Origin of the sequence: Paenibacillus sp. FSL H8-0034, from assembly GCF_038000305.1 — a bacterium.
Classification (GTDB): Bacteria; Bacillota; Bacilli; order Paenibacillales; family NBRC-103111; genus Paenibacillus_S.
In genome coordinates, this window is the sequence record NZ_JBBOBS010000001.1 from 2,112,986 (window position 1) to 2,170,656 (window position 57,671).

Annotated in this window: 48 protein-coding genes (2 of these 48 running past the window's edge); 36 read left to right on the forward strand and 12 right to left on the reverse strand. The window is 47.2% G+C overall.

Features of this window, described 5'->3' with window-relative positions; translation table 11 throughout:
• Positions 1–1,187, forward strand: the 3' portion of a protein-coding gene (locus NST47_RS09635) for a cbb3-type cytochrome c oxidase subunit I (protein WP_341154940.1). 463 nt of this gene lie to the left of the window's left edge; 1,187 of the gene's 1,650 nt are visible here — the last part of the coding sequence; the start codon falls outside the window, past its left edge; it ends in the stop codon at positions 1,185–1,187.
• 144 nt (positions 1,188–1,331) lie between these two features.
• The gene (locus NST47_RS09640; RefSeq protein WP_341154941.1) at positions 1,332–2,243 is read left to right on the forward strand and encodes an acyl-ACP desaturase; all 912 of its coding nucleotides are present in this window, start codon (positions 1,332–1,334) and stop codon (positions 2,241–2,243) included.
• Between the two features lie 96 nt (positions 2,244–2,339).
• Here NST47_RS09640 and NST47_RS09645 read toward each other — a convergent pair whose 3' ends face one another.
• Both NST47_RS09645 and pyk read right to left on the reverse strand, forming a co-directional pair.
• Positions 2,340–2,615 carry a DUF3817 domain-containing protein gene (locus tag NST47_RS09645; protein ID WP_341154942.1) on the reverse strand — a complete coding sequence of 92 codons (276 nt, stop codon included), beginning with the start codon at positions 2,613–2,615 and terminating at the stop codon, positions 2,340–2,342.
• A gap of 261 nt (positions 2,616–2,876) precedes the next feature.
• On the reverse strand, positions 2,877–4,298 hold the full coding sequence (gene pyk, locus NST47_RS09650) for a pyruvate kinase (protein ID WP_341154943.1): 1,422 nt from the start codon (positions 4,296–4,298) through the stop codon (positions 2,877–2,879).
• A gap of 166 nt (positions 4,299–4,464) precedes the next feature.
• Between pyk and NST47_RS09655 the strand changes: the two genes are divergently transcribed.
• The gene (locus NST47_RS09655) at positions 4,465–5,247 is read left to right on the forward strand and encodes an AraC family transcriptional regulator (protein WP_341154944.1); all 783 of its coding nucleotides are present in this window, start codon (positions 4,465–4,467) and stop codon (positions 5,245–5,247) included.
• Between the two features lie 80 nt (positions 5,248–5,327).
• Here the strand turns inward: NST47_RS09655 and NST47_RS09660 are convergent, their stop codons facing one another.
• On the reverse strand, positions 5,328–7,292 hold the full coding sequence (locus tag NST47_RS09660; protein WP_341154945.1) for a glycoside hydrolase family 127 protein: 1,965 nt from the start codon (positions 7,290–7,292) through the stop codon (positions 5,328–5,330).
• A gap of 233 nt (positions 7,293–7,525) precedes the next feature.
• On the opposite strand from NST47_RS09660, the gene NST47_RS09665 reads away from it, so the two are divergent.
• Positions 7,526–7,777, forward strand: coding sequence for a hypothetical protein (locus NST47_RS09665; protein WP_341154946.1), 252 nt, complete (start codon positions 7,526–7,528; stop codon positions 7,775–7,777).
• Between the two features lie 160 nt (positions 7,778–7,937).
• Here NST47_RS09665 and NST47_RS09670 read toward each other — a convergent pair whose 3' ends face one another.
• Both NST47_RS09670 and NST47_RS09675 read right to left on the reverse strand, forming a co-directional pair.
• Positions 7,938–9,098 carry a YheC/YheD family endospore coat-associated protein gene (locus tag NST47_RS09670; protein WP_341154947.1) on the reverse strand — a complete coding sequence of 387 codons (1,161 nt, stop codon included), beginning with the start codon at positions 9,096–9,098 and terminating at the stop codon, positions 7,938–7,940.
• A gap of 142 nt (positions 9,099–9,240) precedes the next feature.
• Positions 9,241–10,446: an aspartate aminotransferase family protein gene (locus NST47_RS09675; RefSeq protein ID WP_341154948.1), complete on the reverse strand. Its 1,206-nt coding sequence runs from the start codon at positions 10,444–10,446 to the stop codon at positions 9,241–9,243.
• A gap of 197 nt (positions 10,447–10,643) precedes the next feature.
• Between NST47_RS09675 and NST47_RS09680 the strand changes: the two genes are divergently transcribed.
• The 6 genes from NST47_RS09680 (at position 10,644) to NST47_RS09705 (ending at position 19,543) form a co-directional block, all read left to right on the forward strand.
• Complete coding sequence (locus NST47_RS09680; RefSeq protein WP_341154949.1) at positions 10,644–11,807, forward strand: glycosyltransferase family 4 protein; 1,164 nt, start codon at positions 10,644–10,646, stop codon at positions 11,805–11,807.
• Positions 11,808–11,975: 168 nt separating this feature from the next.
• Positions 11,976–12,632 (forward strand): chromate transporter, encoded by a 657-nt coding sequence (locus NST47_RS09685; RefSeq protein ID WP_341154950.1) that lies wholly within the window; start codon positions 11,976–11,978, stop codon positions 12,630–12,632.
• A gap of 29 nt (positions 12,633–12,661) precedes the next feature.
• Positions 12,662–13,198 (forward strand): chromate transporter, encoded by a 537-nt coding sequence (locus NST47_RS09690; RefSeq protein ID WP_341154951.1) that lies wholly within the window; start codon positions 12,662–12,664, stop codon positions 13,196–13,198.
• Positions 13,199–13,537: 339 nt separating this feature from the next.
• Positions 13,538–17,623 (forward strand): WIAG-tail domain, encoded by a 4,086-nt coding sequence (locus tag NST47_RS09695; protein ID WP_341154952.1) that lies wholly within the window; start codon positions 13,538–13,540, stop codon positions 17,621–17,623.
• A gap of 132 nt (positions 17,624–17,755) precedes the next feature.
• Entirely contained in the window at positions 17,756–18,550 is a 795-nt protein-coding gene (locus NST47_RS09700) for a DeoR/GlpR family DNA-binding transcription regulator (protein WP_341154953.1), read from the forward strand.
• Between the two features lie 27 nt (positions 18,551–18,577).
• Positions 18,578–19,543, forward strand: coding sequence for an ROK family protein (locus tag NST47_RS09705; protein ID WP_341154954.1), 966 nt, complete (start codon positions 18,578–18,580; stop codon positions 19,541–19,543).
• Between the two features lie 166 nt (positions 19,544–19,709).
• Here NST47_RS09705 and NST47_RS09710 read toward each other — a convergent pair whose 3' ends face one another.
• Positions 19,710–20,309: a TetR family transcriptional regulator gene (locus tag NST47_RS09710; protein ID WP_341154955.1), complete on the reverse strand. Its 600-nt coding sequence runs from the start codon at positions 20,307–20,309 to the stop codon at positions 19,710–19,712.
• 3 nt (positions 20,310–20,312) lie between these two features.
• On the reverse strand, positions 20,313–21,056 hold the full coding sequence (locus NST47_RS09715) for an SDR family oxidoreductase (protein WP_341154956.1): 744 nt from the start codon (positions 21,054–21,056) through the stop codon (positions 20,313–20,315).
• A gap of 300 nt (positions 21,057–21,356) precedes the next feature.
• Between NST47_RS09715 and NST47_RS09720 the strand changes: the two genes are divergently transcribed.
• The 7 genes from NST47_RS09720 (at position 21,357) to NST47_RS09750 (ending at position 29,190) form a co-directional block, all read left to right on the forward strand.
• Positions 21,357–22,082: a sugar phosphate nucleotidyltransferase gene (locus NST47_RS09720; RefSeq protein WP_341154957.1), complete on the forward strand. Its 726-nt coding sequence runs from the start codon at positions 21,357–21,359 to the stop codon at positions 22,080–22,082.
• On the forward strand, positions 22,079–23,098 hold the full coding sequence (gene rfbB / locus NST47_RS09725; RefSeq protein WP_341154958.1) for a dTDP-glucose 4,6-dehydratase: 1,020 nt from the start codon (positions 22,079–22,081) through the stop codon (positions 23,096–23,098). The genes NST47_RS09720 and rfbB overlap by 4 nt, the downstream gene beginning before the upstream one ends.
• Positions 23,095–23,961 (forward strand): dTDP-4-dehydrorhamnose reductase, encoded by an 867-nt coding sequence (rfbD, locus tag NST47_RS09730; RefSeq protein WP_341154959.1) that lies wholly within the window; start codon positions 23,095–23,097, stop codon positions 23,959–23,961. The genes rfbB and rfbD overlap by 4 nt, the downstream gene beginning before the upstream one ends.
• A 5-nt stretch (positions 23,962–23,966) precedes the next feature.
• Positions 23,967–25,010, forward strand: a complete 1,044-nt coding sequence (locus NST47_RS09735) for a mannose-1-phosphate guanylyltransferase (RefSeq protein WP_341154960.1) — start codon at positions 23,967–23,969, stop codon at positions 25,008–25,010.
• A gap of 554 nt (positions 25,011–25,564) precedes the next feature.
• Complete coding sequence (locus NST47_RS09740) at positions 25,565–26,515, forward strand: GDP-mannose 4,6-dehydratase (RefSeq protein WP_341154961.1); 951 nt, start codon at positions 25,565–25,567, stop codon at positions 26,513–26,515.
• 274 nt (positions 26,516–26,789) lie between these two features.
• Entirely contained in the window at positions 26,790–28,532 is a 1,743-nt protein-coding gene (locus NST47_RS09745) for a DUF4214 domain-containing protein (RefSeq protein ID WP_341154962.1), read from the forward strand.
• Between the two features lie 19 nt (positions 28,533–28,551).
• Complete coding sequence (locus NST47_RS09750) at positions 28,552–29,190, forward strand: acetyltransferase (RefSeq protein ID WP_341154963.1); 639 nt, start codon at positions 28,552–28,554, stop codon at positions 29,188–29,190.
• A 138-nt stretch (positions 29,191–29,328) separates the two neighbouring features.
• Here NST47_RS09750 and NST47_RS09755 read toward each other — a convergent pair whose 3' ends face one another.
• Complete coding sequence (locus NST47_RS09755; RefSeq protein WP_341154964.1) at positions 29,329–30,453, reverse strand: DegT/DnrJ/EryC1/StrS family aminotransferase; 1,125 nt, start codon at positions 30,451–30,453, stop codon at positions 29,329–29,331.
• Between the two features lie 205 nt (positions 30,454–30,658).
• The gene (locus tag NST47_RS09760; protein WP_341154965.1) at positions 30,659–32,188 is read right to left on the reverse strand and encodes a glycosyltransferase; all 1,530 of its coding nucleotides are present in this window, start codon (positions 32,186–32,188) and stop codon (positions 30,659–30,661) included.
• A 215-nt stretch (positions 32,189–32,403) separates the two neighbouring features.
• On the opposite strand from NST47_RS09760, the gene NST47_RS09765 reads away from it, so the two are divergent.
• The 5 genes from NST47_RS09765 to NST47_RS09785 all read left to right on the forward strand — a co-directional run bounded on the left by NST47_RS09765 (position 32,404) and on the right by NST47_RS09785 (position 39,375).
• A complete protein-coding gene (locus NST47_RS09765; RefSeq protein WP_341154966.1) occupies positions 32,404–33,519 on the forward strand; it encodes a DegT/DnrJ/EryC1/StrS family aminotransferase in 1,116 nt (371 codons plus the stop codon).
• An 8-nt stretch (positions 33,520–33,527) separates the two neighbouring features.
• Positions 33,528–34,151 carry an acetyltransferase gene (locus NST47_RS09770; protein WP_341154967.1) on the forward strand — a complete coding sequence of 208 codons (624 nt, stop codon included), beginning with the start codon at positions 33,528–33,530 and terminating at the stop codon, positions 34,149–34,151.
• A gap of 22 nt (positions 34,152–34,173) precedes the next feature.
• Positions 34,174–35,037: a glycosyltransferase family 2 protein gene (locus NST47_RS09775; protein ID WP_341154968.1), complete on the forward strand. Its 864-nt coding sequence runs from the start codon at positions 34,174–34,176 to the stop codon at positions 35,035–35,037.
• A 424-nt stretch (positions 35,038–35,461) separates the two neighbouring features.
• Positions 35,462–37,660: an exosporium glycoprotein BclB-related protein gene (locus NST47_RS09780; RefSeq protein WP_341154969.1), complete on the forward strand. Its 2,199-nt coding sequence runs from the start codon at positions 35,462–35,464 to the stop codon at positions 37,658–37,660.
• Positions 37,661–38,067: 407 nt separating this feature from the next.
• On the forward strand, positions 38,068–39,375 hold the full coding sequence (locus tag NST47_RS09785; RefSeq protein WP_341159641.1) for an FkbM family methyltransferase: 1,308 nt from the start codon (positions 38,068–38,070) through the stop codon (positions 39,373–39,375).
• Between the two features lie 297 nt (positions 39,376–39,672).
• Here NST47_RS09785 and NST47_RS09790 read toward each other — a convergent pair whose 3' ends face one another.
• The 3 genes from NST47_RS09790 to NST47_RS09800 all read right to left on the reverse strand — a co-directional run bounded on the left by NST47_RS09790 (position 39,673) and on the right by NST47_RS09800 (position 43,074).
• On the reverse strand, positions 39,673–40,863 hold the full coding sequence (locus NST47_RS09790; protein ID WP_341154970.1) for a glycosyltransferase: 1,191 nt from the start codon (positions 40,861–40,863) through the stop codon (positions 39,673–39,675).
• Positions 40,864–41,124: 261 nt separating this feature from the next.
• On the reverse strand, positions 41,125–41,499 hold the full coding sequence (locus NST47_RS09795) for a hypothetical protein (protein WP_341154971.1): 375 nt from the start codon (positions 41,497–41,499) through the stop codon (positions 41,125–41,127).
• Between the two features lie 99 nt (positions 41,500–41,598).
• Positions 41,599–43,074, reverse strand: coding sequence for a glycosyltransferase family 4 protein (locus tag NST47_RS09800; RefSeq protein WP_341154972.1), 1,476 nt, complete (start codon positions 43,072–43,074; stop codon positions 41,599–41,601).
• 356 nt (positions 43,075–43,430) lie between these two features.
• Here NST47_RS09800 and NST47_RS09805 point away from each other — a divergent pair, with 356 nt between their 5' ends.
• The 14 genes from NST47_RS09805 to NST47_RS09870 form a co-directional block, all read left to right on the forward strand.
• On the forward strand, positions 43,431–44,201 hold the full coding sequence (locus NST47_RS09805) for a glycosyltransferase family 2 protein (protein ID WP_341154973.1): 771 nt from the start codon (positions 43,431–43,433) through the stop codon (positions 44,199–44,201).
• 5 nt (positions 44,202–44,206) lie between these two features.
• Positions 44,207–45,337: a glycosyltransferase family 2 protein gene (locus NST47_RS09810; protein WP_341154974.1), complete on the forward strand. Its 1,131-nt coding sequence runs from the start codon at positions 44,207–44,209 to the stop codon at positions 45,335–45,337.
• Between the two features lie 18 nt (positions 45,338–45,355).
• Positions 45,356–46,114: a glycosyltransferase family 2 protein gene (locus NST47_RS09815; protein WP_341154975.1), complete on the forward strand. Its 759-nt coding sequence runs from the start codon at positions 45,356–45,358 to the stop codon at positions 46,112–46,114.
• Entirely contained in the window at positions 46,111–47,301 is a 1,191-nt protein-coding gene (locus tag NST47_RS09820) for a CgeB family protein (RefSeq protein WP_341154976.1), read from the forward strand. The genes NST47_RS09815 and NST47_RS09820 overlap by 4 nt, the downstream gene beginning before the upstream one ends.
• Positions 47,302–47,477: 176 nt before the next feature.
• A complete protein-coding gene (locus NST47_RS09825) occupies positions 47,478–48,581 on the forward strand; it encodes a CgeB family protein (RefSeq protein ID WP_341154977.1) in 1,104 nt (367 codons plus the stop codon).
• A 40-nt stretch (positions 48,582–48,621) separates the two neighbouring features.
• Positions 48,622–49,770: a GT-D fold domain-containing protein gene (locus NST47_RS09830; RefSeq protein WP_341154978.1), complete on the forward strand. Its 1,149-nt coding sequence runs from the start codon at positions 48,622–48,624 to the stop codon at positions 49,768–49,770.
• A 63-nt stretch (positions 49,771–49,833) separates the two neighbouring features.
• Positions 49,834–51,282, forward strand: coding sequence for a glycosyltransferase family 2 protein (locus NST47_RS09835; protein ID WP_341154979.1), 1,449 nt, complete (start codon positions 49,834–49,836; stop codon positions 51,280–51,282).
• Between the two features lie 594 nt (positions 51,283–51,876).
• Positions 51,877–52,167, forward strand: a complete 291-nt coding sequence (locus NST47_RS09840; protein ID WP_076231955.1) for a hypothetical protein — start codon at positions 51,877–51,879, stop codon at positions 52,165–52,167.
• A 49-nt stretch (positions 52,168–52,216) separates the two neighbouring features.
• Entirely contained in the window at positions 52,217–52,570 is a 354-nt protein-coding gene (locus NST47_RS09845) for a restriction endonuclease subunit S (protein WP_341154980.1), read from the forward strand.
• Positions 52,567–52,923, forward strand: a complete 357-nt coding sequence (locus NST47_RS09850; protein ID WP_341154981.1) for a hypothetical protein — start codon at positions 52,567–52,569, stop codon at positions 52,921–52,923. Before NST47_RS09845 ends, NST47_RS09850 begins: the two co-directional genes overlap by 4 nt.
• A 58-nt stretch (positions 52,924–52,981) precedes the next feature.
• On the forward strand, positions 52,982–53,368 hold the full coding sequence (locus NST47_RS09855; protein ID WP_341154982.1) for a hypothetical protein: 387 nt from the start codon (positions 52,982–52,984) through the stop codon (positions 53,366–53,368).
• A 217-nt stretch (positions 53,369–53,585) separates the two neighbouring features.
• The gene (locus NST47_RS09860; protein ID WP_341154983.1) at positions 53,586–54,815 is read left to right on the forward strand and encodes an S-layer homology domain-containing protein; all 1,230 of its coding nucleotides are present in this window, start codon (positions 53,586–53,588) and stop codon (positions 54,813–54,815) included.
• A gap of 2 nt (positions 54,816–54,817) precedes the next feature.
• Entirely contained in the window at positions 54,818–57,490 is a 2,673-nt protein-coding gene (locus NST47_RS09865) for a CARDB domain-containing protein (RefSeq protein ID WP_341154984.1), read from the forward strand.
• 57 nt (positions 57,491–57,547) lie between these two features.
• Positions 57,548–57,671, forward strand: the beginning of a protein-coding gene (locus NST47_RS09870) for a glycoside hydrolase family 78 protein (protein ID WP_341154985.1). It continues 3,869 nt past the right edge of the window; the window shows 124 of its 3,993 coding nt (coding positions 1–124); the start codon lies at positions 57,548–57,550; its stop codon lies off the right edge, out of view.

A 57,671-nucleotide genomic window follows, 5' to 3' on the forward strand; every position in this document is an offset into this window, starting at 1 on the left:
TTATCCAATATCGATATTGGAAAAGAACGCATAAAGCCAAGCTGTCGCCGCTGTTCTCCTTTATGGCAGTCGTTACTATGCTGATGTGGCTGATTGCTACTTTGGGCGTAGCTGTGGAAGTGCTGTTTCAGCTGATTCCGCTGTCGTTTGGTTGGGTGGAAACGGTGAATGTGACGCTGAGTCGGACCTTATTCTGGTATTTTGGACATCCGCTGGTTTATTTCTGGCTGCTTCCCGCTTATATTTGCTGGTATGTGATTATTCCCAAAATCATTGGCGGCAAAATATTCAGTGATGCATTGGCCAGGCTGTCATTCATTATGCTCTTGTTGTTTTCGATTCCGGTCGGACTTCACCATCAATTAATGGAGCCAGGGATATCACCTGTATGGAAGTATGTTCAGGTCATTTTGACCTTTATGGTCGTGGTTCCATCACTAATGACGGCATTCTCGCTGTTCGCCACCTTTGAGCTGCATGGTCGATCGCTTGGCGCCAAGGGGTTGTTTGGCTGGTTGAAAAAGCTGCCGTGGAAGGATGTTCGCTTTTTCGCACCATTTATGGGGATGCTGATCTTCATCCCGGCAGGTGCTGGCGGTATTATTAATGCCAGTGACCAGATGAATGCGGTTGTTCATAATACGTTATGGGTAACCGGGCACTTTCATTTAACCGTCGCAACCAGCGTAGCCCTGACATTCTTTGGGATAACCTATTGGTTAATTCCGGCGATGACCGGACGGGTGCTTACACCGCTCTTGCATAAGCTGGGGATTGCCCAGACGATCACCTGGCTCATTGGTATGTTCTTTATGTCGAGCTCGATGCATACGGTAGGATTACTGGGATCACCGCGCCGTACTGCGTTTACAACGTATCAGGACCATCCTGACGCGATACTATGGATGCCTTACCATGTGGTGATGGCAATCGGCGGTACGGTTCTTTTCATTGGTGTACTGATGATAATTATGAATGTGATTCTGCTGTTGAGAGCGCCGAAGGGGTATACAGAGTATCCGATTGGTGAGGTTGCGGAAACTGCGGAACCGACGCCTGCTATTTTTGAAAAATGGAGCATTTGGGTGGCCATATTGGTAGTGTTGATTTTTGTGGCTTACACGGTTCCTGTCATGGAGCTTTTGAATAATCCGGGTGTAGGCGCCAAAGGTATGGTTACGTGGTAGAGTGAAATTTTCCAAATAAATATTTCATAATACTCCTATTTAGGAATAAAGTCTATGAAAATATGAAATAATTATTTATTAAGCGGAATATATGGTATCCTTACTTGAGACATAAAGCTTATAAGAATTGAGGAACACACCCAAATGCCATTAGAAAACTATAAGCTTGATGTTTTTAGTCCCAAACTAGAGCCATATTTAACCGAACTATATGCATTGCATCGTAAACGTGCCTCTGAAATAGATTGGAGTTATCATGAATTCATACCTTGGGAATTAGGTCGGTCGTTCATCACAGAGCCATGGTCAATCGAGCAAAGAAAGCTGCCGCTGCCTATTTATCTTGCTGTGGAGACCTCATTGTTAACTGAAGTCAACCTGCCGTTTTTTTATCATCATTTGGCTAACACTTTTAAGGGCTCGCTTAAGGTGCTGCAGGATTTTGTTCATACCTGGGTGTCAGAAGAGGATCAGCATTCCAACTTGCTGGAAACCTACCTGATCATTACCCGCAATGCGGACCCGCACGAGCTGCATCAGCTCCGCAAAACGGTGGTGGAGGGCGGATTTGTTCCTGATTTTGATACGGCTATGGAAACGATGGTGTATACAGCGATTCAGGAGCTGGCGACGATGGTTTTCTACAATAATGTAGCGAAGGCTGCAGGCCCGCATGATCCGTATTTGGCTAAGCTGCTGAGAAGGATTGCCAAGGATGAAACACTGCATTTTGCTTTTTATCGGGATGCGGTGAAGGGGTACCTGGGGGTGGATCACAACTTCGTGTATTACATCCATAAAGCGATGACAAGCTTTGCCATGCCGGGCACTGCGATGCCATCGTTCAAGGAACGGATGGACGTGATCGCCAAGGAAGCTAACTATGGTCCGGTATCGTACTTTAATCAGGTTTTCGATTATTTGATCCAATTCTGGGCGATTGCGAAGCTGCAGCCAAGCCGGGCTGACGCGGAAAACGCCAAGCAGGATTTGCTGCAATATCATGTGAAGCTGCAGAGGATCAGCCAGCGGCTGGCCGCCAAAGGGATCAGTTAAAATAAGCATAAGTCCCGCCATGGGGCTTATGCTTATTTGTTGTGTGGTTCCGTACGCAGCTGCTGTACATCCTGGAATGTAAGCATGGGCCTGAGATTATGCAAGGTTATCCTTGCGTATTCGGGACTCCAGGATAAAAGGGCCAAAAGGGATAAATGCCGATAAAAACGCACCTAGCACACGGAGGATGGACCAGCGATTCATAATCGCCGCGAAAACAATCGCAACGCAAAAAATTACGAATAAAACACCATGCAGCATACCGACAATGGGAACAGGATTGTAAAAATCGGTAAAGTATTTGATAGGCATTGCGATAAAGAGGATGACGAGGAAGGATATGCCCTCTGCATAACCAATAATCTTCAACAAGGAAAGGGACAGCTTCGACAATAGGAACGCCTACTTTCTAACATAATGGTGAGTGTACAACTCCATTTTAGTGGATAAATCACGCCATGCATAAGATGAATGTGAAAATAATATGAATTCCAACGAAAACTTTAATTAACAATGCATATTTAACTGGGAAATGGAAACGAGGGTATAGTCCAAGCTTGCATAAAGTGAAATGAAAAATAGCGCCCTTACTCTACCGTGCGTAGATGAAGGGCGCTATTTTCACGTATTGATTTAAATGTGCTGAATTTTAATCAAATTGGTTGAGCCTGCTTCGCCAACTGGAACCCCGGCGGACACGACAACCAGATCTCCTGTAGCGACAATTCCACTTTGTAAAGCGCTGTGGATAGCCGATTCAAACATGTCATCTGTAGAAACGACCTCTCTGCCTGATACAGGAATGACTCCCCAGCATAAGCAAAGGCGGCGCTGCACGCGTTCACTTGCAGTGACAGCGATAATAGGTGATTGCGGACGGTATTTGGCTACCATACGTGCGCTGAATCCGGTACTGGTTGAAACTACAATCGCCTTGGCATCCAGATCGAGTGAGGAGCTAACGGCAGACTGGCTGATGACTTCGGTGATCGTAGCTTTCTGTTGAGCGGCTTTCACCCTAAGCATATCCTTGTAAGGCAGCACCTCTTCGATATTGGCTGCAATGGAGGCCATCATGCGAACGGATTCCAGTGGATACTTTCCAGCGGCAGTTTCGCCTGACAGCATCAGGACATCGGTGCCATCATATACGGCATTGGCCACGTCACTGGCTTCGGCTCTTGTCGGACGCGGATTGTATTGCATCGAATCCAGCATATGGGTAGCCGTAATGATCGGTTTGCCTACTGCATTGCCTTTTTGAATCATCTGTTTTTGGATAATCGGAACATCCTCGACCGGAATTTCGACCCCAAGGTCACCACGGGCTACCATTAAACCATCCGATACCTCCAGAATTGCATCCAGGTTATCGACGCCCTCCTGATTTTCAATCTTGGAAATGATCTGAATGTGGGACGCTTCGCGTTTTTCCAGCAGCTCCCGAATCTCCAGAATGTCGCTCGCTTTACGTACGAAGGAAGCTGCGATAATGTCGATATCCTGCTCGATACCGAATTCAATATGCATAATATCACGCTCGGTAACACCGGGCAGCGAGGTATGGATTCCGGGCAGGTTGACACCCTTGCGCGATTTGATCAAGCCACCGTTAAGAATGCGGCAGTGGATTTCAGTACCTTCAATGGTTTCGACCTGAAGCTCGATCAATCCGTCATCAATCAGAATCCGGGAGCCTGGTTTGACGTCTCGGGTCAGATCCTGATAGGAAACTGAGATACGGCTGGCATCCCCTTTAATCTGTTCAGTCGTTAAAGTGAGGCTGGCATCGGTCTTCAGCTCATACGACGATTCCTGAAGCAGTCCTGTACGTATTTCCGGTCCTTTAATATCCATTAATATCGCAACGGTTGCGCCTAGTTCCTTGGCAGCTTGTCTGACTCTATCGATTCTTCCCTTATGCTCGTCCAGATCTCCGTGCGCCATATTCATCCGGGCTGCGCTCATACCAGCCTGAATCAGCTTCTTCAGCATATCGACGGAATCACAGGCAGGTCCCATGGTACACATGATTTTCGTTTTGCGTTGTGTCATTGTTAGCACTCCTTTATTTCTACTTGATTGGACTTATTGTAGGCAATATTATTGGATTAGACTATGAATAATAGTATTGTATTTGTATAATAGTATCTAAAATCAATGACAACTCAAGTGCTGTGAGATGGAATGTAACGTTTTTCAAGAGAGTGGAGGTACAGCAATGGTTGTTATCAAGTCTGCTCGGCTGGATGCAGGAACAAGCTGGTTTGAGGAGTATGAGCAAGGGGCTCTTCATCACACCTTGATTATGGTCAGCTATGGCAAATGTGTGTACTGGCTCGAGGGAGAGAAGGTGCTGCTGGAAAAAGGTGATCTGCTCTTCATACCCGGCAATATGGTGTATTATGGCAAGTGTATACCAACGGTTACGCACGAGAAATACGTTGTGTGCTTTCAAAGCTCTGAGGCTTCGCTGCTGCCGCTGGTACATAACGCGCATTATTGTATATGGAAAACAGGCAAATATGAGCTGCTGCACCAGCGATTTCGGGTGCTTCAGCAGGAGTGGAGTGAACGGCTGACCTATTATGAATCGATGTGCGGGGCGTTGGTGCAGGAGATTCTGACCCACCTGAACCGGGAAGTCGATGAGGGACGACCTTCAGCACTGAAGGAAAGGCATGCCAGTATGATGAAAGGCTATATCCAGAATCATTATCGTGAGAAGGTAACCAAGGAGGAGCTGAGTGAAGTCATAGGAAAAAGCCCGAATTATGCGGCTGCGGTATTCAGCGAGGTTACCGGTCAAACCATCGGGGGTTATGTTCATGCGATGCGTGTTAAAACGGCTGTCTATTTGTTGAGTCATTCCCAAAGAACCATCGGTGATATATCCGATTATTTGGGTTATTGTGATCCGTCTTATTTTCATCGCGTATTCAAAAGGGAAACCGGTAAGCCGCCTGCCCAATATATCAAAGACAGGGATATTCCTGTTCATTAAAGGAAGATCAGCCTCTGCTCCATATAAACAAACAAGCGTCGAATGGGCTGTCTGTGACAGCGTTCAACGCTTGCTGACTATTATTTCTTTCCGACCCATACCAACATTTCCCCAGGTGCACGATTGCCCCAAGCATAGTAAGGAACAGCTCGGAATGTAACAAGCTCCTTGGCTTCATTATCTTGTGCTGCTACGACGCGTCGATACAAGCTGCCCTCCCAATTCTGAAGCGTGGAGCGGCTTGCGGTACCTTCGAGGATGGTGACGCCGCTCAGCAGGGAAGCCTCATGACGAGCTTGCGGCATTTCATCCAATGACACTGTCATATCCCGTAGATTGGTGCTGTTATCGGTTTCCTCCAGGCAATAGACGATCGGGCCACGCTGCAGCGCGACCCGGCCAGCATTGGCGCGGACCTCGGGGTGAGCCTCAACAGCTTCGACGGGCATCTGCAGAATGAGCTCAATCTGATCATCGGGTGACCATGTTCGAGTAAGCCGTATATAACCCTTATGCATAAGGGGAACGCAATCTAACGATTGGCCATTAACCTTGACCAGGGCTTTGCGGCACCAGCCAGGCAGACGCAGGCTGATGGAAAATTCGGCTGCTCGCTCGGGAGATACCTGGATGGATACGGTTTCATCCCAGGGGTAGTTGGTTTGCTGTTGAAGCTTAACGTATTGGCTTCCGATATTCAAGCTGGCATGGCTTTCACCGTACAGGTGAACGATAGCCTCATCGTTTCCTTCAGCGTACATATACTGCCCAAGCGAAGCAATCAATCTGGCGATATTGGGCGGGCAGCAGGAGCAGCCGAACCATTCCTGTCGCTGCTCGGCAACCGCAGTTTTGTTGAATTTCAATGTATTGAAATGATGGGCGGCAGGCAGTACCTCCAGATGGTTGGCGTAAAAGAAACGGCTTCCGTTCTGCGACACGCCACTGATCGTACCGTTGTATAAGGCGCGTTCCAGTTCGTCCATATAGCGGCTGTCTCCACTCTGCAGGGCCATCCGATGAGCCCAAAATATTAATCCAATCGAAGCGCAAGTTTCAGCATAAGCGGTATCGTTGGGTAAGTCGTAATCATAAGTAAATCGTTCGTAATGATCAGTCGATCCTATACCTCCGGTAATGTATATTCGCTTTTCAACCATATGGTTCCACAGCTGCTCACAAGCTTCATATAGCGGAGCATCCTTCATTTCGGCGGCCAGATCGGCCACACCGCTGTACAAATATACGGCTCGAACGGAATGACCCTCGATGGTATGCTGTTCCCTGACAGGAAGATGCGCTTGATAATAATCGTACGGAGTATATCCGGATCTTGAAGGCTGTTTGCCTTGGTTCGCGGCTTCCTGATCAAAGAAGTGAGGCTGCTGACCACGTTCCTCGACAAAAAATTGACACAGCCTTAAATAACGCTGCTCCCCGGTTGTCCGGTACAATTTGACAAGAGCAAGCTCAATTTCAGGGTGACCGTCATACCCACGGATTTGATCTTCCCCAGGACCGAATACCGTGTCGATGTAGTCTGCGTATCTGCACATGACCTCCAGCAGCAGCCGTTTACCCGTCGCTTCAAAATAAGCAACAGCGGCTTCCATCAAGTGTCCTGCGCAATATAACTCGTGTCCGTCCTTTAAATCCTTCCAGCGATTGTGCGGCTCGACGACGGTATAAAAAATATTCAAATAGCCGTCCTCCTGCTGTGCCGCAGCGATCAGATCAATAGCCTCATCCACCTGACGCTCCAATTCGGCATCGGGGTGGGTAGTCAGACTGTAGGCGGCCGCCTCAATCCATTTGGCAATATCCGAATCCCAGAATCGGTGTGGCTGATTGGCGTCACCCTGCTTCCAGTCTAGCTTCCAGGCATTCAGTCTGCCGGTTGACTGACATTGCTCATATTGAATTTGCAGAGTGATGTTACGATTGGTTTCCTGTCGCTGAAGCCAGAAGCCCCCGTCGATAGAAACTCGTTGTAGTGGAACAGGTGTAATTTTACGAATGTTGACAGGTTCATTGATCGTTGACAATGAAATTTCACTCCTTATTGTAATGAATCGATTTGTGAATAAAGAACAATAGTAATACTATTAGGATATCAATAGGGCGTCATGCTGTCAGTGGACGATTCATCAGAATAGGTGGAAAAAACCGACTATGTAGGATTGATGGAGGAACGGCAGGATTTTGAAAGGAAATATCGAATTTTATTATGTTGGAGAAAAGGTTGCACGAGGTTCTAACTTGAAGGGGAGAGACAGATTTGAATAACAATTTACTGGATAAATATTGTATCGATACGATTGGCTTCGCAGTTTCCAAGATTGGCCATATTAAAAAGGTGACCAACCGTACGATCCATGTGGATTGGGGCCATAAAGTGATGATTTATATGAACAAGGATTTCAGATGGGTACCGCTTACCAAGGAAGAGATCGAGAAGAAATATAAAAAGAGCAAGTTTACCGAGGATTCGCTGAGAAGAGCAGCAGCGCTGGGGATAGTTGTTCAATAACTGCCAAATGTGCTGAAATGGTCGTCTTCATATTGTGGTTGCTGAATCAGATGAGAGTTGTAGGTGATATTCATTCAGTTTGGAAAGACACGGAAATCAGTCGATGCAGTTGATGACTCGATTTCCGTGTCTTTATGTTTTTACGGGAGAGCTGACGGCATCAGCAGGATTGGCTCCTGACTTCGATAGCCTCTAAACATCGGGCTGGCTGACTTATTTTCTGCAGCTCTTGCTTAGCTTTCGCCGAATTACAATCCAGTAAATATCGAGCATATGCCATCGGATTGTCGTAGGCTGATCTCCATTCCTGCAGCATGCCGGCTTCACGGAAGCTGTAGCGTTGATCTTTGCCATTGCATTCGATTAGCATGGGAAAGCCTTCTATCGTAATTCCGACATCAAGTCCGAGATCGGCCATATGCGGCAGATGGGTGCCCAAATGCTCGGCCACCTGCAGTGAAAACTGCTCAATGCCTTTGATTACGGCCTTCGGCTGTAAGTGCGGATATTCTGCGATAAGAATAGGCTCCAGCCTGTAAACAGTTCCGCCTTGCGCAACATTGGTTAGAAAACACCGCTTGGAAGCGACCTTCGCTACAATCCCTGTAACCTGCCACAGTCCCATAGCTCCACGCTGCACGGAGACGCGCAGGTCAAACGGCTGACCCTCGAATGTAGCGAGTGGTAGTCGCTGTTGTACGATATAACGTGCCCGCTGCAGTCTGCTGCGGAGCAGCAGTGGCAGCCGATTGCCTTGAAAAGTTAGCGAGCGCCATGTTTTATTATGAATGCTTAATGATGCCGGATACGTAAGCTTCCAGCCACGAGCTGTTTTTTCCAGCTTCATGACCCCGCGTCCGACACTGCTTTTGTTCGGCTTAATAATCAAATCATTATACAGCTTCATCATCATGTTAATATGGCTTATGGTTGCGTCGTAGGTGACGGGGATGTGCGGACGCAAGCTGGGCTCCTTCATCAAAACATTTTGAATGTACAATTTTCCGTAACGGTTCCATTGGTTAAACAACTGCTTGCCTTCCTTGATCCAGGAGTTAATTTGCCTAAATTGCTTGCGCCCGTTATAAATCGCACGATTGTGAATAACCTCAGGTACGGGTACGGTTTTGCGTATGAAGTGTCCGCTGTCCATGACGTAAGCACTAACGGTTTCTGCACCCGGCTCTATATCGTCTATCCGGAAAAAGCAAGGGGTAAATCCATATTTGGCGCCTGCCTTCACATACAAGTGTACGGCTTCATACTTGGTTTTGCCTAAGGGGATGCTGCGATGCAGCTTATCATTCACGAGAATGCCCACACAGGGATAGGGCATGGTATCCACTCCCTCCGATGATTTGAGTTTCCCCTTAGTGTATGTGTACGCGGACAGACCCGTTATGGACAGGTGCTGTAGGAATACAGTGGAATTTGCTAAGTCTCTCTCTTATAGTGACCAGGTTCTAAAAGATGCCATCCAAAGCACCACAAAGCTGATTAAACATAAGGTCGATGTCGGTTGTGGACACGGTTAAGGGCGGCATTAAACGAATGGTTAACGGATTGGGGGCATTGATCAGCAGACCTGCCTGCAAGCAAGCTGCAACCAATTCGGCACCAACCGGCTCCGGCAGGTCAAAGGCTAACAGCAAGCCCTTGCCACGAATGTGCTTCAGGTTGTATGTATCGGCGATTTGATGCAGTCGTTCGACGATGTAACGGCCCTGCTGTTCTGCATGAAGCGGAAGCTCCAGGCGAATCAGCTCATTGACGACGGCTAGCCCCACTGCCATAGCGAGCGGCTGGCCAGTGTAGGTTCCCCCTTGATCCCCGACATCAAAAATATTAAAGGCTTCTTTGGTCAGCATAGCCGATAATGGAAATCCGCCACCTATGCCTTTGCCTAATGTCATCACATCCGCTTGAACCCCATAATGCTCATAAGCAAACAGCTTGCCTGTCCGGCCAAATCCGGTTTGTATCTCATCAAAGATCAGCATGATGCCGGAGTCATTGCAAATTTTACGAAGCTGCTGCACATATTCCACCTCGGCCTCATGGACGCCACCCTCACCTTGAACCAGCTCCAGCATAATGGCGCACGTATTGGGATTGATTGCAGCCAGACAAGCTTCCAGATCGTTCAAGGGAACATGCTTGAAGCCTGGTATTTTGGGTGCGAAAAGAGGTTCCCACTGCTGCTTGCCAGTTGCCGACATCGTTGCCAGCGTACGTCCGTGAAAACCATTAATGGTAGTAATAATTTCAAAAGCACCACCACGATGAATCGAGCCGTGTTTTCTGGCAAGCTTGATGGCGCCTTCATTGGCCTCAGCGCCGCTGCTCGTAAAAAAAGCTCTGTCATAACCGGTTACGTCGGTTAAAAGCTTGGCAAACTGAATCATCGGTTTGTTGTAGAAGGAGGGGCTGGAATGAACCAGTGCAGCCGATTGCTGCGTTAGGGCTTCATGAATAACTGCGGGAGAATGACCCAGACACGTAACCGCCCATCCTCCGACAAAATCCAGATACCGCTTGCCATCCGTGTCCCATAAATACATGCCTTGTCCGCGCTCCATCACAAGCTCGGGCCTTACTGCAGTTGATAAAATCGAGGTGCTTGCTGCTGCCAGTAAAGTGGCAGTTTCCATTTTAGTTGGAATACCCATACGTATCACTCCTTCTTAATAATGAATTATTATACTTATAAATGAATAAATATACAATAAATAAATCGTCATCCATGCGTGCTGACTACGCTGCCGTGCCCGTGGTTAAGAGCAATGAATATACTGGGGTAAATTGAAGCTGGCCATTGCTTAAGAAGCTGATTTTACAAAAGTAAAATTTTAATAGGAGGTTTCCCATGAAGGCACCTGTCATTGCGATCATTACACCCGGGTCATTCGTAGTGCCTTGTGCGACGAGCAGCTCGGTCGAGCTTGTGGTCGAGCAGGTAGCACGTCGTGTGACAGCCGAGGTGTGTCCAGTCATTTTTGGCAAGGAAAGTCCGGATATGCCCCATACAGAGATGCTGGATGGAGTCCAATATATTCGGGTGCCGGCCCGTTCTCCTGTTGGCTATATATCGGAGGTTAGTCAAAGGCTGAAGGGACTTCGTCCAGCTCTGATACAGGTGGAGAATCGCCCTCGGTTTGTACGTTACTTACGCAAGCGGCATCCACAGGCGGTAATTTGCCTTGTTTTGCATTCGACTACTTACATTTCGAGTCCTCATATTAGTCGAGTGGAGCTGCACAGCTGTTTGAAGGCTGCTGATTATGTCGTGGTCAATAGTCGTTTTTTGAAGGAGCAGCTTATCCAAAAAGCACCGAATACACGTAGGAAAATAAGGGTGAACTATCTCGGCGTAGATACGGAACAATTTACGTCCCGTTGGTCAACACACGGAGCGGCTCGAAGACAGGAAACGCTGGATCAGCTTGGTTTGGGGGATAAAAAGGTCATCTTATATGTAGGGCGTTTGCTGCGGATGAAGGGGGTTCATCATTTGTTGGAAGCCATGCCGGAGGTTGTGAAGCGGGTGCCTAATACCGTTGTCTTTGTAGTCGGCAGCGCTTTTTACAGTTCACGAAGGACGACCTCCTATGCCAGAGGACTTAAGCGTAGGGCTGCCAGGCTGAAGGCTTCTATTCGATTCATCCCATATGTGCCGCACACGGCTATTGCCGATTGGTTTCGTCTGGCCGATGTGCTGGTGGTGCCTTCAGGGAAAAATGAAGCTTTTGGATTGGTCAATGTAGAGGCAATGGCCTCAGGTGTTCCCGTCGTGGCAACACATGTCGGAGGAATGAAAGAAATTATCGACCATGAGCGAACCGGTTTAAGTATTAGCCCTGTACGATTAAAATACGATCTGGCTCCTTCTATTGTCAGGTTGTTAACACATCCAGAATGGAGTCAAGCTTTGGGCGAAGCGAGTGTACGCAAGGTTCACGAGCAATTCACGTGGGAACGAACAGCAGAAAGATGGCTGAAATTTTATAGAGAGCAATTAAATGTAAAATGAAATAAAGTCCCTGCACAATTCAGAGTATTCCCCTCTTTAAAGACGTATATTCGATATATAACCGGAGCTTTTTAAATACGGAAGAAACTTTTATACAAGAGTTTATTCCAAAAAGAAATTAAGTGTTGTATAATGAATATAGAAGCTAAAGACAGGGGATGCTGCGACATGACTAACAATGAGCAGAAGTTGACAACTGTATTAGGACAAATTTTTTGGTCCTTTTGCAAAATCAGTCCAATCTCTTTCGGCGGCGGCTATGCGATGATTCCAGCTATTGAGAAAGAAGTAGTTGAACAACGTAAATGGATGGACGAGGAAGAAATAAGCGGTGCCTTGTCGATTGCCGGATCGGCTCCAGGTGGCATTGGTGTTAATGCGGCTACGATCATCGGATATCGGGTGGCTGGGTTTAAGGGAGCTATTGCTGCGATTATAGGAATCGGACTACCGACCTTTGTGATTATGATGGCGCTGGCAATTGGTTATACTTCCGTGGAGGACTCCGTGAAGGCTTCGGCTGCTTTTGAAGGCATTCATTCGGCGGTCGTCGCTTTCATTGCGGTTGCTGGCTGGAGAATGCTAAAGTCAGCGGTTCACGACAAATCGACGCTGATTATCGTGGCTGGTGGACTGGCCGCGCTGCTGTTTACCTCGATCCATCCGGCATTACTGCTGCTGATCGGAACGATTGCGGGTATTTGGATATTTAAAATGAAGGAAAAGCTCAAGGATGTACCTCCACCAACGAAGACTGGCGGAAGAACTGCACCTGTACCTGGTCCGATCCAAGCTGGCCAATATATTTGGGGCGATGGTATTTAGTCGGATGACAGAAGGGAGGAGCAGCGTTCATGCTGTGGACATTATTGTTTACTTTTTTCAAAATAGGGCTTGTCTCGTTTGGCGGCGGTTATGCCATATTAAGTGTGATTGAACGGGAGGTTTTATCCCAGCAGTGGATGACTTCCGTTGATTTTGCCCAAGCTGTAACCTTGGCCGGTATGGCGCCGGGTCCGATTGCAACGAATAGTGCTGTACTGATTGGGTACAAGGTTGCCGGGATTCTGGGAGCGGCTGCGGCAACGATCGGAATGATTTTACCTTCATTTATTATCATTATTGCTCTGGCAGTGTTCTTTTTTAAGGTAGGCCGGGAACGCTTGCTGTCCATGATCTTTTATGGCTTGAAACCGATGGTGGCAGCGCTAATCGTCTATGCGGCGTATCGAGTAGGCACTAACGGACAACCTCTGCTTGGGATCAATGGGCATACGCTGGCTGTACTGCTGATTTTTATTTTTGCGATGATTGGAACGATGAAGTATCACCTGCATCCGCTTGTCGTATTGTCGGTTTCGGCGTTGATGGGGATTGCTTTTTTTATGTAAAAGAGTTGCTGTTAGTGAACAACTGAATGATCGCGTGCGGGTTATCCGTGTTAGTATGACCAGGCACAGTGCTGAATATTACTGAGCCGTATTGTACAAGCAGAATAGGCTATCTTTACAAGAGGTGTGGGATTTATTAATCCGAGCCTCTTTTTTATTGAATTTTTTTGGGGGGAGCTGCTTTCCCTTGTCAATCAAATACATAACAGAGCAGCAGGCGGCTCGTAGCTGCGCCTATTTTTCCATAGGCAATGACTTCCTTCTGGGTGAATGCATATGTTACAAAAGACTACTAATGCGGTGCCCAAGAAGCATTACTAATACGGGAGGAAGTGCAGGATGAAGAAGCCAACTAGCCGTGGTTCGAGTAAGAATAGACTGCTGCAGAAAAAGAGCGGGGCTTATATTAATGAATTGAAATGGCTGGATGATATTCAGGAGTCAGATCGACTCAAGAAGCTTCACCAAGCTGAAAATGTCGATGTAACAATAAGTCGTACCCAGCAATCCCAGCAGGTTAAACAAACCGTTGTGGAACCTCCTGTAAAAGAGGGGAAATCCCGCTCTGATAGCGTGCCCTTATTGTTAACACGCAAGGCTGCTGAAGGTGCCGCGGCCGGAGGCGTTATTTATACGGACGATTTGGCTGAGGAATCGGTTACCGCTGAGAAGATTGCACGGAATGCGATTGAGGGCAGTAAGGTTAAACGTGGTGCTATAGGCAACGAACAGCTGGCTGATTATGCAGTGACTGCGGCTAAGCTCGGGGATCGCAGTGTGACTCAGCAGAAGCTGGGACTTCGAGCGGTTACCGAGGAGCATATTGCGTCCTTTGCGATAACGGGAGACAAGATTCAGGAGCGAGCGATTGGAGGTGAAAAGCTGCAGGATAACAGCATCACCTCTGAGAAGCTGGCAGACAAAACGATTGATGCCATGAAAATTGCCGAATATTCGATTCAAACCAAGCATTTGGCTGAGGAAGCGATTACTGGCGAGCTGATTCAAAACCAGTCGATCACGTCCGAGAAAATTAAAAGCGGTACGATTCAGGCGACGAATCTGGCCAATTACATCATCAATACAGCAAAGCTGGCGGACTTGTCAGTCACAACAGAGAAGCTGCGTGACCATTCCGTAACGGCGAGCAAAATCGCAGATGGGGAAATTACGGCGGTGAAGCTGGGCAAGCAATCCGTGACGGAGGAAAAGCTGGCAGCCTGGAGCGTTAATTCGGATCATTTACAATCAAAATCTGTTTTGCATGAGCATCTGGCAAGCGGTATCGTGCACAGTGATTCCATTGGTCCCAAGCAGATAATCGCAGAGCATATTCTTGGCGGTGCCGTGACGGGGGAGCACTTGCGGGATCATGCGGTAACCTCAGAGAAGCTGGGAAAGCAATCGGTGGGCGGTATACATCTACAAGATTTGGTGATAGAAAAAAGACATCTTCAGCCTAAGAGTGTGGAGGCTCAGCATTTGACGGATGGCGCGATAACCGCAGGCAAGCTTGCTCCACAAAGCGTAGGCGCGGAGCAGCTGGGTGCGGCATCGGTAGGCTCGGATAAGCTGAAGGAGCAAGCTGTCACTTCGGCGAAGCTGGGCAGGAAGGCTGTTACCGGCGAGCATCTATCCGGCAATGCGGTAAGCAGCGGGCACATTGCTGAGAAAGCGATTCAGGCTCTCCATATCGGGCTGCTTGCCGTAGGCAAGGAGCATTTGCAGGATCAGTCCATTGTGACTGCGAAGCTGCAGGATCGGGCTGTAACAGCGGAAAAGCTGGCAACAGGATCGATCCAGCATCAGCATATTCAAGAGGGTGCTGTACTATCCGGGCAGTTGGCTAATCACAGCATTACGACCTCCAAACTATCCAGTGAATCCGTATCGACGGATAAGCTGACTAACTTATCGGTTACGACAGCAAAGCTGGCGCAATCGAGTGTGACGTCGGATAAACTTGGCCGAGAATCCGTGCTTGGCGAGCATATTGCTACTGGAGCGATTCAATCCACCCATTTATCGAAGGCTTCGGTGAAAGCCATTCATTTGGCGACAGAAGCGATAACCCGTGAGAAAATGGCTGACAAAAGCGTGACCTCGGAAAAGCTGGCCGATGGTGCCGTGACCACTGCTCATTTGAGCGCAGCCTCGGTGAAGGCGGCTCAGCTGGCTGATGGTGTCGTGCAAACCGCACATTTGAGCGCAGGTGCTGTGAAAAGCGATCAGTTGGCCGAGGGCGTAGTGGTAAGTCGCCATTTGGGAGCGGGCGCGATTAGTGGGCGCGAGCTGTCATGGGGTGCTGTGAGCGGTGTTCATGTGGCCGCGAATGCAATTAACACGACTCAGCTGCATGGGCAGTCGGTGACAGGGGCTAAGCTGGCACGTGGTGCGGTGGAGGCAGAGCATATAGCTGACGGCGCGGTGGGCAGCGAGCAGCTGGCACTCGGTGCCGTAACGAGCATTCAGCTGGCCGATGGTGCGGTTGGTGGTCGTGAATTAGCCTTAGGAATTGTTGGAAATAAGCATCTTGGCGAAGAAGCAGTAGGTACAGCTCAACTGCAGGAACAAGCGGTGACAAGAACAAAGCTGGCGCCATGCTCTGTGGAAGCTGTGCATCTTGCTGCGGGTGCAGTAAGCAGTGAGCAGCTGGCGGACGGTGCTGTAGTGGGTCGTCATCTGTCGGAAGGCACGGTTGGCGAGCGCGAGCTGGCACTGGGGTCCATTAGAGGCGATCATCTGGCGCTGCAGGTGATTGGAACAGCGCATTTGCAGGATCAGGCGGTAACCGGAGTGAACCTGGCACCAGGTACAGTGGAAGCCGCTCACTTGAGTGCCGAAGCGGTGGGAAGTGAGCAGTTGGCCGAAGGTGCGGTGGCGAGTCGACATTTAGCTGCAGGCGCTGTGAGCCGTCGGGAGCTGGCATGGGGCGCAGTGGGCAGCGCTCATATTGCTGAGGAAGCAATCGGCACAGCACAGTTGAACGATAAGGCTGTGACAGGAGCGAAGCTGGCACCGGGAGCAGTTGAAGGCGCACATCTATGCGCGGAAGCAATAGGAAGTGAGCAGCTGGCCGAAGGTGCGGTGACGAGTCGCCATTTGGCTGCAGGAGCAGTAAGCGGGCGAGCGCTTGCCTGGGGTGCGATTGGCGGTCCGCATATCGCTGAGGAAGCGATAGGAGCTGCCCAACTGCAGGAGCGTTCGGTGACGGGAGCTAAGCTGGCGTGTGGTGCTGTCGAGACGGAGCATGTTGCTGATGAAGCGATCGGCACAGCACAGCTGCAGGAGCAAGCTGTGACGGGAAGCAGATTGGCATTTGGAGCCGTGGATACGGCGCATCTGAGTGTCGGGAGTGTGGATAGCGAGAGGTTGGCTGAAGGCGCGGTGACGAGCCGTCATCTGGCACTGGAATCGGTGAGCAGTGAGCATATTGCTGATGAAGCGATCGGCACAGCAAAGCTGCAGGAGCAGTCGGTCACGGGAACGAAGCTGGCATGGGGAGCCGTAGAGGCGGCACACCTGAGCACTGCAAGTGTGGGAAGCGAGCAGCTTGCTTTGGATGCAGTTGCCAGCTGTCATATTGAAGCCGGCGCGATTATCGGTAAACATATTGCCGAGGAGACAATTGACACCGTACAGCTGGTCAATCAGGCGGTGACAGCTGCAAAGCTGGCGCCGAGCGCGGTGGACTCCGTGCATCTGAATACAGGTTCTGTAGGAAGTGAGCAGTTGGCTAAAGGTGTGGTGACGAGTCGCCATATCGCGACTGGTGCAGTGGGAAGCGAGCAGTTGGGCAACGATACGATCGATGGCCTGCATATTAAACAAGAGTCCATCTCAGGCTACCACTTGCTTCCTGGGAGCATAACTTCGATCCATTTGGAAACCGGACTGGTTGAAAAGCTGTTGTTAGCTGCATCTTCGAGATTTCAGGCAGCAGGTGTTCAGCAGGTGGATACAATAGCTGCGGAAGCGGAGATTGTGGATACAACTGACGCAACAACTGACGTGATGCTTGCAAGTGGAGCGGAAGCAGACTTTGCCGACACAAGTGCAATAGATACAGAGTTTAGTGATACAAGTACAACCGAAGCGGAGTTTTCGGATACTGCTGCAACCTCAGCTGAGATTCTGAATACAAATACGGCCATATCCACCAAAATCGCCGCACCTATTCAACAATTCGGCATATGCTCCTTTTTGATGCGGGTGGAAGAAGAATCCGTAGAAATCGGAATTCATTTTGATGAGCCATTTGCTGATGAACATTACGCGATAGTGGTTACAACGGATCAAACCAACAGCTATGGTGTTATTCAACAAAAAAACTGCGACAGTGCGATCATCCAGATTGTTCGAAGCCGGTATTCGCCTCAGTTGGAGGGAACTGTGAACTGGATCGCAATGGGTCGGACCCCATAAGCAATTTGTTCCTGGAATCAGCAATGCTTTTAGAGGTTGCTGATTTTTTTGGTCATTATCATGATTGAAATTATCATAATAAACCCCTATACTATCAACATAGATGATGGATGTGCAAGGAGAGGGAGAGGGATGAGCGAACAGGAACTATCCAAAGGTGAAGAACGGCGCAGTCGGATTATGAATGCTTTAAAAGCTCATGGTCGGTTGACCATTCAGGAAATAATTGAAAAGTTTCATTGCTCGGAAGCGACTGCGCGTCGGGATTTAGATGTTTTGGTGAAAAAAGAAGGGGTTATCCGTACGATCGGAGGCGCACAATGGGAAGGCTTTACAGGGCATCGTGAGGCGTCCTTTCAGGAAAAAAAGCAGCTGCTCTGGTTGGAAAAGGAATCCATAGCTGCTACTGCGGCTGCTTTGATTGAGGAAGGCGACGTGATTGGATTGTCGGGTGGAACGACAACCTTTCTTATCGCCAAAGCAATTAAAAGCAAAAGGAATATTACCGTTGTCACCAACGCTGTCAATATTGCTATGGAGCTTGCTGACAGTGAGGGCGTACAGGTGGTTCTAACGGGCGGTGTGATGCGTAAAAATAGCTTTGAGCTATGCGGGCCGCTTGCAGAAAAGGTTGTTGAGGATTTAAATATCGGTAAAATGTTCCTGGGCGCCGATGGCTTATCGTTGGAGCATGGAATTACAACCTACTCGGAGCTGGAAGCCCAGATCGGCCGCTTGCTGTTGAAGCGCTCCAGAACGAAGATTGCCGTGCTCGATCATTCGAAGGTCGGCAAAGCCTCGTTATTCGGCATTGTTCCGTTATCCTCGCTGGATATTTGTGTGACCGATGCTGTTCTGGATCCAGAGCTTGCGTCAGCTTTGGCGCAATCGAAGGTGACGGTATATTTGGCTGATCAACATACATAGCCATAACTATGGGAAAGGTAGTGAATGATGGATTTTTTAATTGGAATTGATATTGGAGGCACGAATGTTGTATGCGGCCTGACCGATGCCTTCGGCAAATTACTGCACAAAATCAAACAGCCTACAGAAGCGCTGCGGGGCAGTGATTATGTATTTGACAAAATAAAACATATGGTGGACGAGCTGTTGGCTCTTGGTGGTATTCAGCGTGAGGCGGTACGGGCTATCGGTGTGGGAACGCCGGGTTTCATCGATCCTGACAAAGGAATAACCCTGTTTGCCGGGAATTTGCGTTGGACCCAGGTCCCTACAGCCGAAGAGATTCGCAAACGTACAGGAATTCCAACCTATATTGATAATGATGTCAGAATGTATGTGTATGGTGAGGCGGTTTGTGGAGCTGCCCAAGGTTATGAGCATGTTCTCGGGATCACGATTGGAACGGGACTTGCTGCGGCTGTTATTAATCAGGGTAAGCTTTATTATGGCGGCGGCTATATGGCAGGTGAGCTGGGACATATCATTATGCCGGAAATTCCTTATACCTGCGGCTGCGGAATGCGCGGCTGTCTGGAGACGGCGGTGTCTGCCACGGGTATTGCCCGTCAGGCACAAGAGCTGGTTCAGAGTGGCAGACCCAGCATACTTCGGGAATGGATGGAGGCCGCACCTGACAAAAGCATCACATCAGCTGATGTTTCCAAAGCCTATGATCTACACGATCCGCTGGCTATCGAGGTGATGAACCATACGGGCATGCTGCTTGGTAAAGGTCTTGCTAATGCGGTAACCCTGTACAGTCCCGAAGTGATCGTAATTGGCGGTGGTGCTGCGCTGGCCGGTGAACGCTTGTTTGCGCCAATGCGGAAGCAGCTGCAGCAATCGGTATACCATGGCTATTGGGAGCGGCTGACGATTGTCACAGCAGCAATGATAGATGATGCCGGAATCGTCGGAAGTGCGATGGCTGCGGGCAGCAGAGCAGTTCAATAGTAGATACATGATGACGGCAGGAACTCCTGACTTTATAATGATCGGCAACTAAGCTGCTGAAGTTATTTTCATTATCGGTGCCGGAATAATAAATATAGGCTATCCGTCAACAGTAGTGTGCATAACTGTTCGGATAGCCTTATCTTTTTGTACCGTTCCTTAATGCTTACAGCTTCGTATCTGCGCGAGCAATCCCTGCAAGAATGAGCTGCCAGACCAGCTCAAAATCTTGCTGCTTGGTAACGGCATCCCCCTCATAAGCATGGGCGGGATGATGAAAGCGTACGGTAGCCATGAAGATGGCTCTTGCTGTCGCCTCGGGATCTCCGCTCTTAAACACCTGCTCCATGACCCCTTGCTCGACAATCCGTGACAGTAGCGTGATCAAATAGTGTACGTGATTCTCGATTAATTCGGTTCCTTGTGAGGTGACCGCAGTATAGATGGAGAATAGCTCAGGATCATCAGCCGCCGATCGCTGCTTGCTACGAATTAAAGTTTCAAGCCAGATACGCAGACGCTCTGGGGAACTGCCGTCATGCTGATGGGAGATAGCTTCAAGTGGAAGTGAGATCCGATGCAGCCAACGTTCGGTTACGGCCTCCAACAGTACCGCTTTACTTGCAAAATGACGATACAGGGTACCATGACTGACACGCAGCACCTTGGCGACATCAACGACATTCGTTTTATCCCCATAACGTCGCAGCACCTGCTCGGCTGTATCCAAAATCGCTTCCTTGCTTAGGTTAGATTCAGCGGCCATGACTTACACGAAACCTCCGTTAACCCGGATCGTCTGGCCGGTCATCCAGCGGGTTTGCTCACTGGCCAGAAACAGTACAACATCGGATATATCCTTCGCTTCTCCCAATCTTCCAAAAGAGTTCATTCTTATAATTGTCTGGATCTGCTCCTCTGTCTTGCCTACCGTAAATAGCTCGGTATTGACAGGTCCGGGAGCAACAGCATTAATGGTAATGCCCTTGGGGCCGAATTCCTTGGCCAACTGTCTGGTGAATTGCTCGACCGCACCTTTGGTGCCTGCATACACGCTGTACGCCGGGAACATCGCACCTGCAACCGAAGTCGAGAAATTGATGATCCTTCCGCCCTGCTTCATGTGTAGGGCAGCCTGCTGGCAAGCAAAATAGGTGCCTTTGACATTAATGGCAAACTGTTTATCAAAATCGGCTTCAGTTACTTGTTCAATGGGTTTCGTGATCATGATCCCTGCATTATTGACCAGAATGTCAACCTGTCCATACAACTCGATAGCGCTGCGGAACAGGTGCTCAACTTCTGCTACCTGACTGATGTCCGCTTGAATTGCGGCTGCCTCACCGCCGTTTTGTTGGATTGCCGCAATGACCTCATCGGCAGCTTCTTTATTGCTCGAATAATTAACGATAACCTTGGCTCCGCGCTCAGCAAAATCCTCTGCGATCTTACGCCCGATTCCTCTGGAAGCACCTGTAATCAGAACGACCTTGCCTGCTATTTCATTGCTCATGATACATCTCCTTCGATTCGTTATTGGGACTTGGAATACATGTAGTATATACGATGCATAAACAAAAATCAAATGACAAATTTACGATTTTGTCATTATATTGGTTTGACTGATGTATTTCTTTTTTTTTTAGTGCTCTTTGCCTTCGTATGATCTCCATTTAAAGCGGCTGAGCATGCTTTTGGGGGACATGTTGCTTATTTTTCCTGAGTCCTCGGCAGGAGTCCATGTGTTTCTCTGCTTCAGGCATATCCTGTTAGAGGGTGTCTTGCAGAATCGTTTCAAGAGAGGGGTAGGTCCATGAAAGGGGTTATTTTGGCTGGGGGATCAGGGACGCGGCTAAGGCCTATGACGAAAATCATTAATAAGCATTTGCTGCCTGTTGGGCCCTTCCCAATGATTCATTATGCGGTTTCCAAAATGGCTGCAGCGGGGATCAAGGATATTATGCTGGTTACTGGAAAACAGTCGGCAGGATTATTCATGGAATATATCGGCAGCGGCAGCGGCTGGGGAGTGCGTCTCACTTATAAGATTCAAGAAGAAGCCGGAGGTATCGCTCAGGCACTGGCATTGGCTGACGGGTTTATTCAACCACAGGATAAGTTTGTAGTATTGCTGGGCGATAACTTGTTTGAGGATGGTTTGGAATCTGCGGTACGGATGTTTGCAGAGGCGGAGCAGGGGAACGCCATGGTCTTTCTGAAGAAAGTTGCGGATCCTCGTCGGTATGGCGTACCTGAGATGAGAGGAGACCGAATTGCAGCCATAGAGGAAAAACCGACATATCCCAAGTCTGATTATTGTGTGACGGGCATTTATATGTATGATTCCGGTGTCTTTGAGAAGATTCAGGAGATTCAGGCATCGGAGCGCGGGGAACTGGAGATTACCGATGTGAACAACCGATATGCGTCACAAGGAATGTTAACCTATCGTCTGCTGGAAGGCTGGTGGACCGATGCGGGGACGCACCGATCACTGCTTGAGGCCAGTATACGGTTATCGGCAAGTGACGTTGTATGAGGCTATTGGTCACCGGCGGCATGGGATTTATTGGAAGCCGATTTGTGCATTATTGGTTGGAAAAGCATCCAGGGGATACCGTTGTCAATCTGGACCTGTTAACCTATGCCGGTAACAGCCACAATGTTGCAGATATTCGTGATTTGCCTGGTTATTCGGAAGTTCGCGGCAGCATTACGGATGCACTTCTTGTAGAGCGGGTTATGGCAGAGGAGAAGATCGACACGGTTGTTCATTTTGCCGCTGAATCTCATGTAGATCGAAGCATTCTGGACCCGCAGCGGTTTATTCTGACGAATGTGCTTGGTACCCAAACACTGCTGGAAGCCGCGAAAAAGCATACGGTCAACAAGTTTGTGCATATTTCCACGGATGAGGTGTACGGAACGCTTGGTGATCAGGGAAGCTTTAACGAACAGACGCCTCTTGCACCGAATAGTCCATATTCGGCCAGCAAAGCAGGCTCCGATCTGCTCGTCAGGGCTTATTATGAGACGTATGGACTGCCGGCGATCATTACGCGCTGCTCGAACAATTATGGTCCGTACCAATTCCCCGAAAAGCTGATTCCGACGATTATTACGCGTGCCCTCCAGGATGAAGTCGTGCCGGTATATGGCGATGGACTGCAAATCCGCGATTGGTTGTTTGTGGATGATCATTGTGCAGCTATCGATCTTGTGATTCACAGCGGCCGCTCAGGAGAAGTCTACAACATCGGCGGCAGCAGCGAAAGGACCAATCTCGTTATGGTCAAGCGGATTTTGCAGGAGCTGGGAAAATCGGAAAAGCTGATCCGGTTCGTGCCCGATCGGCTTGGTCACGATCGGCGTTATGCAGTGGATACCTCAAAAATCCGCAATGAATTGGGCTGGAAGCCAACGCATACCCTGGATGAGGGACTGCACCTCACACTGGACTGGTATAGAAGCAATCAGTCTTGGTGGCAGGGTATTCTTGACGGAACCTATCAATCGGATATATTCAATTCTAACAAGGAGGGTGAAGGGCCGTGAAAATCGTGATTACAGGAGCTGGCGGGCAGTTGGGCCATGATTTGATCCGCGCTCTGTCACCTGCCCATGAGCTTCTGCCGCTCTCCAGAGAACAGTTGGATGTTACGGATGAGCTGGCCGTCAAGCAGCAGATAACCGCGTGTTGTCCGGATGCCATCATTCATGCTGCTGCGTTTACCCAGGTAGATCTGGCTGAGACGATGCGGGATAAAGCGTATGCTATCAATTCCACAGGAACACGTAATGTCGCCTTGGCTGCACATCGTTGTGCTGCCAAGCTTGTTTATATCAGCACGGATTATGTATTCGATGGAACCAAGACAGGAAGCTATACAGAAATGGACCGGACCAATCCCTTGAGTGTGTATGGAAATTCCAAGCTCCATGGGGAAAAATTCGTGGAAATGATCAGCCAACGCTATTTTATAGTACGTACCTCTTGGCTGTACGGCAAACACGGAAGTAATTTTGTGACGAAGGTGCTGTCGATGGCTGATCGGCAGTCCCGATTAACGATGGTTCATGACCAGACCGGCTCCCCAACCTATACGTTAGATTTGGCACGATTTGTTGGGGACTTGGTGGAAACAGAGAAATACGGCTTGTATCATGTATCCAATCAAGGGTGCTGCAGCCGTTACGAGTTTGCCGAGGCCATCCTGCAGACGGCGAAGCGGACAGATATCAGTCTGGAGGCGGTAAGTGCCTCGACTTTTTCGCTGCCTGCGCTTCGACCTGATAATTCCGCTTTCGACGATTTGGCGATCCGCCAAAACGGCTTCTCCCGCATGCGCGAATGGAAGCTGGCGCTGCAGGATTGCATTCAAAATGATATCCAGTATGTGAGGTCAAATGAGGGGTGATTGTATTGAAGGTTGTCATTATGGCCGGCGGTAAGGGCAACCGGTTTTGGCCGAGAAGCACAGAGGAAGTACCCAAGCAATTTCTAGCTCTGACGTCAAACCATACGATGCTTCAGGAAACCTATCAGCGGTTTCTTAGATGGATACCGGCAGCCGACATTTATGTGGCTACGGTCCAAAAGTATACGCAGCTCGTATTGGAGCAGCTTAAGGAGCTGGACTCTCGGCAGCTTATTATCGAGCCGGAGCAGAGAGACACCGCACCCTGCATGGCATTGATAGCACGGTATTTTTTGCTTGAGGGTCAGGATGAACCTTTTGTAACGGTTCCCTCGGACCAGTATATCGGGGATGACGAGGCTTACATTCAGGCGATTGAGCAGGCAGTAGAGGCAGCCCGCCAGGAGGGTGTGATTGTGACTCTGGGCATCGTCCCGACACGTCCCGAGACGGGCTACGGCTATATTGAAGCAATAGGAAAGGCGCAGGATGATGGCCGGCCTTACAGAGTTAAACGGTTTATCGAAAAGCCTGACCTGGAGAAGGCAACCAGGCTTGTCAATATGGCGAATGTATACTGGAACTGCGGTATATTTGCCTGGAGGCCATCAACCATAGCCGCTTATTTGGAACAATTCGAGCCTGACATGTCGCGCTTGATCAGCCTGAGCGACGAACAGCTGGAGCAGATGTATCCGCTGCTGCCTAAGGTGTCGGTGGATTATGCGATTTTGGAGAAAGCCGATTTGATCTACTGTATCCCTGTCCGGTTTGGCTGGGATGATGTAGGGACGTGGACGGCATTGACTCGCCTATATCCGATTGATGAGCAGGGGAATCTGATCAGCGGATCGGTTCATATGCTTCGTGCAGGAGATAATATTGTTTTTTCAGACAAGCAAAAAACGTTAGTCATAGGGGTTGCCGATTTAATTATCGTATCTACACCAGAGGGATTGCTGGTGTGTCCCAAATCAGATGAGCAAACGATTAAACAGGCTCTGCTGGAGATGGAGCGAATACGGGAGCAACAGCAAGACCCACAGTAAGAACCGCAAACATCTAATGAATCCTCCCAATAGTATGGGGGGATTTATTTGAGTCGTTTATGAAAATAGGGAGCACCTATGTACGAGATGTCTTTGTAATTATATTATCCCAGGCAGCTTTCTGCGGAATCCGTGCAGGACGGCTTTTTGCCGTTCCATTCTAATCAGCAGCGGCATAATTTAATACAAGTCTATTGAACTATTAGATAGATAAGAAATCACGGTGAAGGAGCATCCGATTATCCATGCCTAATGATCTGACTGCCGATACCCCCTTAATTTCGGGTATGAGCTCGATCGTCATTTTAACACGCAATGCCATGGGAGACTTCGAGACGGAGTCCTGGTCGGGTTTTGCATGGCTTTCCACCGACGTTAGATCGAGACGATAATTACCGGTTAAATGGGGTCTCACAGACAGGAATGTGGGCTCGGAGATTGTTCAAAGGAAAATATCGTTTCGCAAGGATCGGCACTATGTTCCACTAGGCACACAATAATGAAGAGGCGGCTCTTAACAAGGGTTCGCCGCATACAAGGAGGATCTCAAATAGATGAAAGCATTAATAACAGGCATCTCCGGTTTTGTAGGCAGTCATTTAGCCGAATATTTATTGAAAAATAATACGGAGGTTTATGGAACTATACGGCATCGCAGCCGGATGAATCATATCCAGCATTTAATGAATGATGTTAATCTGGTGGAGTGTGAGCTGAGAGACCCGTTCTCGGTAGAGAATTTAATTCAGGACGTCAAGCCTGATCTTATTTTCCACCTGGCCGCACAGAGCTTTGTCCCGACTTCTTGGAATTCACCTATAGACACCATTCATAATAATGTAGCTGGACAAGTCAATATCTTCGAAGCTGTCCGGCGCATCAACCTGGATTGTAAAATACAAATTGCCTGCTCTAGTGAAGAGTATGGTTATGTAGATGCAACTGAGGTTCCGATTACCGAGTTAAATCCCATTCGTCCGCTGAGCCCTTATGCCATCAGCAAGGTTGCGCAGGATTATTTGGGGTATCAATATTATAAAAGCTACGGTCTGCATGTCGTTTGTACGCGTACCTTTAATCACACCGGACCCCGACGCGGCGAAAACTTTGTAACCTCCAACTTCGCCAAACAGATTGCCGAAATTGAAAAAGGGCTTAAGGCTCCGGTCTTATATGTAGGCAACCTGCAAGCTCAGCGTGACTTTACCGATGTTCGCGATGTAGTCCATGCTTACTGGCTGGCACTTGAAAAAGGCGATCCGGGTGAAGTTTACAATATTGCATCGGGGTCCTGCTGCACGATTCAGGAAATGCTCAATTTGCTGCTGTCGTTGAGTACGGTTCAGATTGAGATCAAAGAGGATCCTGCCCGTCTGCGTCCATCTGATGTTGAGATTTTATTGGGTGATTACAGCAAGTTTCATGCGAAAACTGGCTGGAAGCCGGAAATTCCTTTCACACAAACGATGGAGGATTTATTGAATTACTGGAGAGCACTCGTATAATTCACATAACAAAAAGGGTCCTGCACAATCTCAAGTGTGCAGGATCCTTTTTGTTAGCATATCCGATTAATTAGGACCTTTATAATAGGATTTGGTCATATCCCATTTTTCCGATAGCGTACCATCGGGTCCGGTGTTCAAATGTTAATCCATGGTCAGCGAGTCAATGCTCCTATCAAACGTGCTTTTCAGTGGCTTTTGCCGTGACGAAGCGTCTGCTAGTCTAATATACTGTAATACTTTGACAAGAGCTGCAGGAGGAGTGACTCCCCGTATGGATGCATCGCAATTAAGGAATAGCAGTAAGAAATTTAATAAAAAGCTAGAAAAGGGAGAGAGTCTGACTACCTTTGAATTCATTGGCGAGCTTATGGACCTGGAGGAAGAGCTGTTCATCTGGGAGCTGTATAAGCAATTATTGCTCCGTGAGCCGGATGAAGGCGGATTTCAATCCCATCTGACTCAGCTTCAAGGAGGGTGTCCAAGGCTTGTGCTGATGGATGCGATCCTGCAAAGTCAGGAAGCCGCAGCATTATATGATAAGCCATCCCAGCAATTCTCCGATATATTCCCGCTGGCCAGACTGCTTCAGCGACTTGTCCATGGGGATCATGGGGCATTTATTAGAGCATTGTATCAGGAATTTCTCAATCGACAGCCGGATGACCAGGAGCTGCAGAGCTATATACAGCAGCTTGAGGCAGGGACAGCACGCACAGCAATCAGAAGCGGGTTTTTGTTATCTGAGGAGTTTCAGGAATTATTAAGCAAGAATCGTCCCTTTTTGATGGAAAACTCTTCGTACAGCCGTGCAATGAAGCACGTATCTAATGGGTCTATGAAGCATATAGGTGTATTTCTTGGTTATCACCACCCCGTAACACTTTCCGGCGAAGGTATTGGGAGCTTTATCAGCAGGCTGGTGGAAGGTTGGCTGCACAATCGCAGTGATGTTATGGTCCACATTGCCATAACACAGCAAAATAAGGAGCAAGCAGAGAAATTGTTGAGCAAGCAGCTCTCCACATATTCAAACCGGCTCTGGATTCACAGCTTTCCGAATATGAGCTGGTTGAACAGGCATCTGGATGTGGATGTTTGGTGTGTTCCTTATGTCGGCTTGAAGTGGGCTTTGGAGCTTAGCAAGCCTTATGTACTTTGTGTGCATGATTTAGTCTATCTGCATTTCAAGAAGCTTTACGCCGACCAACAGCCGGAGTTTCTAACCCATCTGCAGCCTATCGTCGATGCTATGGCTGGCAAGGCGGCCAAGGTTGTCTTTAATTCGAATTACATCAGGGATCATGAAGGCTTACAGTTTTTGAAGCTGCCCTTGCATCAGACACGGGTAATTCGTTTGGCGCCGCCTTTGGAGGAGTACCGGTTGTTCGGTCTACGCTTTGAAAGCACATTTCGGCGCAAGTACAATTTGCACAGTCCTTATCTGGTTTTTCCTTCGGTCATGCGGTTGCACAAAAATCATGATCGACTGATCGAGGCATTTCTGAATTTCAAAAAAACGTCTGAAGGCAAAACTTCAGGGCTTCGGCTGGTATTGACCGATGACTACAGGAACCGGCCCTTTGAAAAGAGGATCCGTGAGCTTTTGGAGCGTTGTCACAGTCAGGAAGAGCGAAACAGTGTTGTGTTTTTGGGCAGACTCTCTTCGGCTGATCTTCCTTCTTTGTATAAATATGCTGTTGGTACGATAGTCCCTACTCTTTTTGAAGGAAGCTGTCCGTTTCCCATATTGGAATCCCTGACGGTTGATACCCCCGTCGCAATAAGCAGAATTGATGTGGCAACAGAGGTCATAACCGATATGAGTGCTTTTATTTCTTTTGACCCTTATTCTGTAAAAGAGATTGAAGCCGCGATTAGAAAGCTGTGGCGTACTCACGAAGGGTTGGCTCCATTACAAAAAGCTGCGATAAGAGGAGTACTCAGAAGGACATGGTCAGATGCCGCTCGTGAATATGACAGCTTGTTTGATGAAGTATTGAGCAAGAAGCAATGATAACGAAAGGAAGAGCGGCATGTTATCCAAAACAAAGGTGGTTATTATTGGCTGCGGCGGACATGCCAAGGTTATCATCGACATCCTGAAATCTGACCCAGAGATAGATATTGTCGGTTGTACGGACCCTTATGCCAGGGGATGGGTTTCAGGCATACCGATTCTGGGAGATGATACCATACTGCGAGAATTGTATGATTCGGGAATTCACCATGCTTTTATTGCGATTGGTGATAATGCCGTAAGGCAGCGGCTATCCCGCAAAGCTGCCATTATCGGTTTTCATTTTGTTAATGCAATCAGCCGATTTGCTTACGTGGCATCTTCAGCACAGTTAGGTACGGGTATTGCTATCATGCCTGGTGCGGTCATACAGGCCGATGCACGTATTGGTGATGGGTCCATTATTAATACGAATGCTTCTGTCGACCACGATTGCGAGATCGGGTCTCTATGCCATGCAGCGCCAGGGGTGACTCTCTCAGGGCACGTTGTTATCGGAGAGGGTGTATTTCTTGGAACAGGTACCAAAGTTATCGACGGGATGCATATTGGTGAGTGGTCTATACTGGGTGCAGGAGCCGTTGTGGTTGATACTATTGGGCATCATTGTCTGGCCGTAGGGGTTCCTGCCCGCATGATCAGACAGTGGGATTGAAAAGCTGCAATGTAGGTATCTACGCTGAAAGAAAGACTATGACCAGCAGTCAATGACATCGAAAAAGACGTTTCCAACTTGCGGAAACGTCTTTTGTCGATAGGCAGAAAAGAAGATATGTGTGGGTGGCCTGGAAGCTCAGTTATGCAGCACCTCAGCTAACACCTTTTTGAAGCTGTCGCTTATAAAATGTATCTCTTCATCCGTCAAGTTTCCTGAGCTCGGCAAATTAATTCCCTGGGAACTGATTCGATTGGCTACAGGAAACTCAGAATGAGGCTGCAAATGCTGATAAGGAGGTAAAGCATGCATAGGGTGAAAAAAAGGTCTGGTTTCAATTCCAAGCCTGACCAGCCGTTCTATCAGCTCGTCGCGCTGAGCTTCGGTAACGTCATTCAGCAGTACACTGAACAGCCAATATACGTTTTTGGCCCAATCCTTTTGAACGGGCATTGTGAGGGCTGGACAGGATTGAAGCTGGTCTTTATAAAGTCCGGCAATGCGTATTCTTTGCTCAATGTGCCATTGTATATTTTCCAATTGGGCACAGCCGATGGCGGCCTGAATATTGGTCATTCTATAGTTATATCCAATAACAGGGTGCCAGTAGCGGCGATTGGGGTCCATGCCTTGACCTTTTAACAATCGGATCCTTTGTGTAAATTCGCCATCGTTTGTGGTTACGATCCCACCTTCACCTGTCGTAATGATTTTATTGCCAAATAGACTGAAAATGGCACTGTGACCTATGGAACCGACTTTTTTTCCTTTATATTCGGCTCCAGTCGCCTCAGCTGCATCCTCAATAACAAATAAACCGTATTTATCCGCGATTGCCATAATAGGGTCCATATCGGCAGGATGTCCATAAAGATGAACAGCAATGATTCCTTTGGTGCGTGGAGTTATTTTCTCTTCGATGAATAGAGGGTTCATATTCCAGGTATCGGGTTCAGCATCAACGAATACAGGGGTGGCTCCACAATGTGCTACGGCATTGGCTGTAGCTACGAATGTAAATGAAGGAACGATAACCTCATCATGTTCTGTAACCCCGTGTCCCATTAGAGCGAGATGAAGTGCTGTTGTTCCATTACTGCACGCTATGGCATGCTGGGTTTGAACAAATTGTGCAAATTCCTGTTCGAATTTATGAATGTAGGATCCGTTAGAAGAGATCCATGTCGAGTCCAAACAATCCATAACATACTTTTTTTCATTTCCATTCAGTATGGGCTGTGCCACGTTATGAAATTTTTCCATCCTAATTATTCCTCCTAGTACATGCTCCGCAGGAAAATGTTTTCCAAACGCGATTCGCGATATCAATCAAGTTATCGTAATATATGCGTTGGCCTGCAAAATGGATTCATGGTGAGGAGGGACAATAAGCCCATTTCTTGCTTTTAACACTTCGTACTGCAATGGCTATCCCCTTGTCGGAAGAAACATTCTGCCCTATTTAGGTTCATGGCTGCACGACTACTTTCTCCTTGCATGATGCACAAAGCTTGGCATATTGGATACACGTTTCTAATGTATCATCCGGTTCCATTGGCCACCAGCGGATAGCGCCCATGGGGGCTATTGACGCAAAGACCTCGACTTCAGCAGGAACACGACCTACAACAACGACTTCGATATCGGTAAAGCCCGATTCTATCCCCTTTTGAAGCGTCTTAAGTAATTGAGGGTGCTCATTTGTAGGATTGGAGTGGGGGATAGGGAACAGAATCGAAACTCGGGATTCTTGTTCGTGAATGATATGGGCAGACTTCCGTGCAGGGTGATCTGCAGCCGTCTCCCATATGCGACTATAGGGTATATCATCAAGTAACCCCAGTTCATCCACTCTCGTGCGAATTCTTTGACTGTAATAGCTGTTCAGTGCGTTGACCAGAATCTGAATCTGTCCATTTCTATGAAAAGTAGAGTTATCTCCATTTTCATTGCGATATTGGATATAGAGTAAATCAGGTATCGCTACAAATCGGGTACTAAGAAACGACCGAACCAACAAATCATAATCGTCTGCAACCAATAATTCTTCGCGATGTCCTCCAATCTGATGGTAAAAATCCCTCGTCCACGCACGAGGATGATTCGGTAAACCGACCAAATGCCGAATCGTATTCCCATTGATGGTCGTATGCTTTTGCACATTTTGCCATCGATTCATCTTATGGACCCATACGCGATAATACATACTGTATCCAAAACCACAATCCCAGCCGTACCAGTGAGCATGATGGCTCCCTATAAATACCTCTGAACAATCTCCATAAGCAAAGCCGCTTTCCGGGTGCTGTTGGAAGGTATCGACGATCTTCTTCAGGCAGTCAGGAGTCAGCTCGTCATCATGATCAACCTCTACTAAAATATCCCCCGTGCATAAACCTGCTGCATACCGCTTGATAGCTCCTATATAGCCATTACGTGAGTCCTGGCGGTATCTTCGTACACGGGGATCGTCTAGAGGAAGTAAATCCTGGTTGTACGTCTCGTCCTCATCACCGGAGTCATCTACAATAACCCATTCCCAATTGGAGTACGTCTGATTCAATAGAGAGCGATAAGGTCGCTGGATTTTGTCTTTGGACCTGTAGCTTGCTGTAAATATGGATACTAAGGGATGATCTGTGGAAAAACGAGTTGGACTTAGGGTTTTATTTTCAGGGAGAGGTTCGGTCTGTTTGAGCCAGCAGTAAAATAATAGGAAGGGTTGAATTTCTTCAGGAGATTTATAATGCAGCCAACGTTTTCTCTCTTGAACGGGCAAGGCATTCAAGGTCTTAAATGGTTCCCAGCCTGTTCCCAATGAAACATAGACGCGGGGACTTTTGGGTTTTATATCCAACAAGGCATCCTCAGGTTCATACAACTTCACTGTGATGCCACTTTCAGCCAGTCTGGCTAACATATCTTCGAATCCATCCCAAGTATCATTTTTGGAAAAAAACAGATGAGTTGTCAATAGTGGAGTTTGATTCGCTGACACGTTCATCCCCCTTTTAAGATAGCCAACACAAGCTTGAGATCCGTGTTGAGTATAGGTAAGTTGGTATACATCGATTTATATATATCGGGAATATCGGAAAATATGACTCCATGTCAATTCAATATTATTAATCATCAGTTGGTGTCTATGACCAAAGCGATCGTATTACATATATATATCTAAGATAAAGAAAGGAGCTGACAAAATATTCCATCATGATAAAAATTCCCTTTTTACGACCTAATCTGGTCAAACATGAAACGTTGATCCCTTATTTGACAGAGATTGAATCCTCTCGAATTTACAGTAATTTTGGCCCCCTCAATACACGCTTTGAACAACGAGTAATGGATGAATACTTTGACCACCTGGGTGCTGTAACAACAGTTAGCAATGCGACCATTGGTTTGATCCTGGCTATTTCCCAAAGTAAACGTCCCAAGGGAAAGTATGTCTTAATGCCGAGCTTTACATTTGCCGCTACTCCCTTGGCTGCCATATGGTGTGGATTGGAACCGTTTTTTGTGGATATTGATTCGGATACCTGGTGTATGGATGAGAAGATGGTTAGTGAATGCCTGCAAATATTGGGAGATGAAGTGGCCGCTGTTCTTCCATACGCTACCTTTGGAACCCATATGAACCTCGATTTCTATCGACAGATCCATGAATCCGGGATACCTGTGGTTGTGGATGCAGCTGCCAGCTTTGGTGCGGCGGATAATCACAATCATTTTGGAAAGGGATTTCCTGGCTGCGTCGTGTATAGCTTTCACGCTACCAAATCGTTTGGTGTCGGAGAAGGAGGATTAGTATACAGTGCAAATCCAGAGTTGATTTCCCGTATTCGTCAAGCAGAAAACTTTGGATTTTCTACGAATAGAGAAACGGCCTTGCTCGGATTAAATGGAAAAATTTCCGAATATACGGCGGCGATTGCCTTATCCACTCTGGATATTTTTGACGACAAAATAAAAGCGAGACAGCAAATTTATACCTGGTACCTTGAACAATTAAATCAAAAGGATCTATTAAATAAAGGCTGGGCTGTTCAAAAGGCTGTCGGGGAAATTCCTTATCAATTTATGTCGATATGCTGCCCGGATGGTCTGCACAATCGTGACATCATTCACGCCCTCGCGGGTCAAAACATCGAAGCACGTACTTATTTTGCTCCTCCTTGCCATCAGCATCCGCTTTTGAACGGGTATCGACACACCCCATTGCCTGTTACGGAGCAAATATCCAGCCGCATCGTCAGTTTACCTCTATGGGAAGAAATGACCAATTCAGATGTTCATTTGGTTGTAGAAGGGATGGTTTCATCATAAAGTCTCTTGTGATATGGGGATGTGGGGGTCACGCCCGCGAAGTTCTTCACCTTTGTGAGCAAATCGGAATTGAAGTGACGGGATTTCTGGATGAACGACCTGAATACAAAGGACAGATCATAGATGATATTCCGGTGTTAGGGGATCTGCCAGATATCTTTTCGTTACAAGAGAAGGTAAGGATTGTATGCGCTGGAGTGGGCAGTCCATCTTTAAAAAAACGGCTCGTTGAAAAAACACGAAAATTGGGGTTCCAGTTTGCAGATACGTTAATACACCCATCCGTGTTCATGTCTAAAAGAAACCGTATTGGGGTCGGTAACGTTATATGTGAAGGAACGATATTAACCACGAATGTGATTATAGACAATTTCATTATTATAAACCGAAGCGTGAATATCAGTCACGATGATCGAATCGAGAATTATGTGACGATTGCTCCCGGTGTCCAAATTGCAGGGAATGTGACGATTCAGGAAGGGGCTTATATCGGGATTGGTTCTTCCATCCGTGAAAAAACGACGATTGGACCCTGGTCCGTCATTGGTGGAGGTTCCTTTGTAAAGGAGGACGTGCCTGAGCAAACCTTGTACGCTGGAGTACCTGCTAAATTCAAAAAAAACCTGCTATAAGCCGGAGAAAGGGGGATTTTACGTGGATCTTCCGTTAGTCAGTGTCGTCATACCTGCGTACAACCGACCGCATACTTTGCAAATAGCAATCGACAGTGTATTGGAGCAAACCTATCCGAATATCGAAATCATTATCTGCGATGATAGTACAGATGATCGAGTACAAGAAATGATGGTACCTTATTTACATTCGTACTCTCAGATCCAATATCATCGAAATGAACGAAATTTGTTTCTTGCAAATTGGCACAAATGTTATGATCTGGCTTCAGGCGAGTATATCAATTATTTGATGGACGATGATGTTTTTCATCAGGATAAAATCAAAAAAATGATGTATTTTTTTAATGAATTTGACAACATTACACTTGTCACATCTTATCGACAAACCATCGATGAATCAGGTCAGTTTCTTCCTCCTATCCATGCTACAGCCAGACTATACCAGGAAACAAGGATAATGGATGGAAAAATGCTGGGCAATGTTGCATTAGCTTGCGGTCTCAATGTTATCGGTGAACCGACAACGGTAATGTTTAGAAAAAAAGATCTTACTGAGCTATATGGAGTATATAAAGGGAAGCAATATTCTCTTATCAATGATATGGCTGCCTGGTTATCATTGTTATCCAAAGGAAAGGCTGTGTATATTCCAGAAGCTTTGAGTTATTTTCGAAGACACCCGAATCAAAATAACAATACGATGGGTCTGCGAGCATTTAGTGAATGGTTAGATATTACGATTGCCTCACGAGAAGATGGGTTTTTGGATACGAATGAGTTATTCAGGACTGCCCTGGGGTCTTATCGTGAACGAGTAAGGGATCATTATCAATTTACAGGAGATATCTCACGAATTGAAATGATTCTGGCAACCCTGGACTAAAAGTTAGGTTGTATGACGACCCTGTCCATAGAATTGAAAGCGCCCGACTACCTGACACCAATAAAACTTGGCAGTCAGGTAGTTTTGGTTTTTGCGCTAATGCTTGGCTCTGTGCTGGGGCTGATTGCTCCTTATATCGATTTGTCTCATTCTAGCGGATTAGGTTGGGCAACATTATGAAATTTGACTCTATCTATTAAATTCCGCAATGGCCTGTTTCGCTGGATAATGAACTTGGAATGAGGTTCGCGATGACAATCAAGTTACCGTAATATATAGGTTATCTTTTACAACGGATTCATGATAATAATGCCCTTTTTTCTGTTTTTATACCATTTTATATCAATAGTCTGAGTCATTTACCGTATCCATAAAAAATCAAATACATATACTTTATTAGATTCATAAGAAAGGGGTAAATGAAATGACAGATGGACAGACGGGCCAAACCGGCCAAACCGGTCAGACTGGACAGACAGGTCTGACAGGTCTGACAGGTCTGACAGGTCAAACCGGACAGACAGGTCAGACAGGTCAGACAGGTCAGACGGGTCAGACGGGTCAGACAGGTCAGACAGGCCAGACGGGCCAAACTGGAAAAACCGGTCTGACAGGAGCAACTGGTGCAACAGGCGCTCAAGGACCTAGAGGCCCTCAGGGTACTCAAGGAACAACAGGCGCTCTCGGTACTCAAGGGCCTCAAGGTACTCAAGGGCCTCAAGGTACTCAAGGTACTCAAGGAATAACAGGTGCTCAAGGGCCCGCTGGAGGGCCAGAAGGCCCACAAGGCATTCAAGGTGCCCAAGGCCCACAAGGTCCACAAGGCACTCAAGGAGCTACTGGACCTCAAGGAGCAGCAGGCCCTCAAGGGGTTGCAGGACCACAGGGTGATCAAGGACCTGTAGGACCCCAAGGTGATCAAGGAGCAGCAGGTCCTCAAGGGGTTGCAGGACCACAGGGTGATCAGGGACCTGTAGGACCGCAAGGCGATCAAGGAGCAGCAGGCCCTCAAGGGGTCGCAGGACCACAAGGTGATCAAGGACCTGTAGGACCGCAAGGCGATCAAGGAGTTGCAGGGCCACAAGGAGCAGCAGGCCCTCAAGGGGTTGCAGGACCGCAAGGTGATCAAGGACCTGTAGGACCGCAAGGTGATCAAGGAGCAGCAGGTCCTCAAGGGGTTGCAGGACCACAGGGTGATCAAGGAATTGTAGGACCGCAAGGTGATCAAGGAGCAGTTGGACCGCAAGGAGCAGCAGGTCCACAAGGGGTTGCAGGACCACAGGGTGATCAAGGAACTGTAGGACCGCAAGGTGATCAAGGAGCAGCAGGTCCACAAGGGGTTGCAGGACCGCAAGGTGATCAAGGACCTGTAGGACCTCAAGGTGATCAAGGAGTTGCAGGACCACAAGGAGCAGCAGGCCCTCAAGGGGTTGCAGGACCGCAAGGTGATCAAGGAATTGCAGGACCGCAAGGCGATCAAGGAGCAGCGGGCCCTCAAGGGGTCGCAGGACCGCAAGGTGATCAAGGAATTGCAGGACCGCAAGGCGATCAAGGAGCAGCGGGCCCTCAAGGGGTCGCAGGACCACAAGGTGATCAAGGAACTGTAGGACCGCAAGGCGATCAAGGAGCAGTTGGACCTCAAGGGGTTGCAGGACCACAAGGCGTGCAGGGTCCACAGGGTGATCAAGGAATTGCAGGACCCCAGGGTGCACAAGGTTCACAAGGCGATCAAGGAGTAGCAGGACCTCAAGGCGTGCAAGGTCCACAGGGAGCAACAGGTGCACAAGGTCCACAAGGTGATCAAGGGGCTGCAGGACCTCAAGGCGTACAAGGGCCACAGGGTGATCAAGGAATTGTAGGACCTCAGGGTGCGCAAGGTCCACAAGGCGATCAAGGAACCGCAGGACCCCAAGGTGTACAAGGACCACAAGGTGATCAAGGAATTGTAGGACCGCAGGGTGTCCAAGGTCCACAAGGTGATCAAGGAACCGTAGGACCTCAAGGCGTACAAGGTCCACAAGGCGACCAAGGAACAGTGGGAACTCAAGGTGTTCAAGGTCCACAGGGTGATCAAGGACCGAGTACGGGTGCTATGATTCCATATGCATCTGGGCTTCCAGTTTCACTGGTTTCTGCCTTGTTGGGAGTTGCCGGTACAACGGGACTGATTGGGTTTGGATCATCGGGGACCAATGTTAATGTCCTTGGCGGTACAATAGATCTCACTGGCGCAGGTGGCACTCTTATTAACCTTGCATTTTCTGTTCCTCGTGCAGGGACGATTACAGGAATAACAGCGTACTTTAGTACTCCTTTAGCAATAACTGCTCTGGCACTTGGGCCATTAAACGTTACAGCAGAATTATATATATCCACCACACCTAATAATAGTTTTGTTGCAATTCCAGGAACTTTAGTCACATTATCTCCAGCTCTCACACCTGCTCTACCATTATTTGTGATTCCTCCTACAATTAGTACGGGTTCTTTGACCGGATTGAGTATACCAGTAAGTCAAGGAAATCGTCTGTTAATGGTATTTTCGGTAGTGGCGCCTGTTGGGAGCCTTAATATTGCTGTTGTTATACCAGGTTATGCAAGTGCGGGTATCACCATCGAATAATTAATATTTTGAGATTGCAAATGCTCAGTAAAGCATGATTCCGGGAGTCGAGTAATAAGCCATACAGTAAAGATATTTTTGCAGAACAAGCGAACAGGCTTGTTCTTTTTTTACTTCAGGTTATCATATTGAGTTGTTACGGGGGATGAAATGGCAATGCTACCGTAAGCACGTCAAAAGGACACTCGCTCGAACTGATGAAAAATTAGTTAGATCTTCTCTCTGAAAATGAGCACACTCTCGCTGCTCTATTGATATTATAACTACTGAGGCATTCATTTGAGCACGAATCTGTAGCTTGTTCTGGATATCTTGAAAGGGGGATGGATAAGGAACAAAAACTGAGTTTTAGCATAAAATTACATGATCCTATAGTTTTCATCTGGAAAAAAGGTGGTAATTGCGATATGCAGGATGAGTTAATCACAGTGGAAAGAACATTAAAAGAAAACTTGATTTACAATATACATGATGTAGATTCCCTGCTGCAACTTGGTGAGATATACAACTCCAGTGGTCGACAACAATTAGCCAAACTCTGTTTTTCAAAGATTCTTAATATTTCCAATGATATATATGTAAGAGAAAAGACGAGAGCACTTTTATTTAAATCCGAGCATGATATTCAAACCAATCCAAACAAGGTTCAAGCTGCTCCTGTGTTTTTGGATTTGCTTATCAAAGAGCTGCTCGATCATTCAGTGAATGACTATTACTACAATATTGATATTGGTCTTTATGAGGAGCTTACCTCTATACCGATTTCTAATGATCTCAGTGTGGTTAACACAGAAAACGAGAAAAAGGAAATTCTTAATTACCTACAAGGAATTATTGAACTGTTTGACCATCTTGAAGATCAATCCTCTCGGGATTTGTTGTTGACGATTTTGGCATTCAGAATACTAGGCAATAAGAAAGTAAAGCTACCTCTAAATACAAATGAATATTGGGCTCAGAGGCAATCCCTCCAAAATCTTATTGACGGTAATGAGACAATGAAGACGAAATTTCATGGATGGAACCTGCCCCTTTTTAACTTGGGAACAGTAGGATATGACCTTCAACTATTCTGCATTTCAGTTGGACTAAGCGCTACTTTTATGGATCGGCAGTATGAATACGAGAAGATTGCACCCGTAATTAAAGCAAGTGAAGCCGATGTTGTTATCGATGCGGGAGGATGTTTTGGGGATACTGCACTATACTTTGCTCATGAAGTTGGTGAAAATGGGCATGTGTATACAGTAGAATTCATACCAAGTAATTTAGAGATTATGACCAAAAATCTAGACCTGAATGAAAAGCTTAAACAGCGCATTACCATTGTGGAGCGCCCTCTGTGGGATGTATCAAATGAATTACTTTATTACATGGACCAGGGACCCGCGAGTTCTGTTTCATTCACCAAGTCGGACTATTTTAATGAAGAAACATTAACGATTTCGATAGATGATTTGGTCAAAGAAAAGAATATTCCTAAAATTGATTTTATTAAGATGGATATAGAGTGCGCTGAATTGAATGCGTTGAAAGGCGCAATGCAAACCATTCAAACTTTTCGTCCTAAACTTGCCATTGCAATCTATCATCAGATTAAAGATTTTGCTAACGTGGTAAGCTTTATTGCAGCACTAAATCTAGGATATAAATTCTATTTAGGTCACTATACGATGCATGCCCAGGAAACGATTCTTTTTGCAGTCCCACAGTAAAGGAGTCAATTAAGAGTTTATGGGTAAATGTCAAATAGCCCCACCTTGCGAATTCAAAGCACATGTCAAAAAGAGGCAGTGCTCCGTAACGTTGAACTGTGATCCTATTTGTGGACACTTAAAATAAAGAGTCCAAATTAAGCTGTTAGAAGGTGGTTCCTGTATTCATCAGGAATCACTTTTTTTAATGTCCATTGATATGTACTTTGATTATAAACGCACAAAGACCCGAAAGGGTCGCTTTTTTCAAAGTGTCCATCTTTCGGGTCAACGGATCTACGCAACTGTAGTCCCTTTCTATGAAACGCTTGGTTTCGCGGGTCCTTCATTCGTTCCAGCAATTTCATCCGTGGTTACATCCGTTGTTGAATCAGACTGTTCATCTGTTCTTGATCCATGCTCATTGTCTATAATTAAGCCCATAGCTTTGAGCTTAGTTGAGACAACTACTTTGGAAGCATATAGTGATCTGATTTTATCGGTACCGTTCTTCCCAATCGATAACCCTTCATCGTAATGATCCTTAATCCACCGCAGATGATCGACCAAGCTTCTATTCTCGGTGATTTCCAAATAATCAATGCCGCTTTGCAGCACAAAACGATCCTGACGGTGATTGTTCGAGACCAAAATACACCCGGTCGACATGGCATCGCCCGCCGTCGTAGTCGGAAAACCGTCTAATGCACCCCAGTCCGCTTTGCTGCAGCTGATAAATACGTGGGCTTGCTGATAGATCTGTGCGGCCTGCTCAGGGTCTAACAGATCATGAAAGGTATAGTTATGGTTGGTTAACAAGTGCAAATAATCGTGCCAATTGCCGACAATATGAAGGTGGAAGGAATCATCGAGCTGGTTGAACGCTTCCGCCATTTGATGGAAATTTTTACGTAAGCCCAAATGCGCCGAAAATAATAAATTTAACGGTGGAGTCTGCGGCTTCGGCTTTAGGCTATAAATCTCGGTATTGATCATACCCGGAACATAGATACTGGTAGGGTAGTGAGTGCGCACTTCTTGAATGTTCGTAAAAATAGTGGAGTAGAACTTATCCAATAGGCACAACTCAAGTGGGGTGTACGGCGACAATCCGCCACCCGGGTAAATCGTTGTATGAAGCTTTATATTACGTGCGTAAATCAACGGCAGAATGTTTAATTCAGGGCGTGATTCGAGAATCGTAACACCGTTCGATAGTCGGGTATTGCCGATTAAGCTGACAGCCATATTTAAGAAAACACAATAAATATCCGTAATTTTTTCTGAAACAATCATTGGAATAAGCTGTGAAATATGGTGAACAGGTGTCGGAAAATCACTTGATACAACATTACCCATGGGATCTGAATACGGATTTGTGGCAAAAAATAACGTATCCGGTCGCTGGTGATAAATTTCGTAATTTTCCCAATATCGAAATCCGCTCTGCTTCCATGGAAAATGAGAATCGACTACTGCCAGCCTTCGTCCAGGTGTTGGAATTGCCACTCAAGCATCATTCCTTTTTTGAGATATGGTTGCCTCCGTGCCATATTGGTAAGCTTAACTTATATATATGAGTAGGAGTGGTAAATGGTACTCAAGAAGATTCAAGGAATAAATCAGACTTTCTTTCGATGATGATGTTGATGACCATTCGGAACCTTCCCCTATTTTATATTACCTGCAAGCTGTGGAAATTGGGATAAGTCGTGCAACCCAAAAAATGACCGCCATATGGCGGTCATTCGGGTTATACAGATTACTCAGTTACACGCTGCCGTTCGGATCAAAATCGACGAAAAATTCACCCGGAAGAATAGGAAGCTTATGCTTCAATTTCAAACGGCCCGTACCATCGTCCAACACAACTGTCATATGTGCATTGGATAAGCGTACTTCGATTTCGAATGCATCGTGTACAAATGAAGTTGCCGTTAATCGGAAATGGACCGCGCCATTGGCTCCGACGGTTGCGAGTACTTCGTCAACCAAAATCTTGGGGCTGAGACCATTCGATGTGTTCCACAGTAAAGCACGGAATGTTTGAATAGCTTCCGTTCTGTTATCGATATTCACACGGATATGGTTGCCCACATGCAATCTATTAGAAATAGAACCGGTGGAGTATACAGTAACTGCCATAGTAATTCACCTCCTCCCGCTTTACATATAATAGTAAATGCAGCGAGAGGGGGACTTGTTCGGGCATTACTCCGAGGGTATTCCTACATTTTCAAGCAGCTAGACTAATCCGAGACCTCGTAGACGTTCTTTAATCATTTGGCCTACTACTTGCGGCGAATACTCGTTGCGGATGGTCTGTTGACCATTAGCCGCTATCGAATGTCGCCATTCGGGATTGTTGACAAGACTATGCATGAGCTGTGCTGCATGGTGCACATCCGGTTCTGCCCAGGTCTGATAGGCTTTATAAGGTCCCCAATCCTGGCCTACCTGTACAAGCTGATAATTAACGGGACAGGAGTTGGTCGGGTTCATAAAGTCCGTATTACCAGACCAGTTCGTCGCAACGACCGGTTTTCCCAAATACATCGCTTCAGCAAGACCCAGTCCGAAGCCTTCCGAACGGTGCAGGGAAACGAAGCAATCTGTACATTGAAGCAAGGAATTGACCTCTACACGGGATAGAATACGATCGATGATATAGATATTGCTGTGTCCACTGACGAGCTCTCGCAGTCCTTCCAGGTCCGAGGGCTGGAAGCTCATATTATTGATTTTCAAGACAAGGCCGACATTCGGATTATTCATTTCAAAAGCGAGCTTGAATGCTTCAATGACAGCTTGAGGGTTCTTTCTCGCTGTATGGCTCTGCACGTCATACATCATATAAAAGAGGAACTGGTTGCTCGGAAGTCCAAACGTGTCTCGGTTAATGTCCGGCGAAACCTCGACTTCGATTCCATGTGGAATACGGACAACAGGTACCGGAGATTTTTTGGATACGGATTCGTGTACGAAGCTGGTCGGTACCCAAACCTCATTGACCAGATCAAATCCTGGCAAGTTTTCGTCCGGGAAGTCGGGCAGCTCCCAATGCCAAAATCCGATATTGTAGCGACCTTGAAAAAGTTCTTGACCAAAATGCATTTGTGCATGCAGCAGGGAATCGCCATTCATATGAAGGATATTTGTATTGTAGGCTGGATGCTGCGTTTCTTTATGAGCCCAGGTCGTATCATCCATACGGCTTGCAACATTTAAGGGGAAGTCAAGGATGCCAAAAGGGACATCCGTTGTTTGAATCGCCCGAGCCGCCAGACGCGCAGATTCTCCAAGGCCAATTTCAGCACGGATAAAACCGATCAAGTTAATGCCGGGTGCATTTCCGGGTCCGACCACGGGAGTAACTTCCGGTGGTGCTGCTTCTACGGCTGCTTGAGGGGGAACAGGTGCACGTTTTTTTCGTCTGGCTTTCAATCTTTTTTTCTTGAATCTTCGGTGTTTTCTGGAAAGCTTCCATTTTCTGCTGCGGAGTCCTTTTTTACGTTTCAATCTGCGTTTAAGCCTGATTTTGCGTCTAACTTTCAGCTTGCCTCTTCGTTTTAACCTTCTTAATTTTAATTTCCCTTTTAACCGGGTTTTGATTCTGTGTTTTTTTCTTCTGAGTCTGAGTTTTCTTTTAAGCTTTTTACCGGAACGATCGGCTGCTGCCAGAGACCTCTTTTTCTTCCTTACTTTAATGGCTAAAGTCATGATTGTCACCCTTTCCGGGGAAGCATTTGTTGGCATTCTTATAGAATACCTGCTTTTCAACGAGGCTTTGTATGCGCAAACCAGCTTGTGGGGCGGATAGAAGGCAGCAGTGGATATGCACTTGACTCCATACTATGCAGGCGTAGTGAACGACTTATAGACCCTTGACCCCTACCCGTAAAAAACGGCGTTTGACTATGGCGAAGGGAAGCAAAGTCTTCTTCAATGTTTGGTTCTGGACGGGCTTTTCGCCCGATTTTACGGCCTATGGAACGAATGCCCTGTTTCACCTGACGGATAGACATAAGATGGAGAAGGAGAAGAGACTACTAGCCTGGAACAGGAGTTGGGAATTCATGAAAAAGCCGCTGCGACAAACTCTTGTCCGAAATGCCTCGAAGCCTAAGGTTTCGATTATCATTCCGGTATTTAATGAGAAAAAAACATTGGCGCGCGTTATCCAACAAGCTTATGCCGTTCATAAGGCTTGCGAGGTTATTGTCGTATGCAATGGCTCCAAGGATGGGACGAAGCAGTTGGCCAGAAGACTGGGTGCAATCGTAATCGAGTTCAAGGAGCAGCTGGGACATGATGTTGGCAGAAGCATCGGGGCGAAGGTGGCTAAGGGTGATGTGCTCCTGTTTCTGGATGGGGATATGGTCATTTCGGCACGTGAGCTGCGGCCTTTTGTGAAAGCAGTGAGTGATGGAGTCGATGTGGCACTGAACAGCTACTCCGGGCTGACAAATCGAAAAGAGATCCATCAGGTTGTGGCTGCCAAGCATGCGTTAAATGCAATATTAGGCAGAGCTGACTTGAAAGGGGCTTCGATGACGACGATACCCCATGCCATCAGCAAGAGGGCTCTGCATGTGATTGAAGCTGAGAATCTGGCGGTGCCACCTAAATCACAGGCGATCGCCCAGGCGACCAAGCTTCGTATGGAGGCTGTTCATTATATTAACGTATTGAAGCTGAATCCACTGCGTCGTAAAAGTCGAAAGCTGGATCCCGTTGGCGATCTAATAGTAGGTGATCATCTGGAGGCCATTTATTGGCTGACACTACAGCACGGGGAACGGTATGGTAAAACAGATATGGGCAGAAAGAGAGAGCTGGTGAGGTGATAAATATGAAGCTTCGCAAAAGCAAGGGTATTTTTGCTGAAAGCAGCATGAAGCGAAAAGCTGTCTCGAGCCGGAATGGCCGGTTAAGACGTCCAATGGGAACGCTCCGGCCGAGGAGGAAAAAAAACTCATTAAGATTTGCGCTGCGGTCATCGCCTCGTACTCCTGTTAATTGGAAAGCATGGGGCGAACAAGCAGGTCGGGAAGATGCGCTGCATAATCCAAAGCCTGAGGACGGCAATCAGAAAAAATTGTTAAATGACCTATGGGTGACGAGAATCAAGCAGCAACCATTTAACGATAGAGCCTGGAAGCATTATTGGGAAGCAGTCAAAGGCTATCTTATTGGTTACAGCCTTGTATCAGGTATTAATGTTAGAGACTGGATGCTGCTCCCAACCGAGCGTACAGTGAGCGTTGTGATCTCCGTAATGAATGAGGAAGCAACGGTAATGAACGTGCTGCATCAGCTTCAACGGATGCCTTTGGAGGAAATCATAGTCGTCGTGAACGGCTCTGGTGATTCGACCTTCCAGAAGGTTCGAAAAGGATCAAATGCGACAGTTGTCCATTACCCCGAGCCTTTGGGCTATGATGTGGGTCGGGCTGTTGGGTCAAAGCTTACAGGTGCTGATATTGTTGTGTATGTGGATGGCGATATGACCGTTGCTGCTGAACAATTGATTCCGTTTATAGCTGCTATTGATCGGGGTGCGGACGTGGCACTGAATCACATCTCGCCATACCTGAGGACATACGCGCATTGGGATGGGGTAAGTAAGGTGAAAAAGCTGATCAATGTATCGCTTTGTCGATCTGATCTCGGTGCCGATTCGCTAACAGCTGTGCCTCATGCCTTATCACGCAAAGCTCTCGATACGATTGGCGTAGAGCAGCTGATGGTGCCGCCTAAAGCCCAGGCGCTGGCACTTGCCAAAGGACTGGTTGTAACCGCTCCTTGGAGTGTAGATGTGATTACAACAAACAGAGTTAATCAACATAATGTAGGAGCACATAATTCTGTGTCCGATATGATTATCGGGGATCATATTGAAGCGCTCCATGCCGTACAGAAGCTGGGCGGGGCAAGGCTGTCCTTTACCGATCTCATTCGAAAAAGATCTTATCTGGCTTAGGGAAGGAGGCTCACAAGAATGAAGATGACGAGTATGATTATTCCTAGTAGAAATGGACTTCCTTTACTGCAGCGATGTATTCAGTCCATCCAGAAATATACCGATACCCCCTACGAAATTATTGTGGTCGACGGCGGTTCCACGGATGGCTCCGTCGAGTACTGCCGCCAGCAGCAGGTACGCTTCATTTCTACTCCGTCCAGTCGTGGATTTACGAGATCATACAATCTGGGACTGCATCTGGGCAGTGGAGATGCGCTGCTGCTGCTGAACAACGATGTTGTGGCTTCTCCCCGTTGGCTCTCCAACCTGTTGAACTGTCTTTACAGCAGTGAGGAAATCGGGATTGCTGGCCCTGTAACCCGTCCTACAAGCAGTAAGCAAATAGCGGATATGCCAGTTAACCCCCTTAAGCAATCGACCGAAATGATCAACTTACCCGATTCACGGAAATGGAAGTCAGTTGAAAGGCTGGATGGATTTTGCTTTTTAATCAAAAGAGAGCTTGTAGAGCGCATTGGCTTTCTCGACGAACAGTTTCCACCAGGTTACTTTGAGGATGATTTCTGCTACAGGGCGCGTTTGAGTGGTTATCGCTTACTGATGGCCGGGGATACGTTTGTATTTGATCCGGGTAGTGCCAGTCATGCCAGTCATCATAAAGAAGACAACCGGCAGGTCCAAAATCCGGCTAACCCAAACGACCATAAATTTGTGCAAAAGTGGGGTGTTGATCCCCGAAGCTTCGTGAGAATCGAAGGGGGCGATACAGCTTGAAAACAAAGCGAAGTATACGTAAAGTAGCGCCCAAATCAAAATTGAAGCCCGGAAAGAAAACCCGATGGAAAATCAGGCGGAAGATCCAATCGATCACTTCATACAAACCTATAACCAATGGTTATGAAAAAGGTCGACGGGATGGTTACACACATGGAACCCAATACGGATTTCATCTGGGAGGCTGCGAGGCAGTTATGGGTAAGGGAGCCCCGGAACCGGAGGCTCATTGGGATGTACACATTTTTTATGTGAAGGAAGGGTTTGTTTCCCTTGATGATGGGATTATTGCAGCCCTCCAAAAATTAGTCAGGGTGGTCACCCCACTTCATGAGGGAGAGGATGCTGCTTCGATGGCAGTACAGCTTCGCCCTGATCTGGTTATCGTCTTAAACGGTACCCGATTCCCTTCTGCACAGGTTGACGCTTTGCGGGCGCAGGGGATTCGAACGGTCGTATGGACGGTGGATGATCCGTATCATTCAGACATTAGTGCTGTACTTGCCCCGCATTATGACATCGTGTTTACACATGAGATGAATTGTGTTGCCTGGTATAAGGAGCTTGGCTGTGCGCAGGTTCATTACCTTCCGCTTGCTGCAGCGATGCACTTGTATGCACCGAAGAAAGTAGAGATGTCCTATCATACCGATCTTTGTTTTATAGCCAATGGGTTTTGGAATCGTATCGCGTTTATTGAACAGGTAGCTCCCTTTTTGGCTCAGAAAAAGACGATGATCGCTGGCTGGTGGTGGGACCGTCTGGGAAATTACGAGCTGCTTAGGAGTAAAATCAAACCGAACATCAATTGGATGCCTCCTGAGGAAACAGCGAGCTTTTATAACGGAGCCAAGATCGTCATCAATCTGCACCGTTCGGATCAAGACCCCGCTAACTTTAATAGCAGAGGCATTATTGGACATTCAATCAATCCTCGTACGTACGAAATATGTGCAAGCGGTGCTTTTCAGCTAACGGATTCACGAACGGATTTGCCGCAGCTTTACGTACCCGGACGAGAGATTGCAACCTATGAGTCGCCGCAGGATTTTATTGAAAAAGCCAGCTATTATCTGGAGCATGATGAAGAGCGGGAGGCTATAGCGTTTCGTGGGCTGCGCCGCACGATGGAGCAGCATACTTACAACAAAAGGCTGCTGACGATGCTGCAGCTATTATTCCCATAATAGCGGAAAGGGGGGAAACGATGAGGGCTGCGGGAAAAAGCAAACATTCATGGAGAACACGAAGGAGACTAGGCTCAGGAATTTCGAGGACTTCAAGGAGCTTCAGAAGTTCAAGGATACGAAGAGGTTCAAAGATCACGAAGGCTTCAAGGATTGTTAAGAAGCCTATAGAGAGAATGATGACCGCAGGCTTTCGCCAGGGCTGGAATACAGCCTATCCGCTTGGCCTATCCGAAGGGTATCATTTGGGAAGCTGTGAGACGGTTATACGCAGCAGTCAGCGTAAGGAACCTCTGCCAACCAGACAGTGGCGGCTAATGTTTGTCGTTTCCGGGCAGGGAGATCCTTATGCAACGATAGAACGCGGACTGCTGCTTAGCTTGCATGAGCTTGTCGCTGAGCTGCGGGTAGCTACGCCTTTTGATGATGTGGCCTTAATAGCTCAGACTATGAAGCCTGACCTCGTGCTCGTGTTTAATGGTATGGATTATGTATCCGCCGAGACCATTCAACTGCTTCGACAACAAGGCCATCGCACGGCTGTCTGGTTCACGGATGATCCTTACTACGCCGATCTATCCGGAGCGATTGCTCTGAACTACGATATTGTGTTTACGCAGGAGCTGAGCTGTGTTGAATGGTATCGCGGTCTTGGATGTCCAAACGTCCACTTTATTCCTTTGGCGGTATCCACACATATATACAAGCCTCAGCGAGTTGCTTCCGAGTTCCATAATGATATCTGTTTTTTGGGAAGCGGCTATCGCAATCGCATCACCTTATTTGATGCGATCGCTCCGCTGCTGGCATCGAAAAAAACGTTAATTGCCGGCAGGTGGTGGGAACGGCTGGAGCACTATTCGCTGCTGCAGCCGTTTATTCGTGGAGATGCCGCTTGGCTGACAAGTGAGGATACAGTCAATTGCTATGCGGGTGCCAAGATCGTTATTAACTGTCATCGTGCTTTTGATGATGATGAGATCAATGCCAATCAGCGAAGGATCCCGGCAATCTCACCCAATCCGCGTACGTTTGAAATTGGCGCTGTAGGAGCCCTTCAACTGGTTGATGCCAGAGGAGGACTGGAGAGATTTTATACACCGGGTGTGGAGATCGAGACGTTTGCTTCCCCGGAGGAGCTGGCCCATAAAATCGAGTATTACTTGCAGAATGAGCAGCAGCGCAGACGAATAGCGTTGAACGGACTGGCACGCACCGTGCGGGAGCACACGTACAGCTCACGGCTTCAAGAGCTGCTGCATGCTGCCTTTCTGTCATGAACAGCTGCACACAATGTGACGATGATGAGGTGTTGAAACGATGAAAATAAAGGTAAAACGAAAGGTTGGCAAGCAGCCTGCAGGTGGTAAAACATCTGCGTATGGCAAGCAGCTCCGAGGCACGCATAAGTCGACATTCAAGCTGAAGAGGAAGCCTGGTGGAAAACGCAGTAAAGATTTAAATAAAACAGGGAGAAGAACCCTGAACAGAGGAAAAGCGGATAATACCAAACGGTTCCGTCCGTCCATAGTCAATCAGATGCTGGATGAATCGCATTCCAAGGGCTACCAGTCCGGATATCAGGATGGCCAGTCCAAGAACTCCAACAGCCTGATCCACGAACGGATCCACGAGCAGAGCTATAACCAGGGACACCGTGATGGACATAAGGAAGGCTTGTATGCAGGAGGCGACGGCATTGTCGATTCGCTGCTGCCATTCGATGCGATTCTACCTGAAATATCAATCAGGCATATTATTGAAGCAGGGATCGGGCAGCTGCATTCACAATTTTTTATTTTGCAAACTGCTGAGCAAATTACTCATCGTTTACGTCATGCACTGGATACCAAAACTCCCTTTTCCCTTGTGCGCATTGGGGATGGCGAAGTATTGACGATGGCGCAGGAAACCATACTCAGCATTGATCAGGTGAAGGAGGAAGGGAAGTTTCTCAGCTATGCCGGAGTCGATGTCCCGGATTTGGCGGCAAGAGATCAACTCATTAGCTCCTTGAGGCAGGCGACAGTGGTTGGCATTCCGAAGCTCCGCAACTTCACCTATCAGCCCATGGCTTTTCAAGCGCTGCGCGCGCATGGAGTCGACTACCATACCTTGAGCCTGACTCACTCCCTTGTCAATTATTATATTTTTAAAGAAGGACGACTTGCAGGACTGTTAAGGGGAAGTCGGATACTGCTTGTAGGCAATATGGCAGAAACGTTATCTACTGTTCTGACGGAGCAAGGGATGACGGTTAGCGGTATTGTTACTCCGGTACATGGAGTGAGGGATATTCCGCGTGTGATGGCGGAGGTATCCCGTCATGACTTTGATCTTGCACTTATATCTGCAGGGGTGTCAGCAGTCACGATAGCACAGCGAATCGCAACCGAGATGGGCAAGGTCGCTATCGATTTTGGCCATTTGGCAGATGAGCTGGCAACCCGCAAGGAAACCTTGTGCTGAAACAGCAGGCTGTAGGGCCCAGCTATACAACATCATACCAACCGGAAGGAGGTCATACTCCGGATGACCAGGGGACGTAAAAAGGCTATAAGAAAGCGGCAAGCCGTTCTTACGGTAAGGAGAACCAAACGTTCTTCGCGCAAGCGGAAAGCGTCATTGATGAACAGGAAACCGCGACGTAAATTGAAGATGGCCAAGGTATCTGCTCGTTACAGGTTGGGGTATCAATCCGGTTATCAGGCAGGTTATGGTATTGGTTATCCTTCAGGTGTTACTGCAGGTGCAGCTTCTTTTACCGTTATGTTCGAGGGCACAAGTATCATTATCCCGACCTTTAATCAAGGTGAGCTGCTGCGGCAGTGTATCGAAAGCATCGGTCAGTTTACACCTGAGCCTCACGAAATCATTGTAATTGACAACGCCTCAACCGATGGTACAGCAGACTATTTGCGGACGATGACAGGTAAACTTCGTTACCGGATCAATCCGGATAATATCGGCTTCGCCGGTGGAGTGAATCAGGGCATGAAAATGGCCAGAGGGTCCAGGCTGCTGCTGCTCAATAATGATACGGTGGTTACACAGGGCTGGTTGACTAACCTGCATCGCTGTCTTGATAGTGATGAACGATTCGGCCTGGTAGGTCCGATGACGAACTATATTAGCGGAGAGCAGTTGGTTGCCACCTCGTATACATCGTTGGAGGAAATGCACCGTTTTGCTGCAGAATTTAATCGTCCCGAACCGCTTCGCTGGAAAAAAACAGCTCGGATTACCGGCTTTTGTCTACTTTTCCGAAGGGATTTGTTCGAACGGCTTGGTTATTTTGATGAGGGTTTCCTGATCGGGAATTGTGAGGATGATGATTTTTGCCTCAGGGTTCGGCTGCTTGGTTTGGATCTTGTGATCGCAGGCGATTCTTTTATTCATCATGTCGGCAGTGTGAGCATGAAGGCGCTCGGTTCGGAGATGGGAGAGGTATATGGACGCAACCTTGACTATTATGCAAAAAAATGGGGTAGTGTGGACCAGCTCCTATCTGAAATGGAGGGCTTGCCAGCCAATGGAGAACGGAGATCGATGATTCATTACTATCCAGATCATGCCGTTGTGCAGGGAAACCGGGGTACTGTCTATGAGCTGCATGCCGGCGTACGTCGCCCTTTGTCGGGAACGGACAGTTTGCCGGTATCCCCAGCCCGTCTATCGCATGTGGAGCTGAGGGGTTGTATACGCGGAGATGGGATACATGCTGATGAGGTTCGTAATCGTGCTCATGCAACGGCTAATTCAAGCTCAGGTATGCAGGAAGGGACTCTGCTTCAAAAGCGGGATGGACAATTGTTCCTTCATGAGAGCGGGCGGCTGAGAAGGATTGTATCCGAGCTTGCGATATCTGTATGGGGGTTCGATCGCCAAAAGCCGGCAGCTGTGAATGACTCTCAGTTGAGCAGCATGCCGATAGGACTGCCAATTATTGCTCCAATTACGCTGAGATCGGACAATATTTAAGATTTGGGCAGTGGAAATAGTGGCTTTCCTAATTACTCCGGCATAGGCTACAGGAGATACCGTGCGATTGTGAGAAGTCCATTTTTTAAAAAATTGCTCCAAGCAGCTTCTGATGATATCCGATTCTCTTAATTAGCTTTTTAGCGAATAGCGTTAATCAAATGCTAACAAGGTTAGCTTTCCTGTAAAAAGTTCTGCGATAGCTTACGAAGGAAGCACTAAAAGTCCGGTGAATAAGTCTCGCTGCGCGGTCAAATATCCTTCCGATCACTGTTGAAATCGTGAAATTTGGATGAGATTAGCGGTTATTCACGATTTCAAAGGCGTACGCTTACGCTTCTCTAGGATCATTTGGCCGCTGCGCTCATTCTGCACCGGACTTCTAAGTAAATGCTTACGAAGCCAGCTTCCTACGAAAGCTTTAAGTAAATGCTTACGAAGCCAGCTTCCTACGAAAGCTTTAAGTAAATGCTTACGAAGCCAGCTTCCTACGGAAGTTTTAAGTGAATGCTTACGAAGTCAGCTTCCTATGGAAGCTTTAAGTAAATGCTTACGAAGATAGCTTCCTATGGAAGCTTTAAGGAGGGGTAAAGGGTGCAAAATCAAATCACGGAGATGATTCATCATATGGCCAACTCGCAGGAGCAAATGGCCAATATCATTGAGGCCAAGCGGCATGTGGTTGTTCATTTATCATCGCTTAATCATCAAGTCTCGACAGTAGATCCGAACCTTGGCGAAATTCAGTCGCTGATGGAGCACTCTCTTCTTATTACAAAAAGCGTTACCGCCTATTTAAACAGCTTGGCTGATTTAGAAGATGCTTTGGCGGAAAATTTGAGCAGTGTGATGAAGGAAATGGGAGATCAGGCTGCTGACGAATAAACCGCAGACCATCTGGTAGTATACATTGTACAGTTAGGGAGGTAGTGCTTTGAGCAGACCGGAATCGTTTAATCGGATGATGACAGCAGCGGCCAAGTTCCAATTGAATATAGCGATAATTTTGGAAGCGAAGGCGATTGAAGCCGTAAAGTCGCGTCATTGGATATGTAATCGTCTCAACCTCTCTGCCTATGAGGATCATGCTCAGCAAGTGAAGGAAACGATGGATGTTCATGATCAATTAATCGAGCTGATTGACGGACTTACGAAGATGGAAAGTGCACTGGCCAAAAATCTCACAGTTATTTTAAATCAAAAAGAAGAGGAAGATATGTTGGGCGGCTCAGGTTCCGGTGGCGGTGGTATGGGCGATTTGTTTAATCTGGGTGGGAGCTTCAAATGACGGACCGGCCCAACGCTCCAGACTACACCCATGAACAGCGCATACAAATGCATATGCTAACCTCAATTGCGAGAAGTCAGCGTGCGCTTACCCAAATACTAGAAGCCGTTGCAGACCTTACCCAGAAATCTGCAGATGCCCACATCAGCTCTGAGAGCATTACTACGAACCCGAAAGAGACCGTACAACGCGTTGTTGACAATATTCAGCAGATCAGTAATTACCAACGACAGCTTACAGCCAAAATTACCGGAATTACAATTCGGCGCAGAGTACGAGTTCGAGGACATAATGGCAAACCATGGCTGAACCACGAGTATGTAACGGAATTACGCCAAGGTATACAGGAATAGAGAGGTAACAAGGATGAGCAAGGGAGACAGTCTGAACTAGAGGGGAGGAACATTGGCAATGGGAGTGACTGCATCCAGAAAACGTCGATCCGTTCGCAAGCCGCTCACAATCAGCAAGCACATCCGTGTTAAGAAATCGATTACCAGCCGAAAAAAAGCAATCGGTAAAAAAGTCTCTGCCCCCAAAACTGTTTCGACAAAAAAGGCACTCGCTGCAAAAAAAACGGTGTCAGGCCGCTCTCGAAAGCGACTGAGCAGGGGCAAATTCCGTACTTCCAGACGCAAGGTCAATAGCCCTAAAGCAGGCCCGCATAAAGAGGCAGCGTATAGTGAGGAGTATAACAAAGGCTTCAACAGCGGTTACGAGGAAGGATTTAAAGTAGGCCATGCCAAGGGCTCGGAGGATGGCTTGGAGCAGGCTTATGGTGAATTGGATCCCAAGTAACGGATGGAAACTAAATTTTACTATTGCATAAATAATCCAAATTCTTGTATAATCGAACTATTGCAGGTAAATATTGGATGATGTCGAATAACTTCATAATATTATGTCGGAAGCACCGCCATTCGAGGTTTTTTTACCTTAGGTTTGGGGTGCTATTTTTGTTTGAATCCTGGTTTCCACAAATACATAATCGATACCATAATGGAGGCAATATCCTATGAAACTATTAAAATCGCTAACAACCGTTACTTTACTGGCAACATTCACCGTCTCGCTACCTACAGCTACGATCCATGCAGCTGCCTCGATTAACTTTAAAGATATTCGTGGACACTGGGCAGAGAGAGATGTCCAAATTGCAGTGCAAAAAGGCTATGTCGACGGATATGTTGATGAAACCTTTAAACCGGAGCAAAATGTGAGCAGAGCTGAGTTTATTAAAATGGCAGTTACAGCCATGAGCTTGAAAACGTTAGCGGCACTAGACAAACCATGGTACGAGCCATTTGTCGAGTCAGCTGTCACGAACGGAATCCATCGCTACGAGGACTATACAAGCGGGGATATCAATACACCCATCACACGTGAAGAAATGGCTAGAATAGCCGTTAGAAGCGCTGGAGAGAAGAACACGGACGATCTAAAGTGGATGTATTTGGCAACGAGCAAAGGTATTATCAATGGCTTGGATAATCAAGGGACGATCGGAGGGGAACAACCGACAACGAGGGCGCAAGCGATCACAGTGATTGAACGGATGCTGAAGCTTAAAGCTGGGGAAAAGCTGCCATCGGACAAGTACGCAACTTCGGCGGCTGAGATCCTCTGGCATAAAACCAATGCTTCTACGATGGCCCCTGAATACTTTGGATGGGCTATTGAAAATAACATACCATTTGAATTTGATAAGCTTCGTTATGAGGGGGCCAAAGGATTCTCCGAAACAGAAAAATATATCGTGGTCGATATGGCTGATCCTACCGATCCTAACCGCAAGCTGATTCCAGATACGATGCGTTGGATTATGGCTGTTGGAAATGAACGCACAGCAACTCAAGATGTGCCAACTAATGCCTATGCATTTTTGTCCTTTGATCATTTTTACGTTGAGAGCGACACACCGTTAAGGGGTTTTTTCTATTCCTCTCTAGTTCTAACTAATTTATTTGTAACAGGAAATAACATTGGCAAGGATGGAATGTTACTTGATGTCACCCCATATGCGGAATCTGCTGGTACTGGTCCTGTGATTAAATTCGGGCGGATTACTTTACCTGCAGGTACTCATGATGTGAGACTCGTAACTGGTCAATTAGTTCCTAAAATGAAGGGTGTAGATGGCAATGGGTTTAGTGTTTATAAAAACCCAGCACAAGGTTTAGGAGAGATGACAAGTAATAATATTATTTATAAATCTGTCATCAACAAATCCTTAGGGGGAAAATAGGAGTGAAGCGACCCTTATATATAACTGTCATTTTATCTCTGATCTTATCTAATTATTTAATTCTATTTGATTTGGATGAAGCTAAGGCTGCCGGACCGCTAGCAGCTCAAGTAGTCGATTACGATAACGCGGATAAGCTCTTAACCATGCCTGACGGATCATTTGGTTCCAAACAGCAAAGCGTAACACCTAACGAGGTTACCATTTCGAACCCTTCTGGCGATCCCATCACCAAAGTCGAATTAAGAGATGCGAATACGCACACGGTTTTGCAACAAATGATAAGTGTAGGCGGCAATAAATATAAAGTGGCAAGCCCCCTTCAGCAGCAAGGTCAAATCATAGTTGGAACTAATGATTATGTTACACTTTATCCAGGTTCTTTCCAATGGTTCCGAGATCCAAACAAAAAGGTCTGGATGTTCGATTACGATGATTCGGCAGCAGACGGGGGATTAACACACCGATTTTACAGAAACAAAGACAATGCTATTTATGATTTCCCACCGCCAACCTCTTGCCTTCAACACAAACGAGGAATGCCCTATGGTGAAACACTTCCAGCGTATCCCTCTGGTTATGAGTCAACAGTACAATATTGTGATAGTGCTTATGACTACAGAGAAGGGACCTTAAATGTACCCGAATTAAACGTATTAAGTGCTCCCACAATCAAGCTAAATTTTAATGATGCTGTACATCTGGAATTCAACACTACCGATTTTCAGCTGGATGATACAGGAAGCTTAAAGGCAGGTAATATATCCGGCTTATCGACCGACTATATTGATATCCCTACAAAAAAATTCCGTTTCAACTTTACCACGTTATTTTCAACATATCCAGACGAAGATCCAGAGGACACACCCGATGGTCGGATTTTAACTTGGTACAGCAACTGGAAAATCAAACTAACCGGCTACGTCTACAAATACCCTAAGCTCGAAGCCGTGGCCTACACAGCAGCACCAACAGCCAAAGTCGATTTAACTGTTCCTACCTTAACAGGACCTTCCTGCATCGAAGCAGGCAAAAGCGCAACCTTCAAGTATTCCATCACAAACAGCGGCCCAGCCACCTCCAGCCCGTTTAAGGTCAAGATTTCAGCCGATGGAGTGGAGATCATTACCCATACGTTTAATGGGATTGGAACAACCACGGAGGATGGGACGTTTACCTATACATTTTCAGCTCCTGGTGCAAAGGGTATCACAGTGTTCGCCAATAGCGATAATTCTTTAGATGAGCAATCGACCAACAACAATTCCAAAACCGAATCTTTTACGGCTTCAGCCAACTGTAATGGTGGCGGAAACGATCCTGGCGGCTGCAGTTTAGGCGCAGGCTGCCCCGGAGAATGGAAAGGAATCCTAAAGGTTCATTATCCAACCATTGAGTGGAAGAATCCCAATGATTTTAACGTGACGCTGACAGATCCGGCCAATGGTTGCACAGCCGTTACAGGGCGTTTTCGAGTCTCACAGGGCAATAACGCATTCGCATATGCCTGGACCCCCATTATTGGTGGCAAGGATACCATGGGTTTTTCGTGGCAAATGGGCGGGTCTTCGACCTACCCTGGTAACATCGGGGCCGGAAATGTCATTGTTATGTATGACGTTGAAGATAGCTGCGGCCGAATATCGTTAATAGGTCCTGAACCTTTTGAAATTATCAAAGTCGCAGGCGCACCAACGGTTCTAGTGGATTGGTATAAAACCAGCACAGGAGCGAAAACGTCCAGTGTGGTACAAGATGAAAATGTTTTCTTGAAAGCAGCAGCCACCGATAGTAAAAACGAGAAAGTGACACTGAGCTGGACATTCACAGGAAGTACAAGCTGGCTTGCAGGATTACCAGCTTCCATGGGTTGGACCTCACCACTAAACAAAACGCAGTATTCAAATATACTGGCATCTGTAAAGGGAACCCACCAAGTTTGCGTAACCGGAACCAATGAATCAGGCATAAGCGCTAAAGCCTGCTCATACCTGGATGTCATCGGTCCCGAGCCTGTAGCTGTTATCGATGTAGGCGGCTGGCTGAAGGAAGGCCGGAGAATTGAATTATCCGGCGAGAAAAGCAGCAGCCCAAGAAATATGACCTTGACGTATGCGTGGACGATAGCCCCAATAGCTGGAGAAACAGCAGGGACACAAGCAGAAATTGAATACATCCAGCCGCTATCAGGAAAACTCAAAGATTTTAAAACGCCTAAGCTCGGGAATTATCTGGTTACGCTTGTCGTCACAGATACAGAAGGGCTTACAGGATCGGCAACCAAAACGGTAGAAGTTAAACCCGATCTGCCTCCTATTGTCGATATCGTAGGTAACGATAGGGCGGGAAGAGACATAACCAATCGAGGATTGGCAACCTTTACTGTACTTGGAACCGGATTAAGCGTTGACCAGGATATCATCACAAAGCGATTATGGTCTTTTGCGTATGACGGTAACAACGATGGCATTTTTAATGAAGGGGGAACAGCCGAAATCGATGAGGATAGTTTGGTAATTGGGGCTGAGTATCTATATTCATCCGGTACAGAATCTTTTTATATCGCAAAAACCGGAGTTCACATCGTGGAGCTGAGAGGTCAGCATGTAGGGAAATTTAATATCAAGCTTCGTGTGGTTGAGGCACCGGGACAGCCTACGGATCTCGTACATTAATTTTAAAAGGTGGGATAGCATTAGCCCACCTATTCAGCATGGATAGGAGGGGCATTATTGACTTGGATACGCACAAACAAATGGATCAACAGCATCATGATCGTTCTTGTGTTCTTCTCAATTTTTATAGGTTCATTACCTATTGAGGCGATTGGAGATAGTGTAACAAAGAATTTCCCAG

What these genes read in the sequence shown, in the direction of transcription:
- NST47_RS09655 (WP_341154944.1), top strand. Translation starts at nt 4,465, where the DNA reads ATGGTTGTTATCAAGTCTGCTCGGCTGGATGCAGGAACAAGCTGGTTT.
- NST47_RS09810 (WP_341154974.1), top strand. Translation starts at nt 44,207, where the DNA reads ATGAAGCTTCGCAAAAGCAAGGGTATTTTTGCTGAAAGCAGCATGAAG.
- NST47_RS09780 (WP_341154969.1), top strand. Translation starts at nt 35,462, where the DNA reads ATGACAGATGGACAGACGGGCCAAACCGGCCAAACCGGTCAGACTGGA.
- NST47_RS09785 (WP_341159641.1), top strand. Translation starts at nt 38,068, where the DNA reads ATGCAGGATGAGTTAATCACAGTGGAAAGAACATTAAAAGAAAACTTG.
- NST47_RS09675 (WP_341154948.1), bottom strand. Translation starts at nt 10,446, where the DNA reads ATGGGTATTCCAACTAAAATGGAAACTGCCACTTTACTGGCAGCAGCA.
- NST47_RS09680 (WP_341154949.1), top strand. Translation starts at nt 10,644, where the DNA reads ATGAAGGCACCTGTCATTGCGATCATTACACCCGGGTCATTCGTAGTG.
- NST47_RS09720 (WP_341154957.1), top strand. Translation starts at nt 21,357, where the DNA reads ATGAAAGGGGTTATTTTGGCTGGGGGATCAGGGACGCGGCTAAGGCCT.
- NST47_RS09710 (WP_341154955.1), bottom strand. Translation starts at nt 20,309, where the DNA reads ATGGCCGCTGAATCTAACCTAAGCAAGGAAGCGATTTTGGATACAGCC.
- NST47_RS09835 (WP_341154979.1), top strand. Translation starts at nt 49,834, where the DNA reads ATGACCAGGGGACGTAAAAAGGCTATAAGAAAGCGGCAAGCCGTTCTT.
- NST47_RS09830 (WP_341154978.1), top strand. Translation starts at nt 48,622, where the DNA reads ATGAAAATAAAGGTAAAACGAAAGGTTGGCAAGCAGCCTGCAGGTGGT.
- NST47_RS09765 (WP_341154966.1), top strand. Translation starts at nt 32,404, where the DNA reads ATGATAAAAATTCCCTTTTTACGACCTAATCTGGTCAAACATGAAACG.
- NST47_RS09805 (WP_341154973.1), top strand. Translation starts at nt 43,431, where the DNA reads ATGAAAAAGCCGCTGCGACAAACTCTTGTCCGAAATGCCTCGAAGCCT.
- NST47_RS09715 (WP_341154956.1), bottom strand. Translation starts at nt 21,056, where the DNA reads ATGAGCAATGAAATAGCAGGCAAGGTCGTTCTGATTACAGGTGCTTCC.
- NST47_RS09795 (WP_341154971.1), bottom strand. Translation starts at nt 41,499, where the DNA reads ATGGCAGTTACTGTATACTCCACCGGTTCTATTTCTAATAGATTGCAT.
- NST47_RS09825 (WP_341154977.1), top strand. Translation starts at nt 47,478, where the DNA reads ATGATGACCGCAGGCTTTCGCCAGGGCTGGAATACAGCCTATCCGCTT.
- NST47_RS09755 (WP_341154964.1), bottom strand. Translation starts at nt 30,453, where the DNA reads ATGGAAAAATTTCATAACGTGGCACAGCCCATACTGAATGGAAATGAA.
- NST47_RS09815 (WP_341154975.1), top strand. Translation starts at nt 45,356, where the DNA reads ATGAAGATGACGAGTATGATTATTCCTAGTAGAAATGGACTTCCTTTA.
- NST47_RS09700 (WP_341154953.1), top strand. Translation starts at nt 17,756, where the DNA reads ATGAGCGAACAGGAACTATCCAAAGGTGAAGAACGGCGCAGTCGGATT.
- NST47_RS09750 (WP_341154963.1), top strand. Translation starts at nt 28,552, where the DNA reads ATGTTATCCAAAACAAAGGTGGTTATTATTGGCTGCGGCGGACATGCC.
- NST47_RS09860 (WP_341154983.1), top strand. Translation starts at nt 53,586, where the DNA reads ATGAAACTATTAAAATCGCTAACAACCGTTACTTTACTGGCAACATTC.
- NST47_RS09705 (WP_341154954.1), top strand. Translation starts at nt 18,578, where the DNA reads ATGGATTTTTTAATTGGAATTGATATTGGAGGCACGAATGTTGTATGC.
- NST47_RS09690 (WP_341154951.1), top strand. Translation starts at nt 12,662, where the DNA reads ATGCTGTGGACATTATTGTTTACTTTTTTCAAAATAGGGCTTGTCTCG.
- NST47_RS09695 (WP_341154952.1), top strand. Translation starts at nt 13,538, where the DNA reads ATGAAGAAGCCAACTAGCCGTGGTTCGAGTAAGAATAGACTGCTGCAG.
- rfbB (WP_341154958.1), top strand. Translation starts at nt 22,079, where the DNA reads ATGAGGCTATTGGTCACCGGCGGCATGGGATTTATTGGAAGCCGATTT.
- NST47_RS09745 (WP_341154962.1), top strand. Translation starts at nt 26,790, where the DNA reads ATGGATGCATCGCAATTAAGGAATAGCAGTAAGAAATTTAATAAAAAG.
- NST47_RS09800 (WP_341154972.1), bottom strand. Translation starts at nt 43,074, where the DNA reads ATGACTTTAGCCATTAAAGTAAGGAAGAAAAAGAGGTCTCTGGCAGCA.
- NST47_RS09640 (WP_341154941.1), top strand. Translation starts at nt 1,332, where the DNA reads ATGCCATTAGAAAACTATAAGCTTGATGTTTTTAGTCCCAAACTAGAG.
- NST47_RS09855 (WP_341154982.1), top strand. Translation starts at nt 52,982, where the DNA reads ATGGGAGTGACTGCATCCAGAAAACGTCGATCCGTTCGCAAGCCGCTC.
- NST47_RS09685 (WP_341154950.1), top strand. Translation starts at nt 11,976, where the DNA reads ATGACTAACAATGAGCAGAAGTTGACAACTGTATTAGGACAAATTTTT.
- NST47_RS09850 (WP_341154981.1), top strand. Translation starts at nt 52,567, where the DNA reads ATGACGGACCGGCCCAACGCTCCAGACTACACCCATGAACAGCGCATA.
- pyk (WP_341154943.1), bottom strand. Translation starts at nt 4,298, where the DNA reads ATGACACAACGCAAAACGAAAATCATGTGTACCATGGGACCTGCCTGT.
- NST47_RS09740 (WP_341154961.1), top strand. Translation starts at nt 25,565, where the DNA reads ATGAAAGCATTAATAACAGGCATCTCCGGTTTTGTAGGCAGTCATTTA.